Source organism: Arthrobacter sp. RAF14, from assembly GCF_052114185.1.
In the GTDB taxonomy this organism is placed as follows: Bacteria; Actinomycetota; Actinomycetes; order Actinomycetales; family Micrococcaceae; genus Arthrobacter_E.
Genome location: NZ_JBFREG010000008.1, coordinates 1 through 57,376 on the forward strand (window position 1 = coordinate 1; position 57,376 = coordinate 57,376).

The following is a 57,376-nucleotide window of genomic DNA, read 5'->3' on the forward strand; positions in this document are numbered from 1 at the left end:
CTCCCGGGCCTGCCCGGCGGCAACGGCACCGGCACCCTCCCCGGCCTGCCCACCCTCCCGGGCCTGCCCGGCGGCAACGGCACCGGCACCMTCCCCGGCCTGCCCACCCTCCCGGGCCTGCCCGGCGGCAACGGCACCGGCACCMTCCCCGGCCTGCCCACCCTCCCGGGCCTGCCCGGCGGCAACGGCACCGGCACCCTCCCGGGCCTGCCCGGTGGTAACGGCACCGGCACCATTCCCGGCCTGCCCACCCTCCCGGGCCTCCCGGGCGGCAACGGCACCGGCACCCTCCCGGGTGGAACCACTGGCGGGACCAACCCCGGCGCTCCCGGAACCGGCAACGGTGGCAACACCGGACCCGGAAACGGCACCGGCTCCGTCCCGGTCTCCGTACCCGGCGTGTTCATCCCTAACGCCACTCCCGGCACGGGAGCAGGTTCCTGGGTGGATCCCACCGCAGCGGGCTTCGACCCGTTCTCCATGGCAGGTTCATCGCCTGATATCACCGGCGATTCCTCCAAGGAGCTGGCCCGCACGGGCGCCATCCCCGCAGAAGCCACTTTGGTGATGGGTCTGCTGATGATGGTCGGAGGATTCTTCCTCATGCCGAGGCGTCGCGGCTGACACAGGAACCTCCCGTTCCTGAACTGGTCCGGGTGGGTGGGCGATAACCATCGCCCACCCACCCGGGCTGCCCCGGTCCTTCCAGGCCGGATGACGCACAGTACAAACCCTCATCCCCTCGCTCTCCCCAACTCAGCACTCCAGAGGCACAGCAACCGCCCGGGAACGGTCCCCCCACCGTTCCCGGGCGGTTGCTCCTTGCGCTCAAGCACCGTCTCTCCCGGCGTCGACGACGTCTCCGCCCGCAAAAGCACAGGTGAGCTACAACGGCTGGGCGACTTCTTGTCAGATCCCTCGACTAGCCTGCTGTCATGCAATGGGCCGAGTATCCGATCCGACGGGTGGAGCCGGATGACCACAGACCTGCTCCCCGCGATGAATGGCCTGCCACTCTGCCGCCGGTCGCGCAGCTGCTCGACGACGGGCTGGACCTCGGCCCGGCGACGGTGTTCGTCGGGGACAACGGCACCGGAAAGTCCACGCTGGTGGAAGCCATCGCTCTCGCCTTCGGCTTCTCCCCGGAAGGAGGATCCACCGGAGCGATGCACTCGACACGCGTGTCCGAGTCACCCCTCCACGAGCATCTCCGCCTGATCCGCAATGCGGGCGCCTCCCGTCGCGGCTACTTTCTGCGAGCGGAAGCGATGCACGGCTTCTTCTCCTACCTCGAACGGAATCCCGGCACGCGACCGGAGGCCGTCTTCCACGAGCTGTCCCACGGCGAGTCCTTCCTGGAACTGGCGATGGAACGCTTCCGGGGCGCCGGCCTCTGGATCCTCGACGAACCCGAGTCCGCCCTCTCCCTCTCCGGCTGCCTCGCGCTCATGGGCATCCTCAAAGACCTGATCGACCGCGGCGATTCCCAGGTCATCCTCTCGACGCACTCCCCGCTCCTCGCCGCCCTCCCCGGCGCCACCATCTACGAGGTCGGCGCATGGGGCCTCCGCCCCGAACAGTGGGACCAGCTCGACCTCGTCAAGAACTGGCGCAACTTCCTCAACGAGCCCGAGCGCTACCTCCGCCACCTCTGACTGCCACCTTTACCAGACAGCAAAACGACGACGACGGCGCGCGGCCGCCGCCCTGCCCGGGCACCTGGCCGCACGCCGTCGTCGTCGTTCTGCTGTGCGTCTGCGGGAGCTTTACTCCGCGAGGATTGCGTCGATCTGTCCGAGCGCCTCCTTCATGCCTTCCTCCATGCCCATCTCCACGAGCTCCTGGAGCTGTTCGACGGTGTCGTTATGGGACTCGATGGTCATGCGCGTGCGGCCGCCGAGGTCCTCCAGGGTGATCCGCATGGTTCCCGAGGGGGTGTTCGGGTCCGGCTCGCCGTTCTCATCGGCGAAACCGTCTTCGATCTCCAGGCCGGTGGGGCGGGAGATCGAGAGGAACTTCCACCAGCCGTGGGCCTTCTCGCCCTCCGGACCGGTCATGTGATACCTGGCCTGGCCGCCGGGAGCGAACTCGAAAACGGTGAACGTGGCGGGCCAGGTCGGCGGGCCCCACCAGCGCTCGAGCTGGCGCGGGTCCTCCCAGAGCTGCCAGACGCGGTCCACGCCGGCGTCGAACTCATTGACGATGGTGAGGGTCAGGGCCTCGTAATCCTTGACCGAGCTGATGACTGTCATGTCTTTCCCCTTCTGTCCTGCGTCCTGTTCCGTTTCCTGTTCCGGAGTCAGTCCTGCCGCTCTTCGGCAAGGATCCGGTCCATGCGGAGCGAGCGCTCCCGCCAGATCTCCTCGTAGCGGTCCAGCACCTGGCGGGCCAGGGCCAGCCGGTCGTGATCTGCGCTGACCATCTGCTCCCTCCCCCGCTTGTCTTTGCGGACCAGACCGGCACGTTCCAGGACGGCGACGTGTTTCTGAACCGCGGCGAAGCTCATGGCATAGAGGGCGGCGAGGCCGGACACGGAGCGTTCCGCCAGGGACACCTGCGTGAGAATGTCGCGTCGGGTGGCGTCGGCGAGCGCCTGGAAGAGCCTGTCGAGTTCTTCCGGTTCGGGGATACGGAGCTGTTCTACAACCATTTGGTTGTACGTTATCGCTCGGGGCGGCGGACGTCAAGAGGTTTCGCTGCCGGTACCGATTCAGGTGACACACCCAGACACCGCGAACCTGCCGGAGAACGGCTCGTGCTGATGGTCTCGACAACAGTCGAACGCCGAGTCCTGGCGTAGACGTGGATTAGAGTGGCCAGGAACACCGGACACCCAGGATTCACCTCGGCCGCGACGGCGCCGGCGCGCTTTCCCCGCCGGAGTTCACACCGGATTTCAGGACCGCAGAGGAGGGCAAGTCATCATGGCGGCAGGCCAGACACCTCAGACTCCACGCCGGGTCACCCTGAATCACGTGGCCGAACGTGCCGGCGTTTCGCGTTCCGCAGCATCATTCGTCATGAGCGGTCGGACTGATCAACGACTGTCCGCTGACGTTTTCGCGCGCGTCCGCGCAGCGGCAGAGGAGCTGGGATACAAGCCGAATCTGACTGCGAAGACCCTCAGGACAGGCCGTTCCGGCACGGTGGCGCTCGTATCCGACTTCGTCAGCACCACGTCGTTCGCGAGCACGATGGTGCGTGGCGCGCTCGAAGAACTCTGCCAGCGTGATTCCCTGCTCTTCACCGTGGACACCCACGGGAGAGAAGATCTTGAATCACGGCTTTTGGACAGTCTTCTGGCACGGAACATCGACGGCATCATCTACGCATCGATGTTCACCCGGACCGTCGTGGTCCCGCCGGTCTTGAAGGACACCCCCGTCGTCTTGCTGAACTGCCTCTCCGACGACGGCGGCGGGGTCTCCGTGATACCCGATGAGGCTTCTGCGGGCGAGGACGCCGCGCGCCTCCTCCTGGAAGCCGGGCACACACAGGGCATCTGGTTCGTCGGATCCATGCCTCCGGGACAGGTGGGGGGCAAGATCTGGCCTCGCTGGGCGCCGCTCGCGCTGTCCGAGCGGCGCAAGGGGATCGATAGAACGCTTGAGAACGCCGGCACGTCACTCGCGGGAAGCGTCATCGTGGACAACGACTGGGACATCGCGAACGGACGCGCCGCCGTCGCCGACCTCCTGACCGCAGGCGAGCGCCCCAAGGCTTTGATCTGCGCCAACGATGCGGTGGCCATCGGAGCGAGTCACGCTGTCCGGGCGGCTGGACTGCGGATTCCCGCCGACATCTCCCTGGTCAGTTTCGACGGCACCCCACTGGCCCAGGCCAGCGAGCCGGCACTGACCACCATCGCGCTCCCTCATCTGGAGATGGGCCGACGCGCCGCTTCGCTGCTCTCCGATACCGACCGCACGCCTCGCTGCATTCGCATCGCCATGCCGGTGATCCCCGGAGGCTCAATCACCAGGCCGCGCCTGGGTCTCTGATCACACCGTCGGCATCCGGCGCGGCATGACGTCGCTCCCGGATGCCCGCTCGTTCCTCCGCGGCACGCCCCACACCACGTTGGCCGCCCCCTTCCAGCGCGACGCCCCACCAAAGTCTCAAGTCCTCCTTACACTCGGCGCTCCTCTTTACAGTCAGTGCTAAATCGATCTAGCATTCTGTTGTCCGGCCGAACGGCACCTCACGTCGCATTCGGACGCCGGAGTACAAAGGAGTAATCACATGGATGGATCACGCCGCTTCGGGGCGTCGGGCCCCAACGCCTGGTGGGTCGGTTTCGTCTGCGGAATGGCGACTTTCGTCGACGCCGCTGCCACCACGGGCATCGGCATCGCCTTCGTCCTATTCCAATCACCGGCCCCGGGCGCGCCAGGACTCACACCAGATCAGATCGGAGTGCTCACCGGCGTTCTGACGGCTGGAGTGGCCATCGGCTCGCTGCTGGGCGGCCGTTTGGGAGATCGGTTCGGACGCCGAACGATTTTCCTCGCAACGATGGCACTCATCGTCGCCGGAGCGGCGACGCCGTTCATCGGCACCGGTTTCGAAACGCTCCTGCCGGGCGTGGCGCTGATCGGCTTGGGAGTCGGCGCGGACTTGCCGGTCGCTCTCGCGACCATTTCAGAAGCGGCCACCGATCGGAACCGTGGGAAGATCATCGTCTTCTCCAATCTCCTGGGCGGATTCGGCATCCTTCTGGCGGTGGTTCTCGGCATCCAGTTCGGCGCTCTGGGACCGGTCGGTGGCCGGATCATTTTCGGCGCGTTCGGCGGTGTCGGGCTGCTGGTACTGGTCCTCCGCCTGACCATCCCCGAATCCCGGACGTGGCTGCTCGCCCGGAGCAACGAAGAGCCGGCGGCCCGCACCACGCGCATCACCACCGGACGGCTCGCTGACCTGGGTAGATCTCCTCTTCGGCGCCCGCTGGGCTTCCTCCTGGCGTACTACACCCTCACCTCTCTGGCCATCAGTGTCGCCGGCAGCTTCGGAACGTTCGTCGCGGTGAATGTCGCCCACCTCCCGGTCGGCGAGTATCAGACGTGGACTCTGCTGGCGATGCCGGCGGCCGTGGTCGGCGCACTGTGGTTCATGTCCGTGGCAGACACCCGGTTCAGAATGACCTATTTCGTCCTCGGAGCGGTCACGGTGGTCGTGTCCAACCTGGTGCCGGTCCTGTTCGGATTCTCCCTGCCCACGCTGATCATCTCCGTGATCGGGTCGACCTTCGCCGGCGCGTTCTGCTTCGAGACCATCATGAAGGTGTGGACGCAGGAGTCCTTCCCCACGATGCTCCGGGCCACCGCCCAAGGGACGATCTACGCCGTGGCACGGTTCGCGACGGCCGGCCTGAACGTCGTCACTCCGGCTCTGCTCGCTATGAATCCCGTGGGGGTCTACACCGGAGTCGCGACGGTCGCGGCGCTGGGTTTCCTGATCGGATGGCTCGGTTTCCGCCGCAACACGATCAACCATTTCTCGGTCGACAAGTCAGCCGGTTCAAGGAACCGTCTCGCCATCTCCGCCCATCACGGCACCGTGCCCGCGCCCTAGCGCCTCTGCGAATCAGGAAAGTTTTCCACAATGGATCTCAGACCACTGCATACGACTGTCAACGGCATCACCTTGCGGGGCTCGCACTACCTGCCTGCCGGTGCCCGCCCCCTCGGCACAGCCGTGCTCTTCCACGGGTTCGGCGGCTCCCGGGTGGAAACCACCGGGGTCTTCGTCACGCTCGCCAGAGCATTGGCCGCAGCCGGGATCGCCGTCGTCGCCTATGACCGCGCGGGACACGGGGAAAGCGACGGCGACTTCCTCACCACAACGGCATCCGGGGACATCACACAAGCCCACCAGGTGCTGGAAGCGATCACTCGACTCGAAGGAGTCGACGCCGAGGGATTACACCTGGTCGGCATGAGCCTCGGCGCAGTGATCGCGTCCGTGGTGGCAGCGGAAAGTGCATTCCCCATCCGTTCGCTGACGATGTGGTCGACCGCCGCCGTCTTCACTGACGACATCAAATCGGGCCGGCTGCAGGGAAAGTCCTTGGACTCCCTCGACACCGACGGATACTTCGACTTCCTCGGTATGCGTCTCGGCCCGGCCATGCGCGAAGACGCCATGACATTCGACGTCTATGGGCGCGCGGCCGCCTACCGAAATCCAGCGCTGCTTCTGCATGGCAGCGCCGATTTCGTTCCCGTCTCCTATGCCGACCGTTATCTCGACGAGGAGGTTTTCGGCGTCAGGGCCGAATTGCAGGTCGTCGCCGGAGCCGACCACGGATGGGCGCAGCTTCCTCAACGGGATCTGCTGATCGCACGCACCACTGATTTCATCCTCAGCAACACCCACGGAAAGAAACCATGAACACCCTCTTCTCTCGTACCGGCCTCGGCGAAGTCGTCGACCTTGAGGGCGGCAGCGTCCTCTTGAGCGGGCACCTGGACACCATCCGCTCCAATGGCGTCCGCCCCGTGCGGATCCCCACCGCGGCCTGGCAGAAGTTCCCTCCCCACGGAGAGAATCTGCGCGCGGTGACCATGCAGGCAAGCGGAGTGCGCATCGCCTTCGACACGGCGTCCACGTGGGTCAGTCTCCGAGTCCGGTGCACACGTTTTCAGGTCGAGGACTTCATGGGAGCCCGGAATCACTTCGTCGCCGAGATCGGTGAATGCGAAGTGGGCCGGATCGACTCCCCGGTGAACGCGGTCCTGAAAGTGAACCTGGCCGGAGACAGGGCGCAGCTGCTGGGAGCCGGCGAGCCGGCGGACATCCTGTTCGACGCCCTTCCGCCAGGGCTGAAGACCGTCGTCGTCTGGCTTCCACAGGGCATGATCATCGACCTGATCGGCATCCACGGAGACTCCTCCATCAGCGCCTCCGCCCCCAGCGATCGCCCGGTGTGGCTACACCATGGAAGTTCCATCAGTCATTGCGTCGAAACGCCCTTGCCGACGGGTGTTTGGCCGGTCATCGCGGCGAAAGAGGCCGGGTTGGAAGTCATCAACCTCGGTTTCGGTGGGCAGTGCATGCTGGACCCGTTCGTCGCCGATGCCATCGCTTCGGCTCCGGCGGATGTGATCTCTCTGAAGGTCGGCGTCAACATGGTCGGCGCTCGCTCATTCGATCAGCGCACCTTCGCCCCCGCCCTGCACGGGTTCATCGACCGGATCCGCGTCGGTCACCCGGACACACCGATCGTGCTCACCTCGTCGATCCTGTGGCCCGGCAGCGAGGACACCCCGGGACCATCCGATGTCGAATTCCTTCCCGCAGGTGCCCTGCGGTGTTTCACCGCCGGCGCCAAGGAGGACGTCCTCAAGGGCGCACTGACCATGCAAGAGTCCCGGCGTCACGTGGCACATGTGGCGGGCATGAGGGCAGCTTCAGGAGAGAAGATCCACTATCTCGAAGGGCTGTCGCTCTTCGGCCCGCAGGACACGAAGCGCTTCTCGATGCCCGATTCACTGCATCCTGATGCGGAGCTCTACGCCGAAATCGGGCAGAGGTTCGCCCACGCCGTGTTCGGAGACGGCGGACTCGTCCCCCGGTCCACCCTCGGCTGACGCCACATCACCGCCCGCCCGGGACCACTTCCATCTTGAATCAGGGGCGTCAAACAGATGCCTCACCATCACTACGACGCTCGGACATCCGCCGAGCCACGAGGAGAACACAACGTGTCGCGACACGCAGTCACCCGACATCCGCGCTTGACCCGGGGCGGAACAGCCGCCTTGGCGCTGACCACCAGCGCAGCGCTGCTGGGCGCGGGTTTCCTGAATGTAACCGCTGCTCAGGCAGAAAGCACCACCACCGGCCGCTTCAACCCCCTCGCCGAGTACTCTGACTGGAACGTCGTTTCCTTCGGAGACACCACCGTCCACGCCGAGAGCGAAGGCGCGGTGGCGACTGCGGGAAAGCTTCGCTTCGCGAACACCAACATCGCTTTCAAATCGACGTCGTCCATCGCGCTGCTGACCGGTGGGCAAATCGACTTCGGGGCCTCTGCCGGCCAGCTGCAGATCAACAACTCCGGCTCGGTCAAAGTGGGTGACCTCAGCAACGCCACGGCGATGGACACGGATCAGAACGGCGCCCAGGTGAACACCCAAGTGGTCCCGACAGGGTCCGCGTACGGCAGCACCCCGGCCGTGGCGGCCAACCATCGCCAGGCCGCCGGCACGGTGTCCGCCCCTGGTCTGTTCTCCCGGACGTTTTCACAGGCCCGGGCGAACAGCACGTCCAGGGCGGTCGCGGACGCCGCCACGGCCCAGTGCAATGCCGAGCGGGTCATCACCCCGTCTGCTGCGGGAGGCCGTGTATCCCTCAGCATGACACCCGGAGTGAACTACTGGAACGTGTCCGCGCAAGACCTTTCATCCCTGCGTGAGATCACGTTTTCAGGGCCGGTTTCTCCCAGCCCCTCCGACCCGCTGGTGGTGAACGTCAGTGGCGGAGCAGAGGCGACATTGAACCTGACCATGGCGGGAACTCGCGACCCCCAAGGGATTCTCTTCAACTTGCCCGGCATCACCTCGATCACCCAGAGCGGCGACTCGATCGACGGTTCGCTCCTGGCGCCGAACGCCACCTACCTTAAGAAGAGCGCCAACCTCCAGGGCACCGCGATCGTCGCCGAGGCGGACCTGGCCGGCTCCGAAGAGCATTACTACCCGTTCTCCGGCTACATCTCGAGCTGCGGTGAAACGCAGTCGACTGCGCCGGCCACGAGCCCGGCCCCCTCAGTCACCGAGTCTCCCAGCCTCCCGGCCACCGAAGCGCCGGCCACCACGACGCCGGCCACCACCGCGCCCGGTGTCCCCCGCCCTTCGGAGACCGCCCCTGCTCCGGAGAAGACCCCGGGGAGTCCCACCCCCGGCCAGGTCACTCCATCTCATCGCGGCCCCTCGGAACCGACGAGCCCCGGGACCGCTTCCGTCCTCTCGAGCTCGAACACCCCCGTGGAAACCACTCCGGCGCCAAGCACCGGAGAGCTTGCCCGCACCGGCGCTCCCGGAGTGACATCCGTACTGTTGTTCCTCGGCGGCGGCGCGCTGTTCGTCGGCGCCATCGTCGTCCTGCGCTTCCGGGCGCGCAGAAGCTGATTCCTGAGCCACTCCCAGGGACCCCGGTGGATTCTTCCACCGGGGTCCCTGGGAGTGCCGGCCTTTTTTTGATCGGTTCGGAGTTCGGAGAGGTCATATCGGCAGCCGAATCTGCCGGCAAAGTGCTGGGAACCGCCCTGACCTTCGCACTATTGGCCACCCTGATCCCTTGCGGTCTGATTTTCGCGACGCGTCCACGCCCCCTGGCGAAAGTTGCGAAACGAGAAAGCTACAGATGGACTCGTCTGTGGCTGCCGCTGAGAGAGTGCATCGTACCCACCGCCATGGTCAGCGGATTGATCCTGACCGTGCCGGCACCCATCGCGATCACCACGGCACTGTCGTGAAATCATCGTGAAGAGACCCTCGAGCACGCAGTGAGAACCACCCCCATCCATCGCCCCGGCGCCTGAGACGGTGGCGAAGCCGCGTGCGCTCGCGGGGCCCGCCGGCTCAACGAGCCGGGATACCTGTCAGCGAACCGGCACACCGCTCGAGAATCATCGCTCAATCCATGCACACCTTGCCCATCTCCCTCATGGCAAGCCCGACCCGAAGGAGTGGGAGGCGCCGGGTTTCACCGATCATCTCAGCATCTTCCGCCCCCTGGCCTACTCCTCGATTTCCCCGCCGACCGCTCGGAGGTAGCGGCGAAACGTCATCTCCGGATCTGCTCTCCGAGCGGCGAGGTACCCCGCGAAATTGACCTGGTGCCTCAGCGTGGCGCCCTGCAGCATCCGTATGGCCTGTCCGCGCTCCGTCTCACGGATCGCCATGGCTGCATCGGCCACCTCAGCGGCGCGGTGGAGAGGAACGAAGACGACTCCGTCATCGTCTCCCACCACAAAGTCGTCAGCCGTGATCGAGTGAGCACCGGACATTGCGGATTCGAGCGCCACCGGATCACGCCGGTCAAGGCGTTGCGGCCCGGCCGGCAACGCACCCTGACTGAAGACCGGAAACCGGATCGTCCGAAGCTCCGCGGTATCTCGATGCAGTCCCCAGATCACGACGCCGGCAAGACCGGCCCGGCTGGCTTCGAGCGCGACCAGGTCGCCGAGGCACGCTTCGTCACGGCGGCCGCCGTTGTCCACGACCAGGACATCACCGGGCTCGGCCTGATCGATTGCTTCGAGAAGGACATCGGCGCTGCCGAAGTGCCGAACGGGAAGAGCGCGTCCGGCAAGAAAAGCTCCGCTCCACAGCGGGATCGTGCCCGTGGGCGCACAACGGACTTCGATCCCCAGACGCAGACAAGCATCGGCGACGTGTGGGGTGTTCAGGTCCAGGTACGTTTGACGCAGCATTTCATGGCCCATCGACACAGGTGCTCCTTCAGATACTCACGATGATCGTCGCCGTGGACCGCAACCGAAAGGGTCGAAACCCTGCGTTCCGGGCTCACAGCACGAATGCTTCCCTGAGTCATTCTTTCCACAACTGGCCTTGAAAGATGTAGCCAGTTCAAACTACTGGCCCCACCCTCCCCGCGACCCGCATCGGCCCGTGCCGGCCTGAGACCGCACCTCGCAATCCGCAATCACTCCGAAAGGGGCAAACCTTGACGAAGAGGCCCGGCAGGAATACGAGGGTCACCGGAGAACAGCCTCCGATAGTCCTGGAGAGACCGCCCCGTGCACCGCTTGAAGTGGGTCCGGAGGTTGGCGCCGGTGCCCATACCCACCGCTTGAGCGATCGCCTCGACGGATAGGTCCGTGCCCTCCAGATACTCTTTGGCCCGGTTCACCCGGGCCTGGATGAGCCAGCGTCCGGGAGGCATGCCGTTCTCGGCCACGAATCGCCGCTCGAACGTGCGCGCGCTCAGATGAGCGCGTTCCGCCAGTGATGCGGTGGTGTGGGGCAGCTCGAGATGCTCAAGGAGCCATTGGATGACCCCGGCCGTCTCCGGGCCCGCCTCCACCCCGATCGGCGTCTCGATGTACTGAGCCTGCCCTCCCTCCCGGAATGGGGCCACGATGCAAGCCCGCGCCACGCGGTTCGCCGCACGCGTCCCGTGATCCGCGCGGACGAGGTGCAGGCACAGATCAAGGCCGGCTGCCACACCGGCAGAGGTCAGCACCGCACCTTCGTCGACGAACAGCGCTTCGGGCTTGACGGTGATCGACGGATGCCGCCGGGCCAGAAGATCTCCATGACGCCAATGAGTCGTCGCGATGCGACCGTCGAGCAGACCCAGGGAGCCGAGGAGGAACGCGCCGGAACAGATCGAGGCAATGCGGCGCCCGCGCACCGTCGTCGCGCCCTCTCCCAGATGGTGCCTTAAACACTCGGCAAGACGATCGCTTTCGGCGGGATCCAGGAGGGTCTCACTCGAACTGATGATGACGACGTCGGCAGGCCGCAGCTTCTCCTCAAGCGGCTCAGTCGTCAGCGTGAGCCCCTCAGCGGTCACCACTTCGCGGGAGCCGTCCGCGGACACCACAGCCACGTCATACAGCGCCGCTCCCGCGCCGTCGCGGGCTGCCCCGAAGATGCGGGACGGGATTCCGAGCTCGAACAGGGGAGCACCGGGAACAGCCACGGTCACGATTCTCTGCATGGCGAAATCCTTTCACAATGTGACGATTCCGCCACTTTCGCCAGGTCCATCATCTTGGAAGGCTGGAACCATGAAGTCCCACACCGCAGAGCCCTCCACGATGCGCACCGCCATGGCGGTGACTGCCGGTTCAGATCCGGTCATCACGCGGACATCCGTTCCGGACCCGGGGCCCGGTGAAGTTCTCGTCCGCATCAAGGCGGCCTCCGTGAATCCGACCGATGTCATGACGTGGAGACGCGGCCGATTCCCCACTGGTGAGACGACTCCCATGGTCGGCGGGTATGACCTGGCCGGCGAAGTAGTGAGCATCGGCAGAGGAGTCACCATCCTTCAACCCGGCGACGCAGTAGCCGGCATGCCACGTTTCCCGCACCCCGCCGGAGCTTTCGCAGACTTCACGACGGCGCCGGCCCGCCATCTCGCGAAAGTTCCGGCAGGCGGCCCGGGGGCTGCAGAACCGGATTGGGGCAGGCTCGCCGCCCTTCCTCTCGCGGGATCACGGCATGGCAGGCCCTGGTGGACACCGCCCGGATCGCGCCGGACGACAAGGTTCTAATCCACGCAGGCTCGGGCGGCGTGGGCCATCTCGCAGTGCAGCTCGCCGTACACCTCGGCGCGGAAGTCACCGCTGTCACCAGCCGCCGGGGCCTGGAACTCGTGCAGTCCCTCGGGGCGGCCCACGTGGTCGATCGCTCGGACCCTGGCTGGCCGGAAACGGTTTCAGCGCAGGACGTCGTCGTGGACACCGTGGGAGGGAGCATCAGCCGGTTTTCCCTGCGCCTCATCGGCGCCGACGGCATGGTGGTCGCTCTGCACCCGTATGCACACGACGAACTGGCGCGCTCCGACCGACGGCTCCGCCGCATGCTCGTCGAGCCCGATCATCATGCGCTGTCCTCCATCCTGGCGCTTCACAGGAGCGGGCGGCTGGTCCCCCATATCGGGGCCCGATACGAACTTGAACGCACCGGGGAAGCGCTCCGGCATGTCGAGCAAGCCCGGACAACCGGGAAAGTCATCATCCACCTCTGATCAGGAGAAACCATGAGCACCACCATGAACACCCGGGCCGTCGTCGACGCCTTCTTTGCCGGCTTCGGGTCCGGCGACCTCGACGCCGTCAAGGCACTCTTCGCGCCGGAGTTCACCTTGACGGTCCATGGAAGCCCCCGCACGCCGTGGGCCGGCACCCGACGCACCCGTGACGAGCTCGACGGATTCTTCGCCGCCTTCGGAACGCTGGGACCGGCCACGGAGTACGAGATCGAGCACCTCGTCGTCGATGGCCCGCACGCCGTCGCACTCGGCCGCAATGCCTTTCCCGTCACCGAGACGGGCAAGACGTTCACCAACACCTTCGCCCTGCATTTCACCGTGGCCGAGGGGATGATCACCGGGTACCGGATGCACGAGGATTCGTACGCGATCGACCAGGCGTTCACCGCTTCGTAGGCGAGAGCCTTCGCCGCACTTCTGGCCCGGAATCGCGTGGCGCGCCCCCTTGAGGCGCAGAAAGCGATTCCGGGCGCTTCCCCACCAGCAGACAGCGAAGTGCCACCGCATTGACGGGCGCGGTGGCACTTCCGAGGCTTCCAGGCAGGGTCAGGAGCGCGAGGAAGCCTGCCGTGTTCGTCCGGGTCTGATCCCTAGATCACCCCCTCCAGCTCGACGTCGTCCGCGGCGGCTCCGGACCGGCGAGCACCCGCCGTCGAGCCGCCCATGACGACGTAGTACGCGACGCCGGCAGTCACCAGACCGATCGGCCAGGCGAAGGCGGCGGCAGCGCTGAAAGCCGGCACGAGCGCGAGCACGGCAGCCAGCAGCGCGGTCGGAAGGAAAACAGCGATCGCTTTGGGATTGACGCCCTTGCGAAAGAAATACTCGCCGTTCTCGTCAGACCGGTACAGGTCCCGGATGTTCACCACACCCCGGCGGATCAGGTAGAAATCAGCCGCCATGATCCCGAAGAGCGGGCCGAGGAAAGCACCCAGTCCGCCGAGGAAGTAGTTGACCACCACGGGGTTGGAGTAGAGGTTCCAGGGCATCACCAGGAGAGCCAGCACGGCACTGATCAGCCCTCCGCGCTTGAACGTGATGTGCTTCGGCCACACATTGGCCAAGTCATAAGCCGGCGAGACGAAGTTGAGGACCACGTTCACGCCGATGGTGGCGACGATGAACATGACCGCACCCACCACCAGGACCGTGGTGTCGGGGACCTTCGCCAGAATGAGGGCCGGGTCGGTGATCGCCTGACCGAACACCACCACGGTGCCGATGGTCATGGTGATGCTGATGGCGGCGAACGCGGCGAAGTTCACGGGATGCCCCAGAAGTTGCCGCGGACCACCGACTTCGCGGAGGCGGCGAAGCGCGTGAAATCACAGTAGTTGAGCAGCATGGTGGCGTAGGTGGCCACCAGCAGGAAGGCGCCGGTGAGAACCCCGCGGAACGCGTCCCCGCCGGAGAGCGGGGCGATCGAGAGATCCATGGGGATGTTCCAGTGCGCCTGCGAGAGGAGCCAGACGGCCATGCCGAGCATGACGGCCCACACGATCGGGCCCGCCCAGTCCTGGAACCGGCGCACCGCCTCCATACCGCGGGTGATGACCACCAGTTGCAGGATCCACAAGAGGATGAAGCAGGCCCAGCCAAGGAGCGAGAGGCCCAGGAAACTCTGGTCCTGCCAACGCTGCAGGCCCGGATCGATGCGGAGCAGGAGCACCACCACGGCCATGGACGCCAGGTATGTCTGGATGCCGTACCAGCAGATCGCGATGACGGCACGGATGAGGGCGGGGATGTTGGCTCCCCAGATGCCGAAGCTGATGCGCGCCATCACCGGGAAGGGCACGCCGGTGCTCTGACCCATCCGACCCGCCCAGTTCATGCCGAAGAACAGGATGCCGGTGCCGAGGAGGATCGCGGCCAGGACCTGCCAGCCGGTCAGGCCGATCACGAACAGACCCGCGACGAAGGTGTACGTCCCGATGTTGTGGATCGCGGACATCCAGACTGCGAAGAAACTGTAGGTAGACCATTTGCGCTCGGTCGCCGGCGCCAGGTCGTCGTTGTAGAGCCGGCCCGTGGGGTCGAGCGCGGCCAGAGACTGAGGGTCAGTCATCATGGTCACTTCCTGCCATGTTCAGCTTTTCCCGGAGCGGTCGGCCTCACTCCACCGGAGAAGGCGGGAGGGGGAGGCCGCGGGGAGAGCCCGGGGAAGGGGGATGAGCTTTCTTGGGATCCCATCTTGGGATCCCAATTGGAAGTGTCCTGCATCACATGCCGCCCGGTCAATGCCCTGCCCGAAAAACGTTCCTGCGGCGCGTGTCATGACGGGCTTGTGACCACTCCTCCTGCGGGTTCGGAACCCCGCGTCACGAACGCCCACACCATTGCCCCGCCTCCCACCCCGCAGTAGCGTGACAGAACCGTCAAGTTGCATGACTCGATCAGGAGGAATCACGTGAACCGGTTACCCAGAAGAGCGGCGGCGGGGCTCTCCGCCCTGACGCTGGCCCTCACCGCAGGGGCGGTCTCGCTCCCCGCGGCCCACGCCGACCCGCGGCACACGGAGAAGACGCCGACGGCGGTGGGCTACGGCGGCGCGGTGAGCACCGTCGATCCGGAAGCCTCCGCCGCGGCGATCGAGGTCCTGCGCAAGGGCGGCACGGCGGCCGACGCCGCCGTCGCAGCCGCAGCGACACTCGGCGTGACCGAGCCGTACAGCGCCGGCATCGGCGGTGGCGGGTACTTCGTGTACTACGACGCGACGTCCCGCAAGGTCAGCTCGATCGACGGCCGCGAGACTGCTCCGGCCGGCATCAGCCACGACGCCTTCATCGACCCCTCCACCGGCAAGCCCTACCCCTTCACGCCGGAACTCGTGTCGAGCGGGGTCGCCGTCGGAGTCCCCGGAACGCCCGCCACTTGGGAACGGGCGCTGCAGCGCTGGGGCAAGCTCAGCCTGGGCGAGGCGCTGAAGCCGGCCATCAAGGTGGCCGAACGCGGCTTCGTCGTCGACGACACCTTCCGCCAGCAGACCCTCGACAACAAGGACCGCTTCGCCGCGTTCACCTCCACCAGCAAGCTGTACCTGCCGGGCGGTGAAGCTCCCGCCGTCGGCACCGTGTTCCGGAATCACGACCTCGCGGCGACGTACCGGCTGCTCGCGAAGCACGGCACCAAGGCGTTCTACGGCGGCCCGCTGGCCGCGGAGATCGCCCGCACCGTGCAGGCTCCGCCGAAGACCCCCGGGACGAAACTCCCCGTGCCGGTCGGGTCGATGACCACGGCGGATCTGGCGAAGTACACCGTGGCGGATCAGGGCACCACGCACGTGAACTACCGCGGCCTGGACGTCTACGGCATGGCCCCGTCCAGCAGCGGCGGCACCACGGTGGGCGAGGCACTGAACATCCTGAAGACGTCCGAGTTGTCCGGGATGAGCCCCACCCAGGCCCTCCATCACTACATCGAAGCGAGCTCCCTGGCGTTCGCGGACCGGGGAAAGTACGTGGGCGACCCGGCCTTCGTCAACGTCCCGACGGCGGCGCTGACCGATCCGCTGTTCGGCAAGGAGCGCGCGTGCGTGATCGATCCGGCGAAGGCTCTGCCGAAGCCGCTCGCCCCGGGCGACGTCACGAACTACGACGGCGTCTGCCCGGCCTCCACGGCGAAGCCGGCCGAGGAACGCGACACCGAGAACATCTCCACCACCAACCTGACCGTGTCCGACCGCTGGGGCAACGTCGCGGAGTACACCCTGACGATCGAGCAGACGGGCGGGTCGGGCATGGTGGTGCCGGGCCGCGGGTTCCTCCTGAACAACGAGCTCACAGACTTCTCGACCGTCTGGAACGCCGATGACCCCAACCGGATCGAGCCGGGCAAGCGCCCGCGGTCCTCGATGTCCCCGACCATCATCCTGCAGGACGGCAAGCCGTTCCTGGCACTGGGTTCGCCGGGCGGCTCGACCATCATCACCACGGTGCTGCAAACGATCCTGAACCGTGTGGACCTCGGCATGGACGTGTCCCAGGCGATCGCGGCCCCGCGGGTGTCACCGAGGAACGGGGCCACGGTCGTGGCCGAACCGGCGTTCATCGAGAAGTACGGCACCGGCCTGAGCGCTCTGGGTCACAAGCTCGTGGCGTCCGGCGATTCGTTCACCTCGGCATCGGAGATCGGCGCCGCGACGGCGATCGAGTTCCGGCCGGATGGGAGCACCGTGGCCGCCGCTGAGCCGACGCGGCGCGGAGGCGGCTCCGCGATGGTCGTGTCCGGGAGGCGCTGAGCCGACGACATGCCGAGGGCCGACGACGGCGGAAGGAGACTTCCGCCGTCGTCGGCCTTTTGCCTGTCAGCCTGCGCGTCTGCTCAGGGAGCCGCGGTCACCAGGCGATCAACCCTGGGCAGGCGCCCTGATCCCTGCTTGACTGGGCTCATGGCGCATCCACTGGTGTACATCCACTTTCCCGGCACGGCGCGGCAGGCGCTCGAGTTCTATCAGGGCATCTTCGGCGGCGAGCTGAGCCTGAACACGTTCGCCCAGTTCGGGCGCGACGACGGCCCCGCCGAGGCGATCGCCCACGGCATGCTGATGGGCCCCGTGGAGCTGGCCGGGGCGGACGCCGCAGGCGAGGAGCGCCCGCTGCGCGCCGAGGGGCTGATGCTGTCCCTGTTGGGCACAGCGCCCGGCGAGACGCTGCGGGCGTGGTTCGACCAGCTCTCCGACGGTGGCGACGTCGTGGACCCGCTCCAGGCGCGGCCTTGGGGCGCGACCGACGGGCAGGTCGTGGACAGGTACGGAGTGCGGTGGCTGGTGGGGTTTGAGGACTAGGTGGGGCCGATGACCGACGTCGACGTGCACTCGATCCGCATCGAACACGATGCCGAACTGACCCTGGACGACGTGCTGCCCTTGTACGACGCCGTCGGATGGAGCGCCTATACGGATGAACCGGAAACGCTGCTGGCCGGTTTGCAGGGTTCATCCTTCATCGCGGCGGCCTGGGATGGCGACGCCCTCATCGGCCTGGCCCGGTCGATCTCGGACGACGCCACGATCATGTACCTCCAGGACATCCTGGTCGACCCAACCCATCATCGGAATGGCGTGGGCCGCGCACTGGCCGAGACCGTCCTGGACCGATACCGCCATGTCCGCCAGAAGGTGCTGCTCACCGATGACGACCCGGCCCAGAAGGCTTTTTACGAATCACTCGGATTCACCGAGGTGGGGGCCGCCTCCGCCGATCAGCTGCGGAGCTTCGTACTCCTGGGGTAGCGGGCACCGAGGGGTCCCATGCCCAGTCTCCGGGCAGGTGCTTGAGGGGAGCGCTCCGTGGCATGTTCCGGGAACACCCGGTCACAGGACTCATCCCCGCCTGTGCGGGGAACACCGGTGTGGCCGCGGACGTGTCGTAGAAGGTGGACGGCTCATCCCCGCCTGTGCGGGGAGCACCCGGGACGGCACTCGATGTGGATCGACGTTGCGGGCTCATCCCCGCCTGTGCGGGGAGCGCAGGAGATCGCGGGCCATGGGCGGCGTCACCGCGGGTTCATCCCCGCCTGTGCGGGGAGCGCCCTACTCGATGCGGGGCCGTGGCGGGAAGTCCGGGCTCATCCCCGCCTGTGCGGGGAGGACGATCGCTCCCCTGCGCTTACATGAGGACGGCCGGGCTCATCCCCGCCTGCGCGGGGAGCACGTCCCGGTGTGGGTGACGGACACAAAGCTCGAGGGCTCATCCCCGCCTGCGCGGGGAGCACGTCCCGGTGTGAGTGACGGACACAAAGCTCGAGGGCTCATCCCCGCCTGTGCGGGGAGCACTCGCCAGCGGTCGGGTGATCCGCCTGCGGCGGGGGCTCATCCCCGCCAGTGCGGGGAGCACGACCGGTCCGAGCCTGCCGCGTTGGCCAACTGGGGCTCATCCCCGCCTGTGCGGGGAGCACTGGATGGCCGGAACGAAAGCCGCCACCAGCACGGGCTCATCCCCGCCTGTGCGGGGAGCACCGCAGCGGGACCAGCGTCGTGATCGACATCGAGGGCTCATCCCCGCCCGTGCGGAGAGCACGCCGGGACCAAGCTGCCGGCCACAGTACCCGCGGGCTCATCCCCGCCTGTGCGGGGAGCACATCCAGGGGCTCGTGCCGCTTGTCACCACGGTGGGCTCATCCCCACCTGTGCGGGGAGCCGACAACGCCGTCATGAAGGTCTCGACCGCCCGGGGCTCATCCCCGCCTGTGTGGGGAGCACGCCGCTACCTCGGTTGGCCTGACGAAGAACGAGGGCTCATCCCCGCCTGTGCGGGGAGCACCGCGCCCCCGGTCAGGTCAAGGGCCGTTCCGGGGGCTCATCCCCGCCTGTGCGGGGAGCACGGCGCCTTCAAGATGAAGGACCGGTTCGCGAAGGGCTCATCCCCGCCTGTGCGGGGAGCACTGCATCCGGCCCCGCCGGTCACCGCTCCTGGGGGGCTCATCCCCGCCTGTGCGGGGAGCACGGCACGCTGCTGCTGCCGATCCTCACGCAGGTGGGCTCATCCCCGCCTGTGCGGGGAGCACTCGGCGAGTTCCTGGATGATGGCCCGGCGCACGGGCTCATCCCCGCCTGTGCGGGGAGCACTTCGTGATGATCAGCCCCAGTACGGGCAACATGGGCTCATCCCCGCCTGTGCGGGGAGCACTTCCCGGACTTCATTCGAGTGATCGGGGATCAGGGCTCATCCCCGCCTGTGCGGGGAGCACTCATAGACGGGGGCTTTCGCGGCGGCCGGGAGGGATTCATCCCCGCCTGTGCGGGGAGCACCCCTTGCCGATCACGCGGATTCGGCCCGGCATGGGCTCATCCCCGCCTGTGCGGGGAGCACTCATGGCCGGCCACCTCGGGAAGATGCCCCTCGGGCTCATCCCCGCCTGTGCGGGGAGCACGACGCTTGGTGTGTGTCGTGGGTGGATGTGCCGGGCTCATCCCCGCCTGTGCGGGGAGCACTTCAGCTGTGTGCCGATCAGTGTTCCGAGTTCGGGCTCATCCCCGCCTGTGCGGGGAGCACCCGGAGGGAACTGGCGATCGGCGACAGCCAGTGGGGCTCATCCCCGCCTGTGCGGGGAGCACGAGCCCGCCCGGGCCGTTGATTACCCCCCAAGGGGCTCATCCCCGCCTGTGCGGGGAGCACGGGACCCGATCCCGGGCGACATCGAGGACGCCGGGCTCATCCCCGCCTGTGCGGGGAGCACGTCGGCTTCACGAAGACCATGATCGACCTGTCTGTGGCTCATCCCCGCCTGTGCGGGGAGCACCATACAGGCCGGTGGGCCGGGCGCGGCATCCAGGGCTCATCCCCGCCTGTGCGGGGAGCACTGGAGGATGTCCTCGACGGCCTGGGCCTTCGCGGGCTCATCCCCGCCTGTGCGGGGAGCACTACCAGACCTTTCGGCCCTCGCCCATGCACGCGGGCTCATCCCCGCCTGTGCGGGGAGCACCGCCGCGTGCCGAGCCGGTCGAGATGGGCGACGGGCTCATCCCCGCCTGTGCGGGGAGCACCCATTTTCCGGGGGTGGCCGCGTGACCATCGAGGGCTCATCCCCGCCTGTGCGGGGAGCACATCATGCCCGTGAAGATCGTGGCCTGGTCCGCGGGCTCATCCCCGCCTGTGCGGGGAGCACGGGCTCCTTGGCATCCATTCGCCGTCGCGTGAGGGCTCATCCCCGCCTGTGCGGGGAGCACAACGGCCCGCCTTCGGAGGCGGGCGTGTTCGCGGGCTCTTCCCCGCCTGTGCGGGGAGCACCAGTCCAGCGGTTGGTGGTTCAAGTCCGCCCCAGGCTCATCCCCGCCTGTGCGGGGAGCACTTAGGGGTGTTGATGGTTGCGGTTGCGAGGGTGGGCTCATCCCCGCCTCTGCGGGGAGCACCGCCCGACCCAGGCCGCCATACCCGGCGCACAGGGCTCATCCCCGCCTGCGCGGGGAGCACATGACGCCGTCGGTCGTGTAGATGTAGATCGAGGGCTCATCCCCGTCTGTGCGGGGAGCACGTCACCGACATGTCGGGCGCGACGGTCAACAAGGGGCTCATCCCCGCCTGTGCGGGGAGCACGTCGGCTGGGCGGGCGCTGGTTCTATTGACTGGGGCTCATCCCCGCCTGTGCGGGGAGCACTCCTTCTTGAACTGCTCTGCCAGCACATCCTTGGGCTCATCCCCGCCTGTGCGGGGAGCACCGCCTGGGGCACCTCAGCACGCCCGATGACCCGGGCTCGTCCCCGCCTGTGCGGGGAGCACATTCGGGTCGCCCTGCAAATCCTGTGGCTGCCGGGCTCATCCCCGCGTGCGCGGGGAACACAGCTTGTCGGCCGCGACCACGCACCCGTCGTTGGGCTCATCCCCGCCTGCGCGGGGAATACCTCACCCACCACAGAAAGGCACAACCATGTCTGGGCTCATCCCCCGTGCGAGGGGAACACGAGACCGGTGGCGCGATCATCCAAGTCGCCGCCGGCCCATCCCTGCGCGCGGGGAACAGAACACCCTAAGGGCGCGCCTGCATCGTCCGGAGGCCAGGGCTCATCCCCGCCTGTGCAGGGAGCAAGTGAACGATGCACCTTTCCACATAGACGAATGAGATTCGGTCCTTCGACCGGACGAGTTCGGCCAAGTCCGGCGACCGCGGCCCCGCTGAACCAGTCATCTCGCGCTGCCCCCCGCCGCAGCAATCGTGATCAGACCACACCCATAAGCCTTACCACGTCCAATCCCCTGGACCAGGGCTTCCCGGAACCTCCCCACATCGGTCACCCGCAGCAGACCGTCAAATTGCACGCGAACCAGAGTCACTGCGGACTCACGTCCAGCCTGATGGGGGTCCCTCCTCCCAAACGACTCCTTGATTCGGGAGCTCACCTCAAGCACGGGGCCGGCCTCCCCTGAAACCTCAACTGCGAACCCTCGTTGCTCACTCCGATCCAGCAACCACTGCATCTGTTGCTTCGGAGTGACGTGGGCGAATCGCTTGCCTTTGGTCGCAGGGTCCAACGACTGTTTGGTGGGATTGGCCTGAAGTCTGAACGACCAGAGCTGCCCTTCCTCAAGCCGCTGGAGCAGAGGTTCATAAGCCCTGGTCGCCCAGGTGTTCGTGGCCCATCCCGCCTGTTCATTAAGAGACGACATGTCCGGTTCAGCCAGGCTCAGAACATACAGCGAAACACGGTGCTCCAAACGGTCCACGCGCCAGAGCACTCTGGGGTTCGGCTGCCCTGGCGGCGGAGGCGGAAATGATGACAGAACTGCCGCATGCATAGCCTGCGGATTGCCCAGCAGGAACCGCGCGCCCCTCCGAGCCGGATTGACGTCGAACTTCGTCAGAAACATTCAGGAACCTCCCAATTCGGCCATCGGGTCATGCGACTGTTCCTTCCCGTAGGGGTTGGGCACTTCATGAGGCTTTGGCCTCACAACCGTCCTCCAGGTGTAGTTCCGGTTCTCCGGCGAGAAATCCAATGGCACGTCGCGCACGGTCTCCCCTGGTTCCGCTGGATCCATGGCATCCCTGAATATCTCCAAACTGACAGTGCGCCCGGACTGCTTCTTCTGATGCCAGGGCGCCGCCTGCCAGGGTTCTGCTCGAAGAGCCGCGTCCAAAGTCACGTCCTCAACTCCCAGCGAGATCCTTCCTGCGGGAACGCAGGAACGTCGGCCAAGGTAAAGCGGGTATGCGGGAGCCAGAACAGCCTCGTGCAGCCCCTCAAGCACCGTGCCCGGACCCTCTACGACAGCCAGAAAGACAGCGTCGGACAGGTAGTAGCGATAAGACAAGGGCATGGACGCACGCCCGTCGAGGCTTCGCGCCACCTGGAAGTCACGCATTAGACGGCCCGGCTGATCGACCCGAACACCGAACTTCAGACCGACCAGATCTTCAACGGGATCAGACCTACGCCGGCCCTGGGCAGCCGCGAGCAGCCCCAGGACTCCGCTCTTGGTCGGTTCCTCACGCGTATGGCGATTGACAAAACGGCTGCTGGCGCCCCACGCCTGAAGAGGACCGGCCAGCCGTAATTTGAGAACAGCCACTAGTCGCCCCTGACGTACGCGGGAAGCTCATTCCCCAGCTCCTCGACGAGTTCGGGGAAACTGACCTCACGCCCCAGCTGAGACAGGGCTTTCACCGAGTTCGTCGGGGCCACCACCAACGTGCTGTCGGCTGCGCCGCCGAAACCCGCATCAAGCTCCGCCGAGTACTGAGCCAACCGCTCGGCGGCCACTCTCAGACGACCTTTCCCAGGCTCGGCCACAACAGCCTCTTCAAAGGCACCCACCAGATTGACCGGCCTCCGCTCGCGCAAGCTCACCACCACACCGTCCGGCAGAGTCTTGTTGGCGAAAGTGTTCAGCTTGCCGGTCGGCATCGACTCCACGAATGACCGGACAAAACTCACTGCCGCTTCAACCGTGGCTTCCGTATCCCCCAGGTTCTTCATCAGCCCGCCCAGGTTGAGAGTGGCATATCGATACAAGGTGGACGAGTTGAATTCCACCGTGCCGATCATGCCGGCCCCGGGCTCATCAGCAGCGCTCTCATCATCGACAGCAGTGAAGTAGTCGAACTCACTTTCCACGGCATGGACACTGATGGCATGGGCCACTTGCACACTGGCGTCGACGTTGAGATCCGTGCTGTTGGCGATCATGCGCCCAAAAAGCGCCACGTCCACACTCTGTTCAGACTTCAGGACTTCCTTGACCAGTTTCTTGTCGACGTCCGTGCCGTTCTTCGCCGCATCGAGGGCCACCTCAGCCAGCCTTCTGGCTTGGACGTTGCTGATGAACAGGAGGTACTCGGTCTGAGCAGACTTGACCGTTTCGGCCCCGCCCTTCGCTTTGGGCACTTCTACCTTGAAACCCCCAGCTTGAACAGCTCTGATGGCCAATTCAGCCGCACGATCACTCAGGTCTGGTGAAATTTCCTTGATGTGCTTCGTCACGATCTCCACAAGACGCTTGGTACGGGTCCCGAGCCGGCTTGGATCAAGGTACTCGGAAAAGTCTCTACGGATCGCTCTCTTCCAGGCCTGGCTGGAGACCCTCGCCCGCCGGACGCCACCATACACAGCCGTTTTCGGTGACCCCGTGTCATCCCGGTTGATGTTGCTCGGAGGGACCGTGTGCAAGGCGTGGATATCAAGGTAGAAGTTCTTCATGATGCTGTTCCTTCGCGAGAGTCAGAGTTCTGTAGGTCAGGTGATTTTCGAGGCCAGGTGAATGCGTAGTCCCTGCCCCACCGGAGCCGGACGGTGTTTGCGATAGCCGGGTCCTGCAAGATGCGGAGATCCTCCGCGAAACGTCCATAGTCCAGAGCGATATCCGCCGCCCTCAACTGCTGGATCAGCCCTCGGGCATGATGCTGTAGTTCGCTGAAAGTCGTGGATGTCATCAAGGCATCGAAACGGCGCTTCACTGCTGCCGACGCCCCGTCGGCACCTTCAGGCATCCCCAATCGCTGCACAGCCCGTCCGAGGGAAGGCCCTGTCTGGTGCATGGGCATGCTCTTCGACTGCTGGTGGACCGCGTACAGGGTCATCGCCGCATACGCTGCCCGCTCTCCCGGGCTAGCAGTATCCCCACGCCCCACAAGTTCCGCTGGAAGCCCGTCCACGGCCTCATTCCAGACCCAGGGATCGGAGCCGGGCTCCGTCGCGACAGCCCTTCGAAGCCTGGCGAGGGTTCCGGCGACAAGCGGCCGGTGTCCTTCCAGATAGATCCGCTGGATCTTCCGGATTCTGGCGTCGATGTGCCGGGCCAACGCGGGCCTTTCACTCATTGCTTTGCTCATTTCGTCGTCGCGCTTTCAGTGATCTCGCGGGCGGACCTTACCGCCCTTGCCTCGATCTCCTCCTGGAGAGGCAGGTGTTTCCTAAGACTTCTGTACAGCCACGTCTCAGCCGTGGCCGCGGAGACGAAATCGGAACCGATCGTTCGTCCTATCAGCGCCGCGTCCCCGGCCATGGACAGCATTTCCGCTGCGTAGGAGCCGACGATCTTCCGGGCGGTGGAATTCCAGCCACCTTCCGCGACCTCTGAGTCCTCACCGCCGGTGAGTCCCGTAACCCACCTTCTATAGGGTTCGTTCAGTGCAAAGAAGATGAGCTGCCGTGCCTTGTCACGCGGTGGCTCCGTGTCTCCACCCGCCGCTTTGCTCAGTTCGCCCGCGAAGCGGCCGAACGCCCATGCCGCTTGCTCAGTGTTGAATGCTGCGTTCGTGACTGCTTGCGCCACAGCAGCAGAATGTCGCGAAAGCAGTCGCAGATGAATCGCCAAGGCATCATCCAGTACCTCCGTGTACACAGAGCTCTGAGTGCCGTAGACCGCACCCACCAGCCGCGCCGTGACAATCCTCCCGGTGCCGATGGAATCCAGCTCACTCAGTCGTGAAACCCAAGTGACGATGGGCGGAACCCTGAGTTCGAGAATTCCGTCAGCGTTGGTCCGAGCACGCTCATTTTGCATGAGGAGGGAACCCACTCCACCCCAGATCATCCGCTCCGGATCGTGTTCCCGGGGCATGTAGACCGCGCCCGCCTTGAATTTGGCGGTCTGGGGCTTACTGAACCGCTGGGCCGTCATCGGATCCGCGTCCATGTTCTGCGGAGGCAGAGGATCACCATTGCAGACCAGAACATTCCGGACCATTCCTGCTTCCGGAAAAAGCCTGATCCGTCGGGACTGCCACGTGAAGACGTCGACGGGTCCCGTGGGCCTCGGAGCCCCCTCGGGCCGCTCCTCAACAGCCGCATTCAGAGGAGCACGTTCCCAGGGCGGAAGATCACTACCCGATCCCGGCGCGGCCACCAGGGAAAGGTCAAGATTCAGATGCAGGGTTTCCGAGAGGTTCGCTCCCTCGAAATAAACCCCGCCAGTCGCTCCGGTCCATCCCGTTCCGATGGGATAGCCCTTTCCGCCTTTCACTCTCGGGTCCCCCACCGCGCCGGATTTGATCCCCGACGGGTCATAGGCATGCGTGTGAATAAGCCAGCGAGCTGCCTCGGCATAGGACAGCGCATCGAGACCGTGGCCGGCACGCGTCGTGAAATACTGATGGCCGCTGGGCACATCCGCTATCAACCGGCTCACCCCGTCAACCTTGCCGCTCTGTGTGTGCAGGCCGGCCACCTGCATGAACGGCCTGGCTGAGTCGAACAGTTCGAAGGACGACTCGGATTCCTCTAGATAGCTCAGAGCGGAAGCCGCAAGTTTGGCCTGGTCTTCCCAAAGTTCTTTCCAGGTCTCCACCGCATTGCTCGCATCGATCTGCGGCATGCTGCTGTACACGATGGCCAGGAGAACACGAAGCACCGCATAGTCCTGAGTAGGCAGCTCGCCTGCCAGACATCGGACCGAAACGCTCTGGCTGAAGACCTCTGCCAGAGAAAGCTCCTTGACCGTTCCGTCCACCATGAGGCAACTCACCCAGGGATCGCGCACCAGATTGAACTGAGAACTCACCATGGTCATTCGGTTTCTTCTTTCTCTTCATACAGCCCGATGCGCGGGTCGTAGCGTAGCCTCGTCCCATCCAGTTCCGCTGTCATCGCCTCATCCAGGAAAAGCACCAGTTGCCCCTTGAGCCAGGATGATTTCTGCCACGCAGCGATCCCCAGAGACTCCAGTTCGTTCAAGACCTTGTCTATCCGACGCGGCCGACAAAAATTCGGGGGCAATCTGACCGTGCACGTGCTGAGCGCCCTGGCGGTCCTGTCCTCGGGTGGGCTGTCTGTCGGAATCACCATGCCTCCAAAACGCGCAAGGTGAGGAACAAAGGTGACTTCAGAGGTTTTGCAGGCCAAGATCACCTCAAGAGACTCGTCCGTGTCCCTGACTTTGGCGAGTCCCACCGCTTCCTGGACACCGTCGTCGGCGTTCCCTACGTTGCGATCCAGTAGATCCGTGACCAATCCTTCGGGAAACTCAGCAGCACCTTTCAGGAGAAATACCCCCGCTTCATCGAATTTCCTCGCGAGGACGTCTGAACGTTCCTTCTCAGCTTCGTCAAAGGCCTCGCCCCACGCTTCCGGCACGGAAAACCCGTCCGCATACGTCTGCTGAACCAGGGAGCTGATATCCGCAGGCAACTCAAGTGGTGTTCCGCCCGCAAACCTGCTTTCCAGCGTTGCGTAGGACCTCATCAGCATCGCCCGCCCATAGATCGCCACTGAACCCGCCTCGAAAACCGGAGGGGATGACGTCCAGTCGAGAACTCCTCTGACCAGGCACGATGGGGCCTGGAGGTGTTTCGGGCGGGGCTGAGCGACGGTCTGCCTGCGATGCAGTCGTCCAATACGTTGAAGGAGCAGATCCGTTGGCGCGATGTCCGTGATCATCAGGTCGAAGTCAACGTCCAGCGACTGTTCAAGCACTTGCGTGCCGACAACGACCAGACGTTCGGGACGGACCTTGCCTGCTGCAGCCACCACGTCATCACGGCCTAGAACAGAACGTATCTGCTCCTCCAGCCGCATCCGGTCCGGCGCCATGAAGCGCGAATGGACCAGCATCAGTTCCTCGTCTGCGAACATTCCGGAGAGGTTCTTGAACACCCCCTGTGCCCGCTGAACGGTGTTGCAGATGATCGCCACGCACCCGCCATCACGCTTCACAAGCTCCAGGGCGGCCAGCAACTCGGACGGGTCATCGCCAAGTGGCTTCAACGTGACAGGCTGGGAGCCTTCCCTGGCCGCCGGGAACAAGAGCCGGGGGCCTCCCGGAGCGCTGCTCACCAGCAGCGGATATCCGGGGTTCCCATCAAGAGGGGACGACGACGGTGGACCGGGCCGTCGCCGTCGTGGCCTCGCGTTCCAGTCCGGAGACTGGGCCGCTGCCCTGCTCGTGATCCGGCCCGATTCATAGGACTCCACCAGCTGTCTGCGCGTTGCCGCCGGCAGCGTCGCCGAGAGGAGGATGACGGGGACTCCGTAGGACGCGAGCCAGGCCAGCACCTGATTCAGGTAGCGGTTCATGAAGGCGTCATAGGCGTGTACCTCATCGATGATCACCACCTTCCCGGCCAGGGCCAGGTGGCGCAGCACAACATGCTTGCTCTGCAACGCCGCGAACAGCACCTGATCGACAGTGGCCACCACAAAGCTCGCCAAGAGCCCCTTCTTCCGGCCGAAGAGCCACTGGTGGGCTATCGCGGCGTGGACCTGGCCTTCCGACGTGCCGGATTCCTCGCCGAAGACTCCATGGATTCGTTCCCCGGAACCACTCGCCACCGTGCTCTCCCGGAAGAACTTCCTGAACTTCTCATTGAGCAGGGACTTGGAATGTGCCAGATAGATGCTGCGCTTGTGCAAACCTGGCCTGGCGTCCGGGAGCTTGCTCACCCAGGACGGAAAGCGGGTGAACATGGCATCACTCGTTGCTTGGGTGGGCAGAGCGAAGACCACACCGCCGAGTCCCCACTTTGCGGCGAAGACCTCGGCCGCGGCCAGTGCAGCTTCGGTCTTCCCCACTCCCATCGGGGCCTCGATGATCAGAACTCCCGGTATCTCCATCGCGAATGCGGCTTCAATGGCCTTCCTCTGCATATCCGTGGGACGGGCGCCCTGAGGCAGGTCGAACCGCCCAGCGAAAAGCTTTTCCGGATCTTCCGGAGGCACCGGCGCCGCCCACGGCGGAGCCAGATCCAGTTGCTCCCACGCTTTACTCAGCCGTTCCCCGGTTGTGGATTGATCGCCATAGGGAAAAAGGTCCACGTTGCTGGCTATCCAGTCAGCCACGATGACGACGGCGGTCAGCAGCAGTTGTGCTTGAGGCGTGAGTTTCTGCGCTTTCCACGAAGGAAAGTAGGAGTCGGCCCCCGTTAACGAGGCGCACGCCGCCATCAGCTCATTCTGGACCTCGTGCCAGGCCGGTGCGAGGGCCTCCGTCGCTTCCCGGGCCGCTCGGATGCCTACCGTAGAAGGGGGAACGCCGTGGTGTCCCCCGGCAATCGTGGAGTAACTGGCGGCAGTAATGGCATCGAACCCCTGGACTTCCCTCAGCCAACGGTTGATGATCGTATAGCTCAGAACGGAGTGCGGCAGTTTCTCCTGTGGGGTCAGCGTCCACGGCGAATCAAGTCCGTAGCTACGCATCCCATCAGCCAGGCTGGGGACTTGGTAGGAGAACTTCTCGTGCGCTTTCCCGGCATCGTGCGTCGCAGCGAGCCATGTCAGAAGAGTCCTTGCCTCCTGCGAGTCGGATGCCCCGCAGCTTTCCTGGATCCGGACCTTGACCGCCACCGCGAGCCACTCGTCCCAGAGCTTTCCGGCGACGGCGGCCGAATCCTGCATGTGACGCCACAAGGACATCGAGTCCCCAGTATCGCGGTCCGATTTGGCCCACACCGACTGAGCCGCGGGTGAAATCATGAGATCCCCTTCTCACTACCGGGCTCTGCTTCGAAGCCAGGTTGCCGCAACATACCAACCCGACGCGGACGCCTTTAGAAACACCTCGCCGTCAACTTTTCGTGTCGACAACGCCAGCTTGGCGGTCCCGCAAAGGGCGAGTCCACTAGGCTGGAGTTGCTTCCCACATCAGCGGGAATGAACCAGTTGAGGTTTGAGGTCGCCCTGCATAGTGCTGAGCGTGTTCCCCCAAGTGTGGGGGTTTCAAATATTTAACGTTGACGTTTGAGGTTGTCGTAGACCAACATCTATGATCATGCCTACATACTAATCACGGAGCATGCAACACCGTCAAGGGGCTCGCCGCACCCGCCACCCTCGCCCTCAACCCCGAACCCGCGCCCGAAATCACTTTCCGCGGGGCAATATCCGCGCGAAAGATGAATCAGGCCGCAGAAACGTGGAGGCCCTAGCTCCTCTCCTTCGTCGCCACCGCCGCCGCGCACCCCCCAACACGTCAGATTTTTGTATCCCATCCGCCTCAACGTGACCCACCCCACTTGACGCCCACCCCCAGCCCTCCGTAAACTTTCACTAAGCAAAACTTTCCTTCCACAATGCGGAATCTAGCCGGAAGCGGCGAGAGGATGCAGGAGGAAGGACTCCGAAGACCACCAGCAGGGCAAAGACGCCCGGGAAGGACACGACATGACCTACTCCGTGAACTGCTCAATCCTCTTGACCGAGCTCCCCCTCCTCGAACGCCCGGCCGCCGCCAAGGCCGCCGGCTTCGACGCCGTCGAGTTCTGGTGGCCCTTCTCCGAAGCCGTCCCCGCCGACGCAGACGTGGACGCCTTCGTCAACGCCATCAACGACGCCGGCGTCCAGCTGGCCGGCCTCAACTTTTTCGCGGGCGACATGCCCGGCGGCGACCGCGGCCTGGTCTCATGGACCGGCCGGGAGGCGGAGTTCAAGGACAACATCGACGTCGTGACCGGTATCGGTGAGCGCCTCGGCACCAAGGCCTTCAACGCCCTCTACGGCAACCGCCTCGACGGCGTCGCCCCGGAGGAGCAGGACGAGCTCGGCCTGACGAACCTGGTCGCAGCGGCGGAAGGCGTCGCGAAGATCGGCGGCACCGTCCTCCTGGAGCCCGTCTCCGGCACCCCCGCCTACCCGCTCAAGACGGCCGCCGACACCTTCGCGGTCATCGCCAAGACCCAGGAAGCCGGCGCGGACAACGTCAAATTCCTGGCGGACTTTTACCACCTGTCCGTCAACGGTGACGACGTGGCCGCCGTGATCGAGAACCACACCAAGGACTTCGGCCACATCCAGATCGCCGACAACCCCGGCCGCGGCGCCCCCGGCACCGGCGAACTCCCCCTCGGCGAGTGGGTCAGCCGCAGCCGCGAACTCGGCTACACCGGCTACATCGCCCTCGAGTACAAGCAGCCCCAGGAATCCGCCTTCTCCTGGCTCGTCCGCTGAGCCCCAGCGCCTGACGACACGCCGGCCACCCGCCGTCGTCGTCCACCACAGACTCACCTCAGATTTTTAGCTCACACAAGCTAGCAAAGGATTTCCAATGACCAACGTCACCATGATCGGCCTCGGCATCATGGGCCTGCCCATGGCCAAGAACCTCGTCAAGGCCGGCTTCAACGTCACCGGCTTCAACCGCTCGCAGGACAAGATCGACGCCCTCGTCGAGGCCGGCGGCAACGGCGCCTCCAGCATCGCCGAATCCGTCAAGGACGCTGACGTCATCATCACCATGGTCCCGGACTCCCCGGACGTGGAAGGCGTGGTCTCCGGCCCCGAAGGCGTCTTCGCCAACGCGAAGTCCGGCGCACTCTGGATCGATGCCTCCTCCATCCGCCCGGACGTGGCCGCCCGCCTGTCCGCCGACGCCCGCGAAGCCGGCCTCCGCCCGCTGGACGGTCCCGTCTCCGGCGGCGAGCAGGGCGCCATCGACGGCGTGCTCTCCATCATGGTCGGTGGCGAGGCCGCCGACTTCGAAGAGGCACAGCCCGTCCTCAACGCCGTCGGCAAGACGATCGTCCACGTGGGCCCCTCCGGCTCCGGCCAGACCGTCAAGGCCGCCAACCAGCTGATCGTGGCCGTCAACATCCAGGCCCTAGCCGAGGCGGTCACCTTCCTCGAGGCCTACGGCGTGGACACCGACGCCGCCCTCAAGGTCCTCGGCGGCGGCCTCGCCGGCTCCAAGGTCCTCGACCAGAAGGGTCAGAAGATGCTCGACCGCAACTTCGACCCCGGCTTCCGCCTGGCCCTCCACAACAAGGACCTCGGCATCGTCACCTCCGCAGCACGCGAAGCAGGAGTGGTGGTCCCGCTCGGCTCCGCCGTCGCCCAGCTGGTCTCCGCCCTCGTCGCCCGCGGTGACGGCGGCCTGGACCACTCCGGCCTCTTCAAGCTCACCACCGAGCTGTCCGGCAAGAACTGACCACTCGACCCTCGTTGCGTGCTCAGTAGATGCGGGTTCCAACTCGGAACATCCGCAACAACTGAGCACTCAACACCCCAGACCGTACGACGGCGCGTGAGCACCACCCGCTCACGCATCACCTCCCGCAACAAGGCCGCGAGAGCTGCCCACGCGCCGTCGTCGCACCCCTTTCAGACTTTTTCAAGGAGCAAACCATGGCAAAGATGCGCACCGTTGACGCTGCCGTAGCCATCCTGGTGAAGGAAGGCGCCATTGAGGCGTTCGGCCTGCCTGGCGCGGCGATCAACCCCTTCTATTCCGCGATGCGCGCCAACGGCGGCATCCGGCACACCCTGGCCCGCCACGTGGAGGGCGCCAGCCACATGGCTGACGGCTACTCCCGCGCCGCCGATGGCAACATCGGCATCTGCATCGGCACCTCCGGCCCCGCCGGCACCGACATGATCACCGGTCTGTACGCCTCCTGGGCGGACTCCATCCCCATGCTCTGCATCACCGGCCAGGCCCCCGTGGCGAAGCTGCACAAGGAGGACTTCCAGGCCGTGGACATCGAGTCCATCGCCAAGCCCGTCACCAAGATGGCCATGACCATCCTGGAGCCCGGCCAGGTCCCCGGCGCCTTCCAGAAGGCGTTCCAACTCATGCGCTCCGGCCGCCCGGGCCCGGTCCTCCTGGACCTGCCCTTCGACGTGCAGATGGCCGAGATCGAGTTCGACATCGATGCCTACGAGCCGCTCCCCGTGGAGAAGCCCCGCGCCAGCGCCGTGCAGCTGGGCAAGGCCCTGGACATGCTGCTCGCCTCCGAGCGCCCGCTGATCGTGGCCGGCGGCGGCATCATCAACGCCGGCGCCTCGGAGAAGCTCGTGGAACTGGCCGAGATCCTGAACGTCCCCGTGATCCCGACCCTCATGGGCTGGGGCGTCATCCCGGACGACCACAAGCTGATGGCCGGCATGGTGGGTCTGCAGACCTCGCACCGCTACGGCAACGCCACGTTCCTGGAGTCCGACTTCGTGATCGGCATCGGCAACCGCTGGGCCAACCGTCACACGGGCGGCCTGGACCTTTACACCCAGGGCCGCAAGTTCGTGCACATCGACATCGAGCCCACCCAGATCGGCCGCGTGTTCGCACCGGATCTGGGCATCGCCTCGGACGCCGGCGCCGCACTGGAAGGCCTGGTGGAGCTCGCCAAGGAGCGCAAGGCCGCCGGTCAGCTGCCGGATTACACCGCCTGGGCGGACGCCGCACAGGAGAAGAAGGGCAAGCTGCAGCGCAAGACCCACTTCGACAACGTGCCGATCAAGCCGCAGCGTGTGTACGAGGAGATGAACCGCGCCTTCGGCAAGGACACCACCTACGTCACCACCATCGGCCTCTCGCAGATCGCGGGCGCGCAGATGCTGCACGTCTTCGGCGCCCGCCGCTGGATCAACGCCGGACAGGCCGGACCCCTCGGCTGGACCGCACCGGCCGCCCTCGGCGTGGTGCGCGGCAAGCCCGGCGAGACCGTGGTCGCCCTCTCCGGTGACTACGACTTCCAGTTCATGATCGAGGAACTGGCCGTGGGCGCGCAGTTCAACCTCCCGTACATCCACGTGGTGGTGAACAACTCCTACCTCGGCCTGATCCGTCAGTCCCAGCGCGGCTTCAAGATGGAGCAGAACGTCTCCCTGGCGTTCGAGAACATCAACTCCCCCGAGACCGCCGGCTACGGCGTGGACCACGTCAGGGTGGCCGAGGGCCTCGGCTGCAAGGCCATCCGCGTGCAGAACCCGGACGATCTGGGAGCGGCCTTCGAGAAGGCCCGCGCCCTGACCGAGGAGTTCCAGGTTCCCGTGGTGGTGGAAGTGATCCTCGAGAAGATCACGAACATCTCCATGGGCACCGAGCTGGATAATGTGACCGAGTTCGAAGAGCTCGCGGAGAAGGGCGAGGACGCCCCCACCGCGGTGGTCTCCCTGCTCGACTGACACCGTCTCCTCCTGCCGGACGCACCCGGCAGGAGGAGCGCACCAGGCTTCATGCCGCACCCCGGGTGGCCCGCCGTCGCTGGATTCCAGCACGGCAGGCCACCCGGACCTGAAACACCCACCGCACTGACGAAGGAGTCCACATGCGGATCGTGATCGCACCGGATAAGTTCAAAGGATCGCTCTCGGCCCCCGAGGTCGTGGAGCACCTGACCGCCGGTCTGCATGCCGTGGACGGCTCACTGGACGTCGTGGGTGTTCCCGTGGCCGACGGCGGCGAAGGGACGCTGGATGCCGCGATCGGCTCCGGCTTCTCCCGCCGCACGGTCCGCGTCACCGGCCCCACCGGTCAGCCGCTCGACGCCGACTTCGCACTCCGCGGCGATGAGGCGGTCATCGAAATGGCGCTCGCCTCCGGCCTCGCCGTCCTGCCGGACGGTGTGAAGGACGGCCGCGGCGCCACCAGCCTGGGCACCGGCCAGCTCATCCGCGCAGCGCTCGACGCCGGTGCCCGCACCATCGTCCTGGGCGTCGGCGGCAGCGCCAACACCGACGGCGGTGCCGGCGTCATCAAGGGCCTGGGCGGACGCTTCCTGGACGCCTCCGGGGCTGAACTGCCCGACGGCGGCGCCCCGCTGGCCCGGCTGGACCGGATCGACCTCTCCGAGCTGGACCTCCGCCTGGAGCAGACCCGCTTCATCCTGGCCAGCGACGTGGACAACCCGCTCCTCGGCGCCCAGGGCGCACCCGCGGTGTTCGGCCCGCAGAAGGGACTGAGCCCGGAGGACGTCGCCGAACTCGACGCCACCCTGGCGCACTTCGTGGAGGTCCTGGGGCGCGAGATCGGCCTCACGGCGTCCACCGCCGCGGCGGCACCCGGCGCCGGGGCCGCGGGCGGGGTGGGCTACGCGGCCCTCGCCGTGCTGAACGCCGAGCGCCGGCGCGGCGTCGACGTCGTGCTGGACTTCACCGGACTGGCCGGCAAGCTCGACGGTGCCACCCTCGTGGTCACGGGCGAAGGCAGCCTCGATGAGCAGAGTCTGGGCGGCAAGACCCCCGTGGGCGTCGCCGATGCGGCACGCGCCGCCGGGATCCCCATCGTGGCCGTCTGCGGACGCACCACTCTCACCGACGAACAGATTTCCACATCCGGGTTCCGGGCCGTGTACTCGCTGACCAGCATCGAGGAAGATGTTGAGAAGTGCATCACTCAGGCCGGACCGCTGGTGGAGAAGCTTGGCGGCATCATCGCCAACAGCCTGATCAAGCAGAGCAACTAGAACAGGATCAGCATGTCTGAAGAACAGAACACCCCCGCAGAGTTCGACCTCGTCATCCGCGGCCAGCGCGTCCTCACCAGCGCCGGCATCGCGCCGCGCGAAGTCGGCGTCAAGGACGGCCGCGTCGTGGCCATGGAGCCCCTCGGCAACAACCTCGTGGGCGCGCAGACCGTCGAACTCGGTGATGATGAGACCCTCATCCCCGGCCTGGTGGACACCCACGTGCACGTCAACGAGCCCGGCCGGACCGAGTGGGAGGGCTTCGCCTCCGCCACCCGCGCCGCCGCCGCAGGCGGTGTCACCACCATCATCGACATGCCGCTGAACTCCGTTCCGCCCACCACCAGCGTGGAGAATCTCGAGCTCAAGCGGTCCGTGGCCCGTGACCAGGCGTTCGTGGACGTCGGGTTCTGGGGCGGAGCGATCCCGGGCAACACCGAGAACCTCCGTCCCCTGCACGACGCCGGCGTCTTCGGTTTCAAGTGCTTCCTCCTGCACTCCGGCGTGGACGAGTTCCCGCACCTGGAAGCGGACGAGATGGAGACGGACCTCGCCGAGCTGCGCAAGTTCGACTCCCTCATGCTGGTCCACGCCGAGGACTCCCACGCGATCGACCGCGCACCGCATGCCGAAGGTGACGTCTACGCCAAGTTCCTGGCCTCCCGTCCCCGCGGCGCCGAGAACAAGGCCATCGCCGAGGTCATCGAGCGCACCCGCTGGACCGGCGCCCGCTCGCACATCCTGCACCTCTCGTCCTCGGACGCGCTGCCGATGATCGCCACCGCCAAGCGCGACGGCGTCAACGTCACGGTCGAGACCTGCCCGCACTACCTGACCCTGAACGCCGAGGAGATCCCCAACGGCGCCACGGCGTACAAGTGCTGCCCGCCCATCCGTGAGGCCTCCAACCGCGAACTGCTGTGGAAGGGACTCGAAGAGGGCACCATCGACTGCATCGTCTCCGACCACTCCCCCAGCACCCTGGATCTCAAGGACCTGGAGAACGGCGACTTCGCCGTGGCCTGGGGCGGCGTCTCCTCACTCCAGCTGGGCCTCTCGCTCATCTGGACCGAGGCACGGCACCGCGGCATCCCGCTGGAGAAGGTCATCTCCTGGATGTCCACCCGTCCGGCCGAGATCGCCCGGGTCCCCAACAAGGGCCTGATCGCCGTCGGCTACGACGCGGACTTCTCCATCTTCGCCGCGGACGACGCCTTCGTGGTGGACGTGAAGCGCCTGAAGCACAAGAACCCGATCACCCCCTACGACGGACGGGCCCTGTCCGGCGTCGTGCGCAAGACCTTCCTCCGCGGCCAGGTGGCCGACGGCACCCAGCCGATCGGCAAGCTGATCCGCCGCGGGGGCATCTAGGCGGCAGGCATGAGCGCCCAGCCAGTACACCACCGTTCCGACGCAGGCCATCCCGGCCTGGCGGGCGGACCCCGCTCCGGGGCCGCCCGCCGGGCGGCGGCGCCGGACTCCGCTCCGGGTGCGCGGCCACGCATGGCCGCGCACGGCGCCGCACTGTTCTTCCAGACTCCGGCGGAGCTGACGGACGAACAGTTCGCCCACCTGGAGGAACTCATCCTCACCCGCCTGCACCACCTCAACGCGGATGCCGAGGCGATGCTCTGGAACGTCCCGGACGCCGAACTCGAAGCAGCCCGGGAGACCGCGCTGGCCGAGGACGCGGCGGCTCTTGAGGCCGCCGACGCCGTCGCCTCGGGCGACGACGGGCACATCCACGAGGTCGACGTCGACCTCGCCGCGGACCAGGTCCGCGTGGACGGGGTGCCGATCTCCTTCAGCGGCGTCGAGTACCGTCTGCTCCGCTACCTGGTGCAGCACTGCTCCCGCTCGGTTCCCCGGCAGGAGCTCGCGGACTTCCTGATCTCCCTGGACGCGACGGCGGCCCCTCGGTCGATCGACGTGTACGTGAGCCGGATCCGCCGCAAGCTCGGTCCCGTGCGTCACGTAGTGGAAACTGTGCGCGGAGGCGGATACCGTTTCCAGGCAGGCAGGCACTCTCGAGTGCGCGGCCCCGCCGAATACAGCATCTGAGCGGAATAGGCGGGGCACCGGAGGCGCTGTACCTCTCAGACACGACGAGGGGACGGACCGGACCAGCGGCACGGATGCCGCGACCGAGGCCCGCGCCCCGGAGACCACCGCCACCGAGACACTGCCCCAGAGACCACCGAAGAGAACCGAACGAGGATTCATCATGACTGCACCCAGCACCGTCAAGCTCCTTCCGGGCACCGAAGCCCCGGATTTCGCCCTGACCGATGCCCGCGGCGAGACCCACAGCCTGTCGGACTACCGCGGCAAGAACGTGGTGGTGTACTTCTACCCGAAGGCCGCCACCCCCGGCTGCACCACCGAGGCCTGCGACTTCCGTGACTCCCTGGCCAGCTTCAAGGGCCACGGCTACGAAGTCCTGGGTGTCTCCCCCGACAGCCAGGAGGCCATCTCGTCCTTCGCCGATGACTTCAGCCTGACCTTCCCGCTCCTGGCCGACGAGGACCACAAGGTCGCCCTGGCCTACGGCGCGTGGGGCGAGAAGCTGCTCGACGGCGAGGTCGTCGAAGGCATCGTCCGCTCCACCGTGGTGGTGGACCCCGAAGGCCTGGTCAAGCTGGCCAAGTACCAGGTGGCCGCCGAGGGCCACGTCTCCGAGCTGAAGACCGAGCTGGGGCTGTAAGGTCCCCTCACCGGGAACCGGACCGCGAGAAGCCAGTTGAGCACAGTATCCCCTCCCGGGACTGTGCTCAACTGGCTTCTCGCGTATCTTCAGACCAACCGGCCTGCACCAGGGCTCGACGGATCTTCTCCAACGCCCGGGGGAAGAACCCGCTGAGGTCTTCCTTGCTGACCCTGACTTCGCGCCAGCCGAGTTCCTCGGTGACGGCGTGCCTGCGGATGTCCTTCGTGTACTGGCCTGTCGACGCGTGGTGACCTCCGTCGTACTGAATCGACACGCGGAACTCCACGTAGGCGAGGTCCGGCCAGACCACCCCTTTCCCATCCGGCCTTCTGATGACATGCCGGAGAACCGGTTCGGGAAATCCGTGGTCCACAAGCAGCAGCCGCAGCGTCGTCTCCTGGGGCGAATCAGCCCCGACCCTGACACGCTCCAACGCCGCGCGCGCCTTCTTCACACCCCGCATTCCGGAATGCACGCTGATCGTCTGTTCCAAATCGGCCACCGTGCAGATCGCCCGGCGCGGGACCGGGGCCTCGGATCCGTGTTCACACACGAGGTGGTCCCCCACCACCACCAGCTCATCCACGCTCAGACGAATCGCCAGGTCGAGCCAGGTCCTCGCCGGGCTGGTGATCCGCAATCCCTCGAGCGTCTCCACTTCGCCCTCCCGGAACGTCATGACCCGTCCCACCACGTTGCGCCGCCGGGCCCGGTTCCGGCCCCGTGGTCTGCCCAGGTGGACGCGCCAATCGCCTTGGTGACGACGCGGCAGGGGCAGCCCATTCAGCTGGGCCGCCGTGAGGTCCATGACGACGGCGCCGGGATCATCCGCCGTGTAGGCCAGAAGGGCCGACGGGCCCCTCAAATCGGCCTCGAGAGGTACCCTGATGCCTCTCGACACGACCGCCACGTCCCGCGCGCGGCTCCTGTTGCGGCTCAATCCGGCTTGCCGGCCTTGGACCGCAGTGAAGGACCCGCCCGACAACTCAGGGGGCAGAGGTTTACGCTGCATGGTTCATGCTTGCGCGGATCGGTCTGCCGTGGGCCGTTATCCACAGGCCAGGTGCTTCCGCCACACGCGAGAAGCCAGTTGAGCACAGTCCGGAGGCGGAACACTGTGCTCAACTGGCTTCTCGCGAGCAGAGGCAGGGGCAGGGGACGGAACCGGGGGTGGTGGGCCCTACTTCCCCGCCACCGTGTCCGAGGACAGTTTCTGCGCCAGCCAGATCGGGACGATGGACACCACGATCAGGACCACGGCCACCACGTTGACCACGGGGGCCTGATTCGGGCGGAACAGGTTCTGCAGGATCCAGATCGGGAGCGTCGTCTCGCCCGCGCCGATCGTGAACGTCGTCACGATGATCTCGTCGAAGCTGAGCGCGAAGGCCAGCAGGCCACCGGCCAGCAGAGCCGACCGGAGCTGCGGGAAGGTCACCTGCCAGAAGGTGGTGAACACCCCGGCGCCCAGATCCGCGGACGCCTCCTCAAGCCCGGGGTTGACCCGCCGCAGCCGGGCGATGACGTTGTTGAACACCGTCACGATGCAGAAGGTCGCATGGGCCACCACCACCGTGAACATGCTCAGCGGCACTCCCAGGATGGTGGTGAACATGTTGTTCAGCGCGATGCCCGTGACGATGCCGGGCAGCGCGATCGGCAGGATGACCAGCAGGTTCACCACGTCACGGCCGAAGAAGCGGTACCGCTGCAGCGCCAAGGCGAGCAGGGTGCCCAGGACGAGCGCGATCAGCGTGGCCACGGCGCCCACCCAGAGGGAGGAGACCAGAGCCGAGCGCACGCCGTCGTTCTCAAAGGCCCGCGTCCACCATTCCAGGGTGAAGCCCTTGGGCGGCCAGCCGAAGGTGCGGTCCGCGTTGAACGAGTTGACCACCACCAGGAGAAGCGGTGCGTAGATGAAGAGCAGGACCAGCCCCGTGATCAGGCCGAGGATCCCTTTGGCACTCCGTGAAAGTCTCATGGGACGCCTCCTTACAGCTCGTCCAGGGCGCCGGTCCGGCGCACCACCAGCAGGTAGATCATGATGATCGCGATCGGGATCAGGGAGACCGCCGAGGCGAAGGGGAGATTGTTGGCCGCGCCCACATTGCTGTAGACCACCGTGCCCAGCATCTGGGTCTTGCCGCCCACGATCTGCGCCGTGATGTAGTCGCCCAGCGTCAGCGAGAAGGTGAAGATGGTCCCCGCGATGATCGACGGCACCAGCAGCGGCAGGACCACCAGGCGCACCGTGGTCCACGGCTTCGCCCCCAGGTCACCGGACGCCTCCAGCAGATTTCCGGGCACCTTCTCGAAGCCGGCGTGGATCGGCAGGATCATGTACGGCAGCCAGATGTAGGCGAGCGTGAGGATCACGGCCGTCTCGGAATACCCGGGAGAGTGCAGCCCGAGCGGCGCCCCGAGCCATTCGAGCAGGCCGCCCTCCGCGAGGACATTGCGCCAGGCGTACGCCTTGACCAGGTAACTCGCCCAGAGCGGCATGAGGACCGCTGCCAGCAGCAGCTTCTGCCAGCGGGCGGAGGCGACCTTCGCGATGAAGAACGCCAGCGGGATGGCGACGACGGCGTCGATCACCGTGACGAGCACGGCGATCCACAGCGTGCGCAGGGCGATGCCCTGGTAGACCGGGTCGAACAGCGCCTGCTGGATGTTGTCCAGGGTCCAGACCTGGGACACCTTGCCGGTGAACGTGTCCACGCTCCACAGCGCGGTGATGAGCAGGGTCGCGAGGGCCGCGATGTAGACGAGGACCAGCCAGCCGGCCGGCGCCGTGAGCAGACCCGCCAGGCGGGCACGGGGTGAGCGGTACAGGAACCCGGAGAGCGGGCTCGCTTTGGCCCGGGGGACGCCGCCGGAGGCGCCCCCTCGTCCCGGATCGACGCCGGGCCGGCTGAGCTGGATCGACATGACTAACCCTTGATTTCCGTCCAGGCCTTGGTCCAGGCCGAGTAATCCGTGCACTTGGCATCGGTGCGGCCGTCCAGGCACTTCTCCACGGGCGTGGTCCAGTACCAGATCTTGGAGGCGTAATCGGCGTCCGTCACGTGGTAGCTGTCGCAGAACTTCTTGTCCGTGGTGAGGTCACAGGCCTTCGGGTTCGCCGGGGCCTCGCCGAAGTATTCGGCCACGGCGGCCTGGGCCTTCGGGCTCGCGATGTAGTCGAGCCACTTGTAGGAGCAGTTGGGGTTCTTGGTCTTGGCCCCGATCATCCAGGTGTCGGACCAGCCGGTGGCCCCTTCCTCCGGGAGGACGGTGGCGACCTTGGTGCCGTTGCCGCTGGCGATGTTCGCGCCCACCTGCCAGGTGGTGCCGATGACGGTCGAGCCGGAGGCGAAGGACTGGACTTCCTTGGTGACGTCGTTCCAGTACTCGCCGACGTTCTTCTTCTGGTCCTTGAGCAGGTTCTTCGCGGCGTCCAGCTGCTTCTCGTCCAGCGCGTACGGGTTCTTGATGCCCAGATCCGGCTGGTGCTTCATGAGGTACATGGCGGCATCCGCGATGTAGATGGGCGAGTCGTAGGCCGTGACCTTGCCCGCGTGCTGCGAGCCGTCCTCGAACACCGACTTCCAGGAGGTGGGAGCGGGGCTCACCTTGTCCGTGCGGTACATCAGGACGTTGGCGCCCCAGCCGTGCGGCACGCCGTAATTCTTGCCGTCCACCGTGTTCCAGGCCTTGTCCTTGAGGAACGGCGAGATGTCGGCGTAGTTCTTCAGCAGACCGGTGTTGACGGACTGCACGTCGCCACCGGCCACCAGGCGCAGCGAGGCGTCGCCCGAGGCGGAGATGACGTCGTACTGGCCGGTCCGCATGAGGGTGACGGCCTCGTCGGAGGTGCCGAACGGCTTGAAGCTGACCTTGCAGCCGGTCTCCTTCTCGAAGGGCGTCACCCAGTCGACCTTGGGATCGTTGGAGCCGTCTTCGACGTAGCCGGGCCAGCCGAGGATGGACACCTGCCCTTCGCCCTGGCCGATCTCCTTCATGGCGGGTGTCTGGGCTGCGGCGCCGCCGCCTCCGCTGGAGGTGCCGCAGGCGGTGAGGGCGAGCGCGGCGATGGCTGCGATGCCCGCCACCTTGAGGCGCATGCTGTTCTGAGCCACTGTTCTGTCCTTTCGGTGCTTACTGCTGAGTGAATCGTGGGGTGCGGTGGGGAACGACGACGGCGCCTGGCCGGCCGGGCGCCGGCCCCGCTCCGCGCCGGGTCGGGAGGGCCCGGGCCGGGTCAGGAGGTCAGGCCGCCTCGGGCAGCCAGACGGCGTCCTGCTCGGCCCAGGTGACGGCGACCCGCCGGCCTTCGAGGGCGTCCGTGTCCGGCACGTCCGCGTGGAGGAGGGCGATGACGGTCGGGCCGGCGTCGAGGGCGATGTGAACCTGCGTGGCATGACCGATGTAGACGGCCGAGGTGACCTGGCCGCTCAGGGTGCGGGGGCCGCCGTCGTGCGTCGCGGGTTCCCAGTCCAGGTGCAGGCGTTCGGGGCGGAGGACGAAGCTGGCGCCGGGGCCCGCCGCGGTGCCTCCGATCCCGGAGGGGAGGATGTTCGAGGTGCCGACGAAGTTGGCGACGAACCCGCTGCGGGGACGCTGGTAGATCTCGTGGGCGGAGCCGATCTGGGCGATCCGTCCGTTGCTGAACACCCCGATCCGGTCACTCATGGTCAGGGCCTCCTCCTGGTCGTGGGTGACGAAGATGAAGGTGATGCCGAGGGAGCGCTGGAGTTCCTTGAGTTCGATCTGCATCTGCTGCCGCAGCTTGAGGTCCAGGGCGCCGAGCGGCTCGTCCAGGAGGAGGACCTTGGGCTCCACCACGAGCGCCCGGGCCAGGGCGACGCGCTGCCGCTGGCCGCCCGAGAGCTGCGCGGGGCGCCGGTCCAGGAACTTGCCGAGCTGGACCCGGTCCAGGGCTTCGGCGGCGCGTTCCCTGCGCACGCCCTTCGCCATGCCCCGCACCCGCAGTCCGTAGGCGACGTTGTCGATGAGGGACATGTGGGGGAAGAGCGCGTAGTCCTGGAAGACGGTGCTGACGTCCCGTTCGAAGGGCGCCTTGGTGCTGACGTCCACGCCGTCGAGTTCGATCGTCCCGGAGGTGGGGAGTTCGAATCCGGCGATCATGCGCAGCACGGTGGTCTTTCCGGAGCCGGAAGGTCCCAGCATGGAGAAGAACTCGCCCTGGCGGATGTCGAGGTCCACGCCGTCCACGGCGTTCACCTCGCCGAAGGTCTTGACGAGGTTCTTCAACCGGATGGCCGGGATCGCGTCCCGCGCTTCAAGGGCATCCACCGCTGTGGGGGAGGCCGGGTGGCGCATCGCCTGTTCGCTCATCGCAGTGCCTTTTCTGTGCTCGGGGCCCTTTCACGGCCCGGGAATCCGGAGTGTGCGGCCACCGTGACGTGGCTCACATGCAACTTCTGGGCTAAAGACTATTACTTAAGAGGATTTATGTATAGACCCCGGTTCCGAGCCCGGCTAGCATGGCGTGTAAGCCGGGATCCCGGCCCGCTCCAGCCGCAGTGACGCCGCGGGGAGCCGCGTCAGGAGGGGGTGCAGGAATGTCACTTTCCCCCCTGGGCGCGTCCCGGAGCCTGGCCGCCCTGTTCACGCCCATCAAGTCCGGCGGCCTCGTGGACGAGGTCTGCTCCCGGATAGAACTGGCCATCGAGACCGGCTTGCTGACCGCCGGCCAGCGCCTGCCCAACGAAGTCGAACTCGCTTCAGCCCTCGGCGTCTCCGCCGTCACCACGCGCGAAGCGCTCTCCCAATTGCGCGGCCAGGGACTCATCCGCACGGTGCGCGGGCGCAGCGGTGGCAGCTTCATCGCCGACGACGCCCTGCCCTCGCCCCAGAAGGCCCGTCTCCGCCTCGCCTCCCTCACCCGGCTCCAGATCAGCGACCTGAGCCTGCACTACCAGGCCATCGCCTCCGCCTGCGCCGGACTGGCGGCGCGCCGCGCCACCCCGGATGACCTCGGCACCCTCGAAGAACTCGCCTTCCTGCCCGGCAAGGACACCGAGGATCCCCTGGCCTGGCGCATGGCACACTCCGAATTCATCCTGGAGATCGCCGCGGCCGCACGATCGGCGCGCCTGGCCCGGGAACTCCTCCGCATCCAGGCGGAGCTCGGCACCTTGACGCTCCTGCCCTTCGGGGAACAAGCTTTTCGCGTGGAGGCCACCCGGCTCCATCACGCCATCGCCGCAGCCATCGGACAGCACGATCCCCCCACCGCAGAGTCCCTGGTCCGCGAACTCATCCAGAACATCAGTTCATGGCTGCTCAACGAACTCTCGTCGGAGCAGCTCAGCCGCAAGGAGGCGGCTCATGACCCACACTGACCCCATCACCCTTCCCCAGCCCGCCGAGGACGCCCCCGAGTCCATCCGGCATCTCAACACCTTGCTCGAAGCCCTGGACGGCCAATTGGCCGGCTGGGCGGAGCGGACCACCGCCTGGCTCGCCGCGACGCCCCGGATCACCAGCACCGCGGTGGACAAGTTCATCCGCCCCACCGTCGAATCGCTGCTGCGTCAGCCGGGCTCCCCGTTCGCCGGGGCCGGGTTCGTCGCGAACCTCGGACTCCTGGCACCCGATCGCAGCTACATCGCCTGGTGGCAGGGCGACGACCTGGAGCGCGTTGACGCCCTGGCGAACTTCAGCCCGCAACCGGTCAGCCGCTACATGCGGGCCGAGTGGTTCCGCGTCCCCGTCTCCACGGGCCTGCCCCACGTCACGGGTCCGTACATCGACCTGCTCTGCACCGACGAGTACGTCTGCACCTTCACCCATCCGGTGTTCCGCGAGGGACTCGTGGCGGGGATCGTGGGCATGGATGTCACGGCACAGAACCTCGAGGTGGTGGCCCTGCCGCTGCTGCGGGTGCTGGGCCCGGATGCCGCCCTGGTGAGCGACGCCGGGCGGGCGATCGTGGCCGTCACCCCTTCGGTCGATCCGGGCGACGCCGTCCAGCCGGCACCGGGCGCGGCGTCCTACCGCCTGGGCCGGCACTTCACGGCGCACACGGCGGTGGTCCCCGCCGGCTGAACGAGGTTGCGGGTCCGCGCCGGACCGGGGCTTTCGTGACACCCTCAGCCGACTGTGACGCTTGACACCCACCCCTCTCACGCCGTTCAATAATTACGCATATTGAAAATCAACTTTCGCAATGCGAAATTATTGAACGCTTCCGGCAGGATGGCACGGACCGGCCGCCCCGCGGCCGCGGCCGGCCACGCAGAGGACAGAGGACAGATGAAGCTCGACGCATTCAACGCACTGTCACGGGAGGACGCCATCGCCGTCGTCCGACCGTGCCTGGACATCCAGCGCTGGATCGAGGCCGTGGTGGACGCGCGCCCCTACGCCTCGGTCGGAGAGCTGAGCGAGACGGCCGGTTCCGTCGCGCACCCGTTCACCGCGGAGGAACTCGAATCCGCGCTGGCGCACCACCCCCGGATCGGTGAGCGGGCGAAGGGGGACAGCAAGGAGGCCTCGCTGTCCCGCAACGAACAGTCCGCCGTCGACCCTGATGACCGCGAGGTCCAGGACGCCCTGGCCGAAGGCAACGCCGCTTACGACCGGAAGTTCGGCCGGGTCTTCCTGATCCGCGCCGCAGGCCGCAGCGCCCAGGAGATCCTGGCCGCGCTGAACGTGCGCCTGGGCAACACCCCCGAGGAAGAAGACATCATCGTGACCGAGCAACTGCGCCAGATCGCCGTGCTCCGCCTGGAAGGAGCCGTGGAGGCATGAGCGTTTCCCAGATCACCACCCACATCCTGGACACCGGCTCCGGCCGTCCGGCCGCGGACGTCCCCGTGATCCTCTTCGCGGGCGGCGACGGCGCGTGGAACGAGATCGCCCGCGGCGTCACCGACGCCGACGGCCGGATCAAGAACCTCGGCCCCGAGGCCGTTCCGGGCGGGACCTACAAGCTCAACTTCGCCACGGGCGCCTACTACGCCGGCCAGGGCCAGTCGACCTTCTTCCCGGAGGTCGAGCTGACCTTCGCCGTGGCCGACTCGGGCGAGCACTACCACGTGCCGCTCCTCCTGAGCCCGTTCGCGTTCTCCACGTACCGGGGCTCCTGACCTCTTCTCTCGTCTCTCCCGCGAACCGCCAGTAGATGCCCGTATCGCCACCGCATAACGGCATCTACTGGCGGTTCGCGCATGAGCCGGGTGCCCCTGCGAGGCATCCTGCGGGCCGGCACGGGAAGCTCGCAGGGAACATCCAGTGATCCGGGATACCCTTGAAGGCATGCAGCAGGACCCCGCCTCCACCGGCGAAACGACGTTCGAACAGCGCCAGATCACGGTGCGTACCGCTCCGAAGTACGTGCCCTTCCTGGTGCTCGGCGGTCTGATCGGCCTGGCCGTCGCCGCCGTCTCCGCTTTCGGGTTCCCCAACCCGCAGTCGCTCTCCAACCCGGCCCGGTCCTATGACCCCAGCACGGTCTTCGGGTTCCTGGCCGTCCTGTTCGCCGGGGTCGGCGTCGTGCTCGGCGCCATCGCGGCCCTGATCCTGGACCGCATCGGCCGCAAGCGCAGCCGGATCGCCACCGTGCAGGCCCTGTCGCCGGAGGAGAACCGCGCCGCCGCCCAGGCCGAGCAGGACGAGGACGCCTGAGCACCCTCCGCCTGAACCCCCGCTGAGCTGCGGCTCAACTGCGGCTGAGCAGGCGCCGGCCCCCTTCCCCGGCCCGCCCCCTCGGCGCCTCGGACGCGACGGCGGGCGGCCGCCGTCGTCGTTCCCGTCACAGGGCGGCGCCTCCCGCCGGACATGCGATAATTGAGCAGTGGCACGCGGCGACGGAAAACTCACACACGATCTTCTTCCCGGCGAAAAAGGCCCGCAGGACGCCTGTGGCGTCTTCGGTGTCTGGGCACCGGGCGAAGAAGTGGCAAAACTGACCTACTACGGCCTTTACGCTCTGCAGCACCGCGGACAGGAGTCCGCCGGCATTGCAACCAGCGATGGGCAACGCATCAACGTCTACAAGGACATGGGACTGGTGTCCCAGGTGTTCGACGAGACCACCCTGAACACCCTCACGGGTCACCTCGCCGTGGGGCACTGCCGGTACTCCACCACGGGTGCGAGCCACTGGGCCAACGCCCAGCCGACCCTGGGCGCCACCGCCAACGGCACCGTGGCCCTGGCCCACAACGGCAACCTGACCAACACCGCCGAACTCCGTCAGATGATCATGGACCGCACCGGCGGCCAGCTCAGCGGCGAGATGAAGCAGGGCAACACCTCGGACACCGCTCTGGTGACCGCCCTGCTGGAGGGTGACAACGGCAAGACCCTGGAGCAGACCGCACTGGAGCTGCTGCCCAAGATCAAGGGCGGCTTCTGCTTCGTCTTCATGGACGAAGGAACCCTCTACGCCGCACGTGACACCTACGGCATCCGCCCGCTGGTGCTCGGCCGCCTGGAGCGCGGCTGGGTGGTGGCCTCCGAGCAGTCCGCCCTGGCCACCGTGGGCGCGAGCTTCATCCGTGAGATCGAGCCCGGCGAATTCCTGGCCATCGATGAGAACGGCGTCCGCACCCAGCGTTTCGCCGAGGCCACCCCGGCCGGCTGCGTGTTCGAATACGTCTACCTGGCCCGCCCCGATGCTTCGATCGCCGGCCGTTCCGTCTACGAATCCCGTGTGGAGATGGGCCGCCAGCTGGCCCGCGAGAACACGCATGAGGCGGACATCGTCATCCCCGTTCCGGAATCCGGCACCCCCGCCGCCGTCGGCTACGCCGAGGAATCCGGCATCCCGTTCGCGCACGGCTTCGTCAAGAACTCCTACGTGGGCCGCACGTTCATCCAGCCGTCCCAGACGCTGCGCCAGCTGGGCATCCGCCTCAAGCTCAACGCCCTCGAGTCCGTGATCCGCGGCAAGCGCGTCGTGGTGGTGGACGATTCGATCGTGCGCGGCAACACGCAGCGCGCCATCGTGCGCATGCTGCGCGAGGCCGGCGCCAAGGAGGTCCACGTCAAGATCTCCTCGCCGCCCGTGCAGTGGCCGTGCTTCTACGGCATCGACTTCGCGTCCCGCGCCGAGCTCATCGCCTCCGGGGCCTCCATCGAGGAGATCTCCAAGGCGATCGGCGCCGATTCCCTCGCGTACATCTCCGAGGACGGCATGATCGCCGCGACCCACCAGCCGCGCGAGCGCCTCTGCACCGCCTGCTTCACGGGCCGCTACCCGATCGCGCTGCCGGATCCGGAGCTGCTCGGCAAGAACCTGCTGGAACGCGAGGACGAGTCCGCGGCGGAGACCCAAGTGGTCCCCGACCCCACGGCCGAGCCGTCCGAGGAGCCGCAGGTGGCCCCCACGGGCGAGGTCGTCGCAGGCGCCACCGGATGCGATCCGGGCCCCGACTCCGAGTTCGAGAACTTCCTGACCGACGCAGACAAGCGCCCCGCTTCCTAAGCCGCGCCCACCAGAAAGGCAGCCATGAGCTCCTCCCCCGCCGAGAACGGCATCACCTACGCCTCCGCCGGTGTCGACGTGGAAGCCGGCGACCGCGCCGTCGAACTGATGAAGGACGCCGTCAAGGCGACCCACAACTCCTCCGTCCTGGGCGGCGTGGGCGGCTTCGCCGGTCTCTTCGACGTCTCCCGTCTGCTCACCTACCGCAAGCCGCTGCTCGCCACGTCCACGGACGGCGTCGGCACCAAGGTCGCGATCGCCCAGGCCATGGACATCCATGACACCATCGGCTTCGACCTGGTCGGCATGGTGGTGGACGACATCGTGGTGGTCGGCGCCGAGCCCCTCTACATGACCGACTACATCGCCTGCGGCAAGGTGGTCCCGGAGCGCATCGCGGACATCGTCCGCGGCATCGCCGCGGCCTGCTCCGTGGCCGGCACCGCCCTGGTGGGCGGCGAGACGGCCGAGCACCCGGGCCTGCTGGGCGAGCATGAGTACGACGTCGCCGGCGCGGCCACCGGTGTGGTCGAAGCCGATGCACTGCTCGGCCCCGAGCGGGTCAAGGCGGGCGACGTGGTGATCGGCATGGCCTCCTCCGGCCTGCACTCCAACGGGTACTCCCTGGTCCGCCGCGTCATCAACCACGCCGGATGGGAACTGGACCGCCAGGTGTCCGAACTCGGCCGCACCCTGGGCGAGGAGCTCCTGGAGCCCACCCGCGTGTACGCCGCCGACTGCCTCGACCTGACCCGCGCCTTCCCGGTGAACTCCGGCAAGGGCATCAACGGCTTCAGCCACGTCACCGGTGGCGGCCTGGCCGCGAACCTGGCCCGCGTGCTGCCGCAGGGCCTGCTCGCCACCGTGGACCGCAACACCTGGGAGCTGCCGGCCATCTTCAAGCTGGTCTCCGAGCTGGGCAACGTCCCGCTGGCCGATCTGGAGCGCACGCTCAACCTCGGCGTGGGCATGGTGGCGATCGCGTCCCCCGAAGCCGCCGACGCGGCCGTCGCGCGCCTGAACGAGCGTGGCCTGCCGTCGTGGGTCATGGGCACGGTGGCTGAGGACACCGGCGCCTTCACCGGCACCGCGGACTACGTCCAGGGCGCCAAGGGCGTCGACGGCGGCGCGGTCCGCCTGGTGGGCCAGTACGCCTGACCCTCCCCTCCTCGCGCCGACTCGCCGACTCCCCTCAGCGTCGACTGCTCCGTAGATGTCGTTTTGAACTCTCAAAACGACATCTACGGAGCAGTCGATCGTTAAAGGTGGCTCAGCGGACCCGGGTCTCGGACTCCCCGTCCGGTGCCCCCGATACTTCAGCGAGTCCCGCAGCACGGTGTCGCACGGCGTGACACTCCCCGTGCCAGAATGTGTCCACACCTCACTTCGCATCGACATCCTTGGGGGAAACCTTGACCGAGAACACCGCCGCCTCCGGCCTGCCACAGCCCGAAGGCGATCCCCGGGAGAACACCTCCTGGGGACAGCCCCAGTACGGCATCCGTTCGTCTGCGGAGGTGCCCGCCTGGCATCCGGAGGCCAATGAGCAGCAGCGGGCCGCCGCGGCGCCTCCGCAGCCGGCGCCCGGCGAAGACGTCGGACGGGGAGCCCTGTTCGCGCTGGCCGTCGTGCCGCTCGGGATCATCGCCTGGATGCTGCTCTGGAAGGTGAACGTGATCGCGTCGATCGTCACGTTCGGCGTCGCCACCCTGGCCGCACGGCTCTACGTCACCGGCACCAGGGGCCACCTGAGCCGCACCGGAGCGTGGGTCATCGCAGGCATCACGGGGGTCACAGCGATTCTCGCCTTCATCGGCGGAGTCTGGCTCGACGCCGTCGACGTCCTGGGCGGATCCCCCCTGGCGATGGTCTTCGATCCGGAGCCGTGGACGCTCCTCGCGGACAATCTGGCGACGAACCCCGACTTCTTCAAGACCTACTCCGGCGATTTCCTCATGGCCCTGCTCTTCGGCGCCCTGGGCTGCTTCTTCACGCTCCGTCGCCTGTTCGCCGCGACCAAGGGGAACTAGGGCGGAGCGGTCCACTCAGGGCCAGGACGCCTGCCCCTGTCCGCGCTCCCATCGACTGCTCCATAGGATGCTGAGATCCCCGGCTTCCGGGTGAAAACGACATCCTATGAACCTGTCGATCGGGCAGCCTGCCCACGACAGAAGCGCGGACACGACGAAGGCCCCGGCCGGATCACTCCGGCTCGGGGCCTTTCAGGGGAGGGGACTCATCCCGTCATCACATCAACTGATGCGGCGGGTATCAGCCTCATCCTCCTCGTCGAACGCGTCGGCGTATTTGTCCTCGTACTCCGAATAGTCCGGTTCAAGAGGGTCCGACTCGAAAGACGCCGCAGAACCACGACGACTGGATACCTGAGAATTGGCGGAGCCAAGCTCACGTTGCAGTGCTGAATAGTCAGTGCTCGGGGAGTAGTACTTGATGTCCCGAGCCTGCTTGGTTGCCTTAGCCTTTTGACGGCCGCGCCCCATGGCGTGACCCCCTCTGTACGTCGATCCGGAGGTGGTCGCCCTGGCAGGTAGCGAGGCCCCGGAATGTTTGGTCAATGTTTCGTACCTCTAGATTACATGGTTTCGCATTATCGCGTGCGGCCGCGACCCTTGGGGACGCGTGTTTCCGGGCTGGCAGGAGTGCCATGCGAGTGCGGCTTGGGTAGAGTCATGAGTAGCATCGCCCCGCGCCATCACGCGTCCCTGCGGCCACAGGCCTGGCCAGCGGGCCTTTGGTGCGGGCAGAAGAAGGCATGACGGACGACACGGTGGGAGTTTGGCTATGAGCGAACCGACGCAGGGGCACGACGACGGCGCCGGGCAGTCAGGAGCCGCGCCAGGCCCCGCGAACGGCGGGCGCCCCCCGCTACCGCCGCAGCCCTCGCAGCAGCCCCACGGGGTCACGCCCGGAGGAGCCGGGCAGCCGGCGCCCGGCCAGCCCCAGCCCACCCAGGGCTACCCGCAGCAGCCCCAGCAGCCCCAGCAGCCCACCCAGGGCTACCCGCAGCAGCCCCAGCAGCCCGCCCAGGCTTATCCGCAGCAGCCCGGCTACGGCGCACCGGGTGCCTCCGGCGCTCCCGGAAACCCGTCCGGCGGCGCGCCCCAGGGCCCGGCGTCGTACAACCCCGGCACCAACACGTACGGCGGCCAGCCGGACAACGCGCAGCAGAACGGCCCGGCCTACGGCGCACCCACCGGCTACCCGGGCGGCTATCCCGCCCAGCAGCCCCCGGCGAAGAAGAGCAACAAGGGCCTGGTGATCGGCGGCGCAGTGGTCGGCGGCGTCGTCGTGATCCTCCTGGTGGTCTGGCTGATCAACCTGGTGGTCGGCGGCATGACGCCCAAGGCCGATCCGGCCGCCCCGCCGGCGACGTCCAACGGCAGGACCACTCCGGCTCCGGGTCAGAGCAGCGCCACCGCACCGTCGGACGCGGAGACCATCAGCGCCCTGGACGCCAAGAAGGGCCAGTGCTTCTGGGGCTACCCGGACAACAGCAACTCGCGCCTGGTGGTCGTGGACTGCGGCGAATCCCACTCGGCGCAGCTCGTCAACGTCTACTACTACCAGCAGGACGAGGCGTTCCCGGGCGTGGACACCTTCAAGACCAAGGGCCGCGAGCTGTGCCGCACCGCCAGCCTCTCCAGCGAGGTGGATGCCCTGAACCTGCGCCAGCGCTTCGCGTACCCGAGCCAGAAGAGCTGGGATGCCGGAGACCGCCGCGTGGACTGCATCGTGTTCTCGGACGACGGCAACACGCTCACCAAGAGCCTGATCAAGTGACCGCGAGGGGCATGGCCACCGCCCGGTGACCTCGCCCCGCCAGCAGGACGCTCCCAGGCACGACGAAGGGCCGCACCCCAGGGTGCGGCCCTTCGTCGTCTCCGGCGGACCGGGCTACTTGCGGGTCACGCTCAGCTCGCCCAGATCCTCGCTGGTGTCCACCAGCACGGTGTCCCCGTCGGCGATCTCGCCGCTGAGGATGGCCCGGGCCAGCCGGTCGCCGATCTCCTTCTGCACCAGGCGGCGCAGCGGCCGGGCGCCGAAGGCGGGATCGTAGCCGGTCATGGCCAGCCAGGCGCGGGCGCCGTCGCTGACCTCGAGGGTCAGGCGCCGGTCACGCAGTCGCTTGGCCAGATCCTTCACCTGGATCTCCACGATGTCGTTGAGCTGCTCCACGGAGAGCGGCTCGAACATGATGACGTCGTCCAGACGGTTCAGGAACTCCGGCTTGAATGCGGAACGGACCACGTCCATCACGGCGGTCTTCTTCGTCTGGTCGTCCAGGTTCGGGTCCACCAGGAACTGGCTGCCGAGGTTGGACGTCAGCACCAGGATGACGTTGCGGAAGTCCACCGTGCGGCCCTGGCCGTCGGTGAGGCGGCCGTCGTCGAGCACCTGGAGCAGGATGTCGAAGACCTCGGGGTGAGCCTTCTCCACCTCGTCCAGCAGGACCACGGAGTACGGACGACGGCGCACGGCCTCCGTCAGCTGGCCGCCCTCCTCGTAGCCGACATACCCGGGAGGGGCGCCGACCAGGCGGGAGACCGAGTGCTTCTCCGAGTACTCGCTCATGTCGATCCGGACCATGGCCCGTTCGTCATCGAAGAGGAAGTCCGCCAGGGACTTCGCCAGTTCCGTCTTGCCCACGCCGGTGGGGCCGAGGAACAGGAAGGAGCCGGTGGGGCGGTTCGGGTCGCTGATGCCGGCCCGGGCACGCCGCACGGCGTCCGAGACGGCCGCCACGGCCTTCTTCTGACCGATCAGACGCTCTCCGAGGAACTCCTCCATCTGCAGGAGCTTCTGGCTCTCGCCCTGGAGCATGCGCCCGGCGGGAATGCCGGTCCACGCCTCGATCACCTCGGCGATGTCCTCCGCCGTGACCTCGTCGGCCACCATGGCGGCGGGCTTCTCACCCAGCTCCGCCTCGGCCTCAGCCGCGGCGGTCAGTTCGCGCTCCAGGTTCGGGATCTCGCCGTAGAGGATGCGGGAGGCCTCGGCGAGGTCGCCCTCACGCTGGGCCTTGTCCGCGATGGAACGCAGCTCGTCCAGCTTGGCCTTGAGATCACCCACGCGGTTCAGTCCGGCCTTCTCGGCCTCCCACCGCGCGTTGAGTGCGGCGAGCTCCTCTTTGCGGTCCGCCATATCGGCGCGCAGCGCGGCGAGCCGCTCCACGGAGGCCGGGTCGGTCTCGTCCGCCAGGGCCAGTTCCTCCATGGTGAGGCGGTCCACGGCGCGGCGCAGCTGGTCGATCTCCTCCGGAGCGGAGTCGATCTCCATGCGCAGGCGGCTTGCGGCCTCGTCCACCAGGTCGATGGCCTTGTCCGGGAGCTGACGGCCGGAGATGTACCGGTTCGACAGGTTCGCGGCGGCCACGAGCGCGGAGTCCGCGATGGCGACCTTGTGGTGGGCCTCGTAGCGCTCCTTCAGGCCACGGAGGATGCCGATGGTGTCATCCACACTCGGTTCGCCCACGTAGACCTGCTGGAAGCGGCGTTCGAGCGCCGGGTCCTTCTCGATGTTCTCGCGGTACTCGTCCAGCGTGGTGGCGCCGATGAGGCGCAGCTCGCCACGGGCCAGCATGGGCTTGAGCATATTGCCCGCGTCCATGGCGCCCTCGCCGCTCGCACCGGCTCCGACCACCGTGTGGATCTCGTCGATGAACGTGACGATCTGCCCGTCCGAGCTCTTGATCTCCTCCAGGACGGCCTTGAGGCGTTCCTCGAATTCGCCGCGGTACTTGGCGCCCGCCACCATGGACCCGAGGTCCAGGGAGATCAGGGTCTTGCCGCGCAGGCTCTCCGGGACGTCCCCGGCCACCATGCGCTGGGCGAGACCTTCGACCACGGCGGTCTTGCCGACGCCGGGCTCGCCGATCAGCACCGGGTTGTTCTTGGTGCGGCGGGAGAGGACCTGGATGACACGGCGAATCTCCGAGTCGCGGCCGATCACGGGGTCCAGCTTGCCGGAGCGGGCCACGGCGGTCATGTCCGTGCCGTACTTCTCCAGCGCCTGGAAGGTGTTCTCCGGGTCCGGCCCGTCCACCTTGCGGTCACCGCGCACGCCCGGCAGGGCGGCGAGGAGCGCCTGGGTTCCGGCGCCGGCGTCCCGCAGAAGGCGCGCGACGGCGTCGTTCCCGGCTGCGAGGCCCAGCAGCAGGTGCTCGGTGGAGACATAGCTGTCCCCCATCTTCTCCGCCTCGCTCTGCGCGGCCTGGACGGCCTGAAGCGCGGAGCGGGAGAGCTGGGCCTGGGCCACGGAGTCCCCGGAGGTGGACGGCAGGGCCTTGATGGCGGCACTGGCCTGGACGCTCACGGCATCCGGATCCACGCCGGCGGCCTTGAGGAGGGCGACGGCCACGCTTTCCCGCTGGTCCATGAGGGCCTTGAGGAGATGCGCGGGCTCGATCTGCGGATTTCCCGCGGTGGAGGCATTCATAGCCGCTGCGGACAGCGCCTCCTGGCTCTTGGTGGTGAACTTGACGTCCAAAAAAGGCTCCTTTCAGCACACTCTGGACCACGGTTTGGGGTTCTACTCTTCATCAAAGCGCTACCGAGTGACTCCCGTCAACGCATCTAACTTGAGTCTACTTAACTCAACTTTGAGAGTCAAGTTATCCACAGGCTGTTTCCGGCCTCGGCCGGGACGTTCCCAGGCATAGGATTCGAGCATGACCGTGCTGATCGACCCGCCCCTCTGGCCAGCCCACGGCACGGTGTTCTCCCACCTGGTGTCGGACACCTCGCTCGAGGAACTGCACGGCTTCGCAGCCGCCGCGGGAATCCCGGATCGGGCGTTCGACGGCGACCACTACGACGTCGCCCAGCGTCACTTCGAGCGCCTGGTGGCCGCCGGCGCCACCCCCGTGGGCGGCAAGGAGCTGGTCCGCCGACTCACCGCGAGCGGGCTGCGCATCCCGGCCCGCGAGCGCCCGTCGAAACTCCTTCCCGCCCTCCGGGAACGCTGGACCCGGCTGCTCCCCCAGGACCCCGGGCTCGGCGAGGACCTGCTGCTCCGCTGGGGCGAACCGCACCGGAACTACCACTCGCGCGTCCATCTGCTCAACGTCCTCGAAGCCCTGGATCTGCTGCTGCCCGGTTCCGGTCTCCCGCCCGAACAGCACCGGCCGCTCCTGCTGGCCGCCTGGTTCCACGACGCCGTCTACCGCGGGATTCCCGGACAGGACGAGGAGGACTCGGCGCTCCTGGCCGAGCGCGGTCTCACCGCACTGCCCACCTCCGAGGCCGCCGAGACGGCCCGCCTGGTCCGTCTCACCACGCGCCACGACCCCGCCCCGGATGACCTCGCCGGCCAGCTGCTCTGCGACGCCGACCTCTCGGTCCTCGCCTGGCCCGCACCGCGCTACGCCCGTTACCTCACGGCCGTCCGGGCCGACTACGCCCACGTGAGCGATGCGGACTTCGCCCGGGGGCGCGCCGCCGTCGTGGAGCAGCTGCTCGCCCTGGATCCGCTCTTCCACAGCCCCCTGGCCCGGGAGCTCTGGCTGGAGGCCGCACGCGGCAACCTCCATGGCGAGCTCGAGGCCTTCCGGCGGACGAGGACTCTCTGATGCACGCCGCACATCGTCAGCTGCCCTTCACGGTCCGCCTCGAATGGGGGCTCCGCGGCGCCCAGGCGGTCCTCCCGGGCGCCGGGGCCGCCGTCGTGGTGGACACGCTGTCCTTCTCCACCGCGGTGTCGGTCGGCGTCGAAGCGGGGCTCGCGGTCCTGCCGTTCCGCGCGGCACCCGGTGACGGCGAACTGCACGACGCCGCCGCACGGCTCGCAGACCGGCGCGGCGCCCTGCTCGCGGGGCCGCGCAGCCTCAGCCGCCTGAGCCTGTCCCCCACCTCGATCCGCGCCCACGCCGCCGCGCACCCGGGCCGCGAACTCGTGCTGCCCTCGCCGAACGGCTCCGCCATCTCCGATCACCTCGCGGGCCGCGTCCCGGAATTGCTGGCGGGCACGCTCCGCAACGCGAGCGCGACGGCGGAGTGGCTGGCCCGCCATCTGCCGCCGTCCGCGGTTCTCGTGGTGATCGCGGCCGGGGAACGCTGGCCCGGCGGCGCTCTGCGGCCTGCCGTGGAGGACCAGCTCGGTGCGGGCGCCGTGCTCTCGGCGCTGCTGCGATCGGCGCCGGGCCGCACCCGGGAGCAGCTGTCCCCGGAAGCACGGGCCGCCGTCGCGGTCTTCGAGGCGTTCCGGAAGGAGCTGCCTGCCGAGCTGGCCGAGAGTGCCAGTGGGCGGGAGCTGGTGCTGCGCGGATTCGGATCCGATGTGGACCTGGCCGCGGAGCTCGACGCCAGCCGCGTGGCCGCGCATTTCAGCGACGGGGCGTTCCGGCCCGTGTGAACCGGCTCAGGGCTCGCAGTTCAGGGCTCGCAGCTCAGGGCGCAGGCGGGAAGGTCACGCGGACGCGCAGGCCGCCGCCCGGCCGAGCGGTCATGTCCAGCACGGCCCCATGAGCCTGAGCGATGGCGGACACGATGGCGAGGCCCAGCCCGGACCCCTTGCCGGGCCCGGCCTGCCGCCCCCGGCCCTGCACGAACGGCTCCGTCAGACGGCCCAGCAGCTCCGGGCTCAGCTCCTCACCCGGGTTCTCAAGCTCCAGGAACGCCCCACCCGAACCGGGCTGCTCCCCGGTGCGGAGGAACAGCTCCCCGCCGTCCGCCAGATTGTGCACCACGGCGTTCCGCACGAGATTGCCCACCAGCTGGGCCAGCAGGATCCTGTCGCCCTCCACCGGGGCCCCGTCGTATTCCGCCAGCACCGTGATCCCGCGGGCCGCCAGATCGTCACGCTGGGCTCCGAACGCCTCTTCCGCCAGCTCCGCCAGATCACACGGTTCCGGGCGGAGCCGCGCGCCTTCCGCCCGGGTCAGGGCCAGAAGCGCCTCCACCGTGCCGGTGGCCCGGGTGTTGACCTCCCGCAGACGGCGCAGCAGGTGCGGGACGTCCACGGCATGGGGATCGGACTCGGCGAGCTCCAGCATGCCGCCCATCACGGCGTGAGGGGTTCTCAGTTCGTGGGAGGCGTTGGCCGCGAACCGGCGCTGCTCCTCCAGCATGGCCGCCAGCCGATCCAACATGAGGTCCACGGAATCCGCCAGCTCCCGGAGCTCGTCGGTCTTCCCCTCCAGCCGGATCCGGCGGTCCACCTCGCCATGCTGCACGGCCAGGGCGACCTCGTGGATGCGTCCGATCGGTTTGAGCATCGCACCGGCCAGCAGCCAGCCGCCCACCAGGCCCACCACTGCGAAGAACAGGAGCCCCAGCGCAGCCTTGGGCAGCAGCGCGTCCATGAGGTCCCGGCGGCTCGGGGCGAACCCGCCGTCGACGGTCACCAGGAGACCCGCCGGGAGATACCGCAACAGGAGCAGGACCAAGGCGAAGAATCCCGTGCCGGAGACGAACAGGAAC

Annotated in this window: 50 protein-coding genes, 1 pseudogene and 1 CRISPR repeat array (1 of these 52 cut by a window edge); of the genes and pseudogenes, 32 read left to right on the forward strand and 19 right to left on the reverse strand. The window is 67.0% G+C overall.

The genetic code is table 11. From position 1 onward, the window contains the following. Nucleotides 1-624, forward strand: a 624-nt coding sequence (locus tag AB4Y75_RS14865; RefSeq protein ID WP_441436657.1) for a hypothetical protein, incomplete at its 5' end; no start/stop codon positions are given. 311 nt (nt 625-935) lie between these two features. Beyond that, nucleotides 936-1,655 (forward strand): AAA family ATPase, encoded by a 720-nt coding sequence (locus AB4Y75_RS14870; RefSeq protein ID WP_441436658.1) that lies wholly within the window; start codon nt 936-938, stop codon nt 1,653-1,655. A 111-nt stretch (nt 1,656-1,766) separates the two neighbouring features. On the opposite strand, the gene AB4Y75_RS14875 is transcribed toward AB4Y75_RS14870, so the two are convergent. Together AB4Y75_RS14875 and AB4Y75_RS14880 are read right to left on the reverse strand one after the other, a co-directional pair. Next, nucleotides 1,767-2,252 carry an SRPBCC family protein gene (locus tag AB4Y75_RS14875; RefSeq protein ID WP_441436659.1) on the reverse strand — a complete coding sequence of 162 codons (486 nt, stop codon included), beginning with the start codon at nt 2,250-2,252 and terminating at the stop codon, nt 1,767-1,769. A 47-nt stretch (nt 2,253-2,299) separates the two neighbouring features. Then, on the reverse strand, nt 2,300-2,650 hold the full coding sequence (locus tag AB4Y75_RS14880; RefSeq protein WP_441436660.1) for an ArsR/SmtB family transcription factor: 351 nt from the start codon (nt 2,648-2,650) through the stop codon (nt 2,300-2,302). 274 nt (nt 2,651-2,924) lie between these two features. On the opposite strand from AB4Y75_RS14880, the gene AB4Y75_RS14885 reads away from it, so the two are divergent. From AB4Y75_RS14885 to AB4Y75_RS14910, 6 genes are all read left to right on the forward strand, one after another. Further along, nucleotides 2,925-4,001, forward strand: coding sequence for a LacI family DNA-binding transcriptional regulator (locus AB4Y75_RS14885; RefSeq protein WP_441436661.1), 1,077 nt, complete (start codon nt 2,925-2,927; stop codon nt 3,999-4,001). 241 nt (nt 4,002-4,242) lie between these two features. Further along, nucleotides 4,243-5,571: an MFS transporter gene (locus tag AB4Y75_RS14890; RefSeq protein ID WP_441436662.1), complete on the forward strand. Its 1,329-nt coding sequence runs from the start codon at nt 4,243-4,245 to the stop codon at nt 5,569-5,571. A gap of 30 nt (nt 5,572-5,601) precedes the next feature. Further along, nucleotides 5,602-6,390 carry an alpha/beta hydrolase family protein gene (locus AB4Y75_RS14895; protein WP_441436663.1) on the forward strand — a complete coding sequence of 263 codons (789 nt, stop codon included), beginning with the start codon at nt 5,602-5,604 and terminating at the stop codon, nt 6,388-6,390. Continuing rightward, complete coding sequence (locus AB4Y75_RS14900) at nt 6,387-7,589, forward strand: GDSL-type esterase/lipase family protein (RefSeq protein WP_441436664.1); 1,203 nt, start codon at nt 6,387-6,389, stop codon at nt 7,587-7,589. The genes AB4Y75_RS14895 and AB4Y75_RS14900 overlap by 4 nt, the downstream gene beginning before the upstream one ends. Before the next feature lie 171 nt (nt 7,590-7,760). Further along, nucleotides 7,761-9,131, forward strand: a complete 1,371-nt coding sequence (locus AB4Y75_RS14905; protein WP_441436665.1) for a collagen-binding domain-containing protein — start codon at nt 7,761-7,763, stop codon at nt 9,129-9,131. A gap of 26 nt (nt 9,132-9,157) precedes the next feature. Continuing rightward, nucleotides 9,158-9,478, forward strand: coding sequence for a hypothetical protein (locus tag AB4Y75_RS14910; protein WP_441436666.1), 321 nt, complete (start codon nt 9,158-9,160; stop codon nt 9,476-9,478). A gap of 264 nt (nt 9,479-9,742) precedes the next feature. Here AB4Y75_RS14910 and AB4Y75_RS14915 read toward each other — a convergent pair whose 3' ends face one another. Together AB4Y75_RS14915 and AB4Y75_RS14920 are read right to left on the reverse strand one after the other, a co-directional pair. Next, nucleotides 9,743-10,450, reverse strand: a complete 708-nt coding sequence (locus tag AB4Y75_RS14915) for an RraA family protein (protein ID WP_441436667.1) — start codon at nt 10,448-10,450, stop codon at nt 9,743-9,745. 221 nt (nt 10,451-10,671) lie between these two features. After that, a complete protein-coding gene (locus tag AB4Y75_RS14920) occupies nt 10,672-11,691 on the reverse strand; it encodes a GlxA family transcriptional regulator (RefSeq protein ID WP_441436668.1) in 1,020 nt (339 codons plus the stop codon). A gap of 112 nt (nt 11,692-11,803) precedes the next feature. Between AB4Y75_RS14920 and AB4Y75_RS14925 the strand changes: the two genes are divergently transcribed. Genes AB4Y75_RS14925 through AB4Y75_RS14935 form a run of 3 tightly spaced genes read left to right on the forward strand, consistent with a single transcriptional unit; the run spans nt 11,804 to nt 13,146 of the window. Next, on the forward strand, nt 11,804-12,250 hold the full coding sequence (locus tag AB4Y75_RS14925; RefSeq protein ID WP_441436754.1) for an alcohol dehydrogenase catalytic domain-containing protein: 447 nt from the start codon (nt 11,804-11,806) through the stop codon (nt 12,248-12,250). Continuing rightward, the gene (locus tag AB4Y75_RS14930; protein WP_441436669.1) at nt 12,211-12,726 is read left to right on the forward strand and encodes a zinc-binding dehydrogenase; all 516 of its coding nucleotides are present in this window, start codon (nt 12,211-12,213) and stop codon (nt 12,724-12,726) included. Before AB4Y75_RS14925 ends, AB4Y75_RS14930 begins: the two co-directional genes overlap by 40 nt. Before the next feature lie 12 nt (nt 12,727-12,738). After that, the gene (locus AB4Y75_RS14935) at nt 12,739-13,146 is read left to right on the forward strand and encodes a nuclear transport factor 2 family protein (protein ID WP_441436670.1); all 408 of its coding nucleotides are present in this window, start codon (nt 12,739-12,741) and stop codon (nt 13,144-13,146) included. A gap of 194 nt (nt 13,147-13,340) precedes the next feature. Here the strand turns inward: AB4Y75_RS14935 and AB4Y75_RS14940 are convergent. Next, nucleotides 13,341-14,821: pseudogene (locus AB4Y75_RS14940) on the reverse strand (NCS1 family nucleobase:cation symporter-1). A 339-nt stretch (nt 14,822-15,160) separates the two neighbouring features. Here AB4Y75_RS14940 and ggt point away from each other — a divergent pair. From ggt to AB4Y75_RS14955, 3 genes are all read left to right on the forward strand, one after another. Continuing rightward, the gene (gene ggt, locus AB4Y75_RS14945) at nt 15,161-16,990 is read left to right on the forward strand and encodes a gamma-glutamyltransferase (RefSeq protein WP_441436671.1); all 1,830 of its coding nucleotides are present in this window, start codon (nt 15,161-15,163) and stop codon (nt 16,988-16,990) included. A 150-nt stretch (nt 16,991-17,140) separates the two neighbouring features. Further along, nucleotides 17,141-17,536 (forward strand): VOC family protein, encoded by a 396-nt coding sequence (locus AB4Y75_RS14950; RefSeq protein WP_441436672.1) that lies wholly within the window; start codon nt 17,141-17,143, stop codon nt 17,534-17,536. A 9-nt stretch (nt 17,537-17,545) separates the two neighbouring features. Continuing rightward, a complete protein-coding gene (locus AB4Y75_RS14955; protein ID WP_441436673.1) occupies nt 17,546-17,983 on the forward strand; it encodes a GNAT family N-acetyltransferase in 438 nt (145 codons plus the stop codon). Nucleotides 17,984-18,069: 86 nt separating this feature from the next. After that, nucleotides 18,070-21,091: direct repeats of the CRISPR family, unit length 29 nt; unit sequence GGGCTCATCCCCGCCTGTGCGGGGAGCAC. 280 nt (nt 21,092-21,371) lie between these two features. On the opposite strand, the gene cas6e is transcribed toward AB4Y75_RS14955, so the two are convergent. Genes cas6e through cas3 form a run of 6 tightly spaced genes read right to left on the reverse strand, consistent with a single transcriptional unit; the run spans nt 21,372 to nt 29,092 of the window. Next, nucleotides 21,372-22,055, reverse strand: a complete 684-nt coding sequence (gene cas6e / locus AB4Y75_RS14960; RefSeq protein WP_441436674.1) for a type I-E CRISPR-associated protein Cas6/Cse3/CasE — start codon at nt 22,053-22,055, stop codon at nt 21,372-21,374. Further along, nucleotides 22,056-22,757, reverse strand: coding sequence for a type I-E CRISPR-associated protein Cas5/CasD (gene cas5e / locus AB4Y75_RS14965; RefSeq protein WP_441436675.1), 702 nt, complete (start codon nt 22,755-22,757; stop codon nt 22,056-22,058). Next, on the reverse strand, nt 22,757-23,884 hold the full coding sequence (cas7e, locus tag AB4Y75_RS14970) for a type I-E CRISPR-associated protein Cas7/Cse4/CasC (RefSeq protein ID WP_441436676.1): 1,128 nt from the start codon (nt 23,882-23,884) through the stop codon (nt 22,757-22,759). Before cas7e ends, cas5e begins: the two co-directional genes overlap by 1 nt. Further along, a complete protein-coding gene (casB, locus tag AB4Y75_RS14975; protein WP_441436677.1) occupies nt 23,881-24,516 on the reverse strand; it encodes a type I-E CRISPR-associated protein Cse2/CasB in 636 nt (211 codons plus the stop codon). The genes cas7e and casB overlap by 4 nt, the downstream gene beginning before the upstream one ends. Beyond that, entirely contained in the window at nt 24,513-26,195 is a 1,683-nt protein-coding gene (gene casA / locus AB4Y75_RS14980) for a type I-E CRISPR-associated protein Cse1/CasA (protein WP_441436678.1), read from the reverse strand. The genes casB and casA overlap by 4 nt, the downstream gene beginning before the upstream one ends. Continuing rightward, nucleotides 26,192-29,092, reverse strand: a complete 2,901-nt coding sequence (cas3, locus tag AB4Y75_RS14985) for a CRISPR-associated helicase Cas3' (RefSeq protein WP_441436679.1) — start codon at nt 29,090-29,092, stop codon at nt 26,192-26,194. The genes casA and cas3 overlap by 4 nt, the downstream gene beginning before the upstream one ends. Before the next feature lie 687 nt (nt 29,093-29,779). Here cas3 and AB4Y75_RS14990 point away from each other — a divergent pair. From AB4Y75_RS14990 to bcp, 7 genes are all read left to right on the forward strand, one after another. Further along, complete coding sequence (locus AB4Y75_RS14990) at nt 29,780-30,562, forward strand: hydroxypyruvate isomerase family protein (RefSeq protein ID WP_441436680.1); 783 nt, start codon at nt 29,780-29,782, stop codon at nt 30,560-30,562. 97 nt (nt 30,563-30,659) lie between these two features. Beyond that, the gene (locus tag AB4Y75_RS14995; protein ID WP_441436681.1) at nt 30,660-31,538 is read left to right on the forward strand and encodes a 2-hydroxy-3-oxopropionate reductase; all 879 of its coding nucleotides are present in this window, start codon (nt 30,660-30,662) and stop codon (nt 31,536-31,538) included. A gap of 197 nt (nt 31,539-31,735) precedes the next feature. Next, nucleotides 31,736-33,514 (forward strand): glyoxylate carboligase, encoded by a 1,779-nt coding sequence (gene gcl / locus AB4Y75_RS15000; protein ID WP_441436682.1) that lies wholly within the window; start codon nt 31,736-31,738, stop codon nt 33,512-33,514. Between the two features lie 143 nt (nt 33,515-33,657). Then, nucleotides 33,658-34,794, forward strand: a complete 1,137-nt coding sequence (locus AB4Y75_RS15005; RefSeq protein ID WP_441436683.1) for a glycerate kinase — start codon at nt 33,658-33,660, stop codon at nt 34,792-34,794. 12 nt (nt 34,795-34,806) lie between these two features. Continuing rightward, nucleotides 34,807-36,165, forward strand: a complete 1,359-nt coding sequence (allB, locus tag AB4Y75_RS15010; RefSeq protein ID WP_441436684.1) for an allantoinase AllB — start codon at nt 34,807-34,809, stop codon at nt 36,163-36,165. A gap of 9 nt (nt 36,166-36,174) precedes the next feature. Further along, nucleotides 36,175-36,855 (forward strand): winged helix-turn-helix domain-containing protein, encoded by a 681-nt coding sequence (locus AB4Y75_RS15015; RefSeq protein WP_441436685.1) that lies wholly within the window; start codon nt 36,175-36,177, stop codon nt 36,853-36,855. 163 nt (nt 36,856-37,018) lie between these two features. Next, nucleotides 37,019-37,498: a thioredoxin-dependent thiol peroxidase gene (gene bcp / locus AB4Y75_RS15020; protein ID WP_441436686.1), complete on the forward strand. Its 480-nt coding sequence runs from the start codon at nt 37,019-37,021 to the stop codon at nt 37,496-37,498. A 67-nt stretch (nt 37,499-37,565) separates the two neighbouring features. Here the strand turns inward: bcp and AB4Y75_RS15025 are convergent, their stop codons facing one another. The 5 genes from AB4Y75_RS15025 to AB4Y75_RS15045 all read right to left on the reverse strand — a co-directional run bounded on the left by AB4Y75_RS15025 (nt 37,566) and on the right by AB4Y75_RS15045 (nt 42,838). Further along, on the reverse strand, nt 37,566-38,441 hold the full coding sequence (locus AB4Y75_RS15025; protein WP_441436687.1) for an endonuclease domain-containing protein: 876 nt from the start codon (nt 38,439-38,441) through the stop codon (nt 37,566-37,568). Between the two features lie 240 nt (nt 38,442-38,681). Beyond that, complete coding sequence (locus AB4Y75_RS15030) at nt 38,682-39,482, reverse strand: ABC transporter permease (protein WP_278267423.1); 801 nt, start codon at nt 39,480-39,482, stop codon at nt 38,682-38,684. 11 nt (nt 39,483-39,493) lie between these two features. Beyond that, on the reverse strand, nt 39,494-40,429 hold the full coding sequence (locus AB4Y75_RS15035; RefSeq protein ID WP_441436688.1) for an ABC transporter permease: 936 nt from the start codon (nt 40,427-40,429) through the stop codon (nt 39,494-39,496). A gap of 2 nt (nt 40,430-40,431) precedes the next feature. After that, nucleotides 40,432-41,619, reverse strand: coding sequence for an ABC transporter substrate-binding protein (locus tag AB4Y75_RS15040; RefSeq protein WP_441436689.1), 1,188 nt, complete (start codon nt 41,617-41,619; stop codon nt 40,432-40,434). A 130-nt stretch (nt 41,620-41,749) separates the two neighbouring features. Beyond that, nucleotides 41,750-42,838: an ABC transporter ATP-binding protein gene (locus AB4Y75_RS15045; RefSeq protein ID WP_441436690.1), complete on the reverse strand. Its 1,089-nt coding sequence runs from the start codon at nt 42,836-42,838 to the stop codon at nt 41,750-41,752. Nucleotides 42,839-43,065: 227 nt separating this feature from the next. Here AB4Y75_RS15045 and AB4Y75_RS15050 point away from each other — a divergent pair, with 227 nt between their 5' ends. The 8 genes from AB4Y75_RS15050 (at nt 43,066) to AB4Y75_RS15085 (ending at nt 49,969) form a co-directional block, all read left to right on the forward strand. Then, nucleotides 43,066-43,848 (forward strand): FadR/GntR family transcriptional regulator, encoded by a 783-nt coding sequence (locus AB4Y75_RS15050; RefSeq protein ID WP_441436691.1) that lies wholly within the window; start codon nt 43,066-43,068, stop codon nt 43,846-43,848. After that, a complete protein-coding gene (locus AB4Y75_RS15055; protein ID WP_441436692.1) occupies nt 43,835-44,554 on the forward strand; it encodes a cache domain-containing protein in 720 nt (239 codons plus the stop codon). Before AB4Y75_RS15050 ends, AB4Y75_RS15055 begins: the two co-directional genes overlap by 14 nt. Nucleotides 44,555-44,761: 207 nt before the next feature. Then, nucleotides 44,762-45,259 carry a 2-oxo-4-hydroxy-4-carboxy-5-ureidoimidazoline decarboxylase gene (uraD, locus tag AB4Y75_RS15060; protein WP_441436693.1) on the forward strand — a complete coding sequence of 166 codons (498 nt, stop codon included), beginning with the start codon at nt 44,762-44,764 and terminating at the stop codon, nt 45,257-45,259. Beyond that, entirely contained in the window at nt 45,256-45,597 is a 342-nt protein-coding gene (gene uraH, locus AB4Y75_RS15065; protein WP_441436694.1) for a hydroxyisourate hydrolase, read from the forward strand. The genes uraD and uraH overlap by 4 nt, the downstream gene beginning before the upstream one ends. A 169-nt stretch (nt 45,598-45,766) precedes the next feature. After that, nucleotides 45,767-46,135: a hypothetical protein gene (locus AB4Y75_RS15070; protein ID WP_441436695.1), complete on the forward strand. Its 369-nt coding sequence runs from the start codon at nt 45,767-45,769 to the stop codon at nt 46,133-46,135. A 169-nt stretch (nt 46,136-46,304) separates the two neighbouring features. After that, entirely contained in the window at nt 46,305-47,939 is a 1,635-nt protein-coding gene (purF, locus tag AB4Y75_RS15075) for an amidophosphoribosyltransferase (protein WP_441436696.1), read from the forward strand. Nucleotides 47,940-47,963: 24 nt separating this feature from the next. Then, complete coding sequence (gene purM, locus AB4Y75_RS15080; RefSeq protein WP_441436697.1) at nt 47,964-49,097, forward strand: phosphoribosylformylglycinamidine cyclo-ligase; 1,134 nt, start codon at nt 47,964-47,966, stop codon at nt 49,095-49,097. A 254-nt stretch (nt 49,098-49,351) separates the two neighbouring features. Then, nucleotides 49,352-49,969 (forward strand): hypothetical protein, encoded by a 618-nt coding sequence (locus AB4Y75_RS15085; protein WP_441436698.1) that lies wholly within the window; start codon nt 49,352-49,354, stop codon nt 49,967-49,969. 222 nt (nt 49,970-50,191) lie between these two features. Here the strand turns inward: AB4Y75_RS15085 and AB4Y75_RS15090 are convergent, their stop codons facing one another. Further along, on the reverse strand, nt 50,192-50,440 hold the full coding sequence (locus AB4Y75_RS15090; protein ID WP_441436699.1) for a DUF3073 domain-containing protein: 249 nt from the start codon (nt 50,438-50,440) through the stop codon (nt 50,192-50,194). Between the two features lie 301 nt (nt 50,441-50,741). On the opposite strand from AB4Y75_RS15090, the gene AB4Y75_RS15095 reads away from it, so the two are divergent. Then, nucleotides 50,742-51,740 (forward strand): septum formation family protein, encoded by a 999-nt coding sequence (locus AB4Y75_RS15095; RefSeq protein WP_441436700.1) that lies wholly within the window; start codon nt 50,742-50,744, stop codon nt 51,738-51,740. 114 nt (nt 51,741-51,854) lie between these two features. Here the strand turns inward: AB4Y75_RS15095 and clpB are convergent, their stop codons facing one another. After that, complete coding sequence (gene clpB, locus AB4Y75_RS15100; RefSeq protein WP_441436701.1) at nt 51,855-54,446, reverse strand: ATP-dependent chaperone ClpB; 2,592 nt, start codon at nt 54,444-54,446, stop codon at nt 51,855-51,857. A gap of 181 nt (nt 54,447-54,627) precedes the next feature. Between clpB and AB4Y75_RS15105 the strand changes: the two genes are divergently transcribed. After that, nucleotides 54,628-55,527 (forward strand): DUF4031 domain-containing protein, encoded by a 900-nt coding sequence (locus AB4Y75_RS15105; protein WP_441436702.1) that lies wholly within the window; start codon nt 54,628-54,630, stop codon nt 55,525-55,527. Beyond that, nucleotides 55,527-56,309 carry a 2-phosphosulfolactate phosphatase gene (locus AB4Y75_RS15110; protein WP_441436703.1) on the forward strand — a complete coding sequence of 261 codons (783 nt, stop codon included), beginning with the start codon at nt 55,527-55,529 and terminating at the stop codon, nt 56,307-56,309. The genes AB4Y75_RS15105 and AB4Y75_RS15110 overlap by 1 nt, the downstream gene beginning before the upstream one ends. 34 nt (nt 56,310-56,343) lie before the next feature. Here AB4Y75_RS15110 and AB4Y75_RS15115 read toward each other — a convergent pair whose 3' ends face one another. Continuing rightward, on the reverse strand, nt 56,344-57,376 hold the 3' portion of the coding sequence (locus AB4Y75_RS15115) for a sensor histidine kinase (protein WP_441436704.1). It continues 104 nt past the right edge of the window; only the last 1,033 of its 1,137 coding nucleotides appear in the window; its start codon lies beyond the right edge, outside the window; its stop codon occupies nt 56,344-56,346.

Bases quoted from the DNA above. Each gene is read 5' to 3' on its own strand.
- AB4Y75_RS14955 (WP_441436673.1), top strand. From the start codon at position 17,546: ATGACCGACGTCGACGTGCACTCGATCCGCATCGAACACGATGCCGAA.
- cas7e (WP_441436676.1), bottom strand. From the start codon at position 23,884: ATGAAGAACTTCTACCTTGATATCCACGCCTTGCACACGGTCCCTCCG.
- uraD (WP_441436693.1), top strand. From the start codon at position 44,762: ATGAAGCTCGACGCATTCAACGCACTGTCACGGGAGGACGCCATCGCC.
- AB4Y75_RS14890 (WP_441436662.1), top strand. From the start codon at position 4,243: ATGGATGGATCACGCCGCTTCGGGGCGTCGGGCCCCAACGCCTGGTGG.
- AB4Y75_RS14885 (WP_441436661.1), top strand. From the start codon at position 2,925: ATGGCGGCAGGCCAGACACCTCAGACTCCACGCCGGGTCACCCTGAAT.
- AB4Y75_RS15110 (WP_441436703.1), top strand. From the start codon at position 55,527: ATGCACGCCGCACATCGTCAGCTGCCCTTCACGGTCCGCCTCGAATGG.
- AB4Y75_RS14950 (WP_441436672.1), top strand. From the start codon at position 17,141: ATGGCGCATCCACTGGTGTACATCCACTTTCCCGGCACGGCGCGGCAG.
- AB4Y75_RS14875 (WP_441436659.1), bottom strand. From the start codon at position 2,252: ATGACAGTCATCAGCTCGGTCAAGGATTACGAGGCCCTGACCCTCACC.
- AB4Y75_RS14900 (WP_441436664.1), top strand. From the start codon at position 6,387: ATGAACACCCTCTTCTCTCGTACCGGCCTCGGCGAAGTCGTCGACCTT.
- AB4Y75_RS14935 (WP_441436670.1), top strand. From the start codon at position 12,739: ATGAGCACCACCATGAACACCCGGGCCGTCGTCGACGCCTTCTTTGCC.
- casB (WP_441436677.1), bottom strand. From the start codon at position 24,516: ATGAGCAAAGCAATGAGTGAAAGGCCCGCGTTGGCCCGGCACATCGAC.
- AB4Y75_RS15105 (WP_441436702.1), top strand. From the start codon at position 54,628: ATGACCGTGCTGATCGACCCGCCCCTCTGGCCAGCCCACGGCACGGTG.
- purM (WP_441436697.1), top strand. From the start codon at position 47,964: ATGAGCTCCTCCCCCGCCGAGAACGGCATCACCTACGCCTCCGCCGGT.
- AB4Y75_RS15035 (WP_441436688.1), bottom strand. From the start codon at position 40,429: ATGTCGATCCAGCTCAGCCGGCCCGGCGTCGATCCGGGACGAGGGGGC.
- cas6e (WP_441436674.1), bottom strand. From the start codon at position 22,055: ATGTTTCTGACGAAGTTCGACGTCAATCCGGCTCGGAGGGGCGCGCGG.
- AB4Y75_RS14880 (WP_441436660.1), bottom strand. From the start codon at position 2,650: ATGGTTGTAGAACAGCTCCGTATCCCCGAACCGGAAGAACTCGACAGG.
- AB4Y75_RS15055 (WP_441436692.1), top strand. From the start codon at position 43,835: ATGACCCACACTGACCCCATCACCCTTCCCCAGCCCGCCGAGGACGCC.
- AB4Y75_RS14870 (WP_441436658.1), top strand. From the start codon at position 936: ATGCAATGGGCCGAGTATCCGATCCGACGGGTGGAGCCGGATGACCAC.
- AB4Y75_RS15050 (WP_441436691.1), top strand. From the start codon at position 43,066: ATGTCACTTTCCCCCCTGGGCGCGTCCCGGAGCCTGGCCGCCCTGTTC.
- AB4Y75_RS15005 (WP_441436683.1), top strand. From the start codon at position 33,658: ATGCGGATCGTGATCGCACCGGATAAGTTCAAAGGATCGCTCTCGGCC.
- bcp (WP_441436686.1), top strand. From the start codon at position 37,019: ATGACTGCACCCAGCACCGTCAAGCTCCTTCCGGGCACCGAAGCCCCG.
- AB4Y75_RS15015 (WP_441436685.1), top strand. From the start codon at position 36,175: ATGAGCGCCCAGCCAGTACACCACCGTTCCGACGCAGGCCATCCCGGC.
- AB4Y75_RS14995 (WP_441436681.1), top strand. From the start codon at position 30,660: ATGACCAACGTCACCATGATCGGCCTCGGCATCATGGGCCTGCCCATG.
- AB4Y75_RS15095 (WP_441436700.1), top strand. From the start codon at position 50,742: ATGAGCGAACCGACGCAGGGGCACGACGACGGCGCCGGGCAGTCAGGA.
- AB4Y75_RS15045 (WP_441436690.1), bottom strand. From the start codon at position 42,838: ATGAGCGAACAGGCGATGCGCCACCCGGCCTCCCCCACAGCGGTGGAT.
- gcl (WP_441436682.1), top strand. From the start codon at position 31,736: ATGGCAAAGATGCGCACCGTTGACGCTGCCGTAGCCATCCTGGTGAAG.
- uraH (WP_441436694.1), top strand. From the start codon at position 45,256: ATGAGCGTTTCCCAGATCACCACCCACATCCTGGACACCGGCTCCGGC.
- AB4Y75_RS14895 (WP_441436663.1), top strand. From the start codon at position 5,602: ATGGATCTCAGACCACTGCATACGACTGTCAACGGCATCACCTTGCGG.
- casA (WP_441436678.1), bottom strand. From the start codon at position 26,195: ATGACCATGGTGAGTTCTCAGTTCAATCTGGTGCGCGATCCCTGGGTG.
- AB4Y75_RS15090 (WP_441436699.1), bottom strand. From the start codon at position 50,440: ATGGGGCGCGGCCGTCAAAAGGCTAAGGCAACCAAGCAGGCTCGGGAC.
- AB4Y75_RS14915 (WP_441436667.1), bottom strand. From the start codon at position 10,450: ATGGGCCATGAAATGCTGCGTCAAACGTACCTGGACCTGAACACCCCA.
- AB4Y75_RS15070 (WP_441436695.1), top strand. From the start codon at position 45,767: ATGCAGCAGGACCCCGCCTCCACCGGCGAAACGACGTTCGAACAGCGC.
- AB4Y75_RS14920 (WP_441436668.1), bottom strand. From the start codon at position 11,691: ATGCAGAGAATCGTGACCGTGGCTGTTCCCGGTGCTCCCCTGTTCGAG.
- AB4Y75_RS15030 (WP_278267423.1), bottom strand. From the start codon at position 39,482: ATGAGACTTTCACGGAGTGCCAAAGGGATCCTCGGCCTGATCACGGGG.
- cas3 (WP_441436679.1), bottom strand. From the start codon at position 29,092: ATGATTTCACCCGCGGCTCAGTCGGTGTGGGCCAAATCGGACCGCGAT.
- AB4Y75_RS14925 (WP_441436754.1), top strand. From the start codon at position 11,804: ATGGCGGTGACTGCCGGTTCAGATCCGGTCATCACGCGGACATCCGTT.
- allB (WP_441436684.1), top strand. From the start codon at position 34,807: ATGTCTGAAGAACAGAACACCCCCGCAGAGTTCGACCTCGTCATCCGC.
- AB4Y75_RS14990 (WP_441436680.1), top strand. From the start codon at position 29,780: ATGACCTACTCCGTGAACTGCTCAATCCTCTTGACCGAGCTCCCCCTC.